Consider the following 52,594-nt stretch of genomic DNA (forward strand, 5'->3'; position numbering starts at 1 on the left):
ATGTGGGGGTGTCCCGGACGGTGGATGCCGCCAGGTCGGCGATATGGAGTCGATCAACGCCAGGCGGGGGTGGCGGGTTGGTTGATCGGCGCCAGGTGGGGGCGTGAAGCGCGGCGGGCGCTGGGTTGGCGCGTTTTCGGGGCCTCGGCGGGTTGATCCACTCCAGGTCGCCGATGTGGGGGTGTCCCGGACGGTGGATGCCGCCAGGTCGGCGATATGGAGTCGATCAACGCCAGGCGGGGGTGGCGGGTAGGCCGATCAGCGCCGGGTGGGGCGGTGGGCACGTTGATCAACTCGGGTTCGTGGAAGGTGAGGTGTCGGGGCGTCCGGGATGCCCCGATTTCCGGGGCAGCCAAGTGGATCTTCGGTTGGGCTCGGGTGGCGCGCCGGGGGCGGATTCGCGGTGGGGGCCGGCGACCTGTTAGCCTTGCTGCCGGCCCGCCCGGTGTAAGCCGGGTGGGACCGAAGCCGGTTCGCCGGTGGGGGGCTGTGGCGCAGACTGGTAGCGCACCTCGTTCGCATCGAGGGGGTCAGGGGTTCAAATCCCCTCAGCTCCACCCCAGATCAAAGGCCGTTTCCGTACGTCGGAGGCGGCCTTTTCGGTCTTGCTGTCGGTGCCGACGTGCTGCGGGACAGCTAGGAGAACCGTTCGGTCGTCACCGGTATCAAGCCGTGCTGTCGCATGACGCTCGTCAGGTCAAGCAGGGTCGAGCCCACCGCGTCGGCGGTGGCAGTGCTCAGCAGGGCGGTCACGTCGAGACACCAAGCGAGTGTGTGGCCAACCCGTCGCAGATCCCAGGCGAACTGGTCGCCGTCCTTCTCGAGGTGACCGTTCGCGGCTGATGTGCTCGCGCCGCCAACCGGCGTGCGCCAGAGCGCCCGGAGACTCGTCACCTGCTCGGCGCGGAGATCCTTGGCGAAGAGGGCGCGGTACACGCGCCGTTCGTGGAAGCCGGCCGGGGGCTGCGCGGGGCCGAGCCGCAGCGGCGGGACGTTCGCGATCGGTTGGTGGTCGAGAAAGTACGTACGCAGCACCGAGTCGTCGGGCAGTTGCCCACCCCCGAGCGTGCGGTAGACGCTCTCGGCCTCGGGGCGAGAGGTGGGGACCACCCTTGCCACCGTCTCCGGATCGGTGCGGATGGCACGGCTCAGCGAGGCGGAACTCCACCAGCCGGAATCCGGCGTCCAACCCGCGCTGTCCAGGCCCGTCGTGGAGTAGTCGTGGTGGCGGCTGAATTCCTCGACGACGATGCCCTCCACCGCAGTGGTCTGGTCGCGGTCGTCGCGCCGGGGCAGGACCAGGTAGTAGTCCAGTGAAGACGGTGGCTCGATCGCCTCGACGACCGACGCACGAGGCACAACGCGCAGGGGGTTGGCAGCCATCGGCGACATCCTCAGTCGTGCCTCCATCGCGGACCCGGCCACCGTAACGGTTCGCGGCCGGGCGGCCGAACGTGTGTCCGGCCGCCCGGCTTCAACGCGTCAGGACCTGGTCAGCGTCACGATCGAGGTGTTGCTGACGGTGACGTACTCGTCGTACTCGACGTCGTGGCCGGTGGCCCGAGTGATGGCCTCGGCCTTGCCCTTGCCGAACGGGGTCGTGCCGGTCGGGACGGCGGTGGCCGTCCACTGCGTCGCGCTGCCCGGCGTGCAGCTCACCTGGGTTGAGAAGTTGCCGCGGACCAGCACCTTCCTGACGATCTGGGTGACTGCACCCTCCAGCGACACCGAGGTGGGCTGGTTGCAGGTCACCGTGCCGTGCAGGACCGCGTTGCCGTTGATCCGGTTGGCGATACCGTCGGTCGCCACGGCGAGTTCGAGGTCCAGCGGATCCGGCGGCGCCGGGTTGGAGATGTGCACCTCGCCGCGCGCGGCGGCTTCCCAACCTTCACAGTGCTGCTCAAAGGTGGCGTCGAAGGTCTGCACGTAGCCGTTGGGACCGAACACCGCGTTGATGACGGTGAAGGTGCCGGTCAGCGTGTTGCAGCCCCGCCCGTTGCCGGACAGGTCAAGACCGGGACCAGCGCCATTGAACGGGTGTCGGGTCGCACCCTTGTAGGTGCCCGGAGCCAACGCCGCACTGCCCGGAGCGTCGAAGTCCACCGTCCACCAGTCGCCGTTGTAACCGCTGATGCTGACCGACACGTAGCTGTTGTCGGCCGAGCCGTTCGTCGTGAGTTGATCGCCGTTCTCGGTGGAGTAGGAGTATGAATCTCCACCGGTGATGTAGTCGCCGGGGTCGCCGCCGAAGGAGACCGAACCGGACTCCACGGTCTGCGCCTGCGCGGGTGCCGCGATGGCCAGCCCACCCAGAACTCCCGTGATCGACAGGGCGGCTGCGAGAGCCGCCTTACGCCAGGTTCCTTGCATCCCGTTCCTCTCTCAAGAGACGAGACAGCCGCGGGCGATTGCCCGATCGTTGCTGTCGGTCAATTACCGCATGGATCGGTGGCCACGACAGTCCACAGCGACACAACGTACAAAGTGGATAGAGCGCCGGCGATGGCTGCGCACGCCGTCGCAGGCGGGCGAGACGCGGGCGGCGCGTCGGGCGGTTAGCATCCGGATCCCGACCTGAGGAGCCCAGATGACAACGACGGCACAGACCCGGTTCGGCATCGTCGGCAGTGGTTGGCGGGGGGAGTTCTTCCTACGCCTGGCCCGGCTTCTGCCGGAGCGGTTCGGGGTGACCGGGGTGGTGACGCGTACCGAATCGCGGGGTGGCGTGGTGGCGGCCGAATGGGGCGTGCGGACCTTCCGCACGACGGCCGAACTACTCGCCCACGAGCGACCGGACTTCGTCATCGTGTCGGTGCCCTGGCCCGTGACACCCGATGCGACCCGCGAGCTGGTCGCGGCCGGAATGCCGGTGCTCGCCGAAACGCCACCCGCCCCCGACCTGGAGGGGCTGCGCTCGCTCTGGGCCGACGTCGGGGGCAGCGGTCTGGTGCAGGTCGCCGAGCAGTACCTGCTGATGCCGGGGCACGCGGCCCGTCTGGCGCTGGTCCGCGCCGGGGTGCTCGGCGAGCCGACCTCGGTCCAGATCTCCTCGACACACCTCTACCACGCGGTCTCGCTGATCCGTGGCCTGCTCGGCGTCGGGTTCGACGCCGCGGAGGTCAGCGCGCGGGCCTTCGTCGCGCCGCTGGCCAACCCGCTGTCACCCGCCGGCTGGAGTGGCGACGGCACCCCGCAGCAGCTCACCACCACCCTCGCGACCATCGACTTCGACGGGCGGATGGGGTTGTACGACTTCACCGACAACCAGTGGTGGAACCCGCTGCGCGCCCGCCGGCTGGTGGTGCGGGGCTCGCTCGGTGAGCTGGTCGACGACTCCGTCGTCCGCCTGGTCGACCCGACCACACCGGTGGAGTCGTCCCTGGCGCGACGGCAGACCGGTCACGACCTGAACCTGGAGGGGCTCGACCTGAAGCACATCAGCTTCGACGGCAACGTCGTCTATCGCAATCCGTTCGTCGGCAGTGGAATGTCCGACGACGACATCGCGGTGGCCGACATCCTCGCCCGCACCGGCGCGTGGGCACGGGAGGAGGGCCCGGCGCCGTACCCCCTCGCCGAGGCCTGTCAGGACCATCTGATCAGCCTCGCCATCGAAGAATCGGTACGCACCGGCCGACCGGTCGTCGCCGCCAAGCAGGCGTGGGCACGGTAGCCCTGCGGAACCGGTTTCTGTCGTCTCCCCGACACATCGCAACCCCGGAGCCTGTTCAACAGTGACACCGGTATCAATCGAAGACCGGGAGTACCCGGGCATACACGGGGAGAGAAGATGACGCACACCGCTCGACGCAGGATGCTCGCGGGCACCGCCGCCGCCGGACTGCTGGCCACCTCTCTCGGCGTCGCCGTCGCCGCACCGGCGACCGCCGCGACCGGCAGGCCGGCCCTCGGCACCTGCACGATCAGCACGCTGCCGTACCCGGCCGACACCTACCGTGCCGATGCGTACGCCATCGACCCGACTGGCCGCTTCGCCGCCGGCACCGCGCTGCGGATCGAGGAGACCGGCAACCAGTACCTGCTGCTCTTCTGGGACGGGGATCGGCTCACCGAGGTCGAGGCCCCGAGCATGGCGGAACCCTCCGACATCAACGAGGACGGCGTCGTGATCGGCAACGGCTGGGCCGAGAGCGGCCTTGGTCAGCCGTGGCGGTACCGCGACGGCCGGATCGAGCAGCTGCCGGTGTTGCCATCCTTCACCGGTGTTGGCGTCACCGCCATCAACAAGGCCGGCGACATCGTCGGCCAAGGCACGGACGTGGAAACCAATGAGTTCTTCGTGCTGCGCTGGCCGGCCGCCCGGCCGGGCACGGTCGAGGTGCTCGACGTCCCGGCCAACGCCACGCCGAGCGGGATCACGGATAACGGGACCATCGTCGGTATGGCCGGGGACTTCGGATACTGGACCGGCTGGGTCCGTCGGCCGGACGGCCGGATCAAGCCACTCACGGTCCCGGGTGCTCAGGCGACCTTGGTCAACGCGGCGGCGGGGCACTGGGCGATCGGCAACGTCTCACTGGGCGGTAGCAACCCGGTCAAGGTGCGGTGGGATCTCCGGGACGGCTCGTACACGTCGATCGACCGGCGGTTGAGTGTGCTGGACGATGTCAACGCCAAGGGCGTCGTCGTGGGCGGCGACCGGGTCGCGCGCGGTGCCAGCTCCCGGGAGTTGCCCGGCGGCGGCGTCGGGGTGGGCATCGGTGCCCGGGTCATCTCCGACACGGGCACCATCGTCGGATTCCGCAACGCTGAGCGTGTCACCCCGGTGCGCTGGACGGGCTGCTGACCTCGGACCCGTGCAGGTAAGGGCGAGCACCGCGTAACGGTGCTCGCCCTTACTCCCGCTGTGGGGCCGGCCCGGCGGAGTCGGCCCTACAACGCTGTCTCACGGCTTCCAGGGGCCGGTGGTCTCGATCGCGTTGGAAATGGTGCCGCCGGCGTGGTGGGCGCCAATGACGAGCGCCACGATGCCGCCCGCGCTGCAGAGCAGGGTGAGCACGGCCGCGGTGACCGCGACAATCACGACTGTCCTCTTGGAGGCATTCGTCTGCGCCGCCGGTGGTGCGATGAGCGGATAGCCCGACACACGAGTCACCGCGTATCCGCCGCCAGCATCCGGGTGCGCACCGCTGGCAGCCGGGTACGCGGCGCCCGAGAACGGCGGCTGCGGTGTCGCCGTGAACGGGTGGTTCGGCGGCTCCGGGCTCGACTGCTGGCGAACTTGCGGCCTGACGGCGGGCTGGGGTTGGGTCACCGTACTCCTTGACGCCTCGGTACGTGCGGTTCGGGAACTTCGTCGACGCTACCGTGAGTGGCCGACCGGCCAGTCGCCGCTCCGGATCGCGTCCCACCATCGGCGACGTGCGCTGGTCCGGCCAGCCTGGACGCCGTCCAGTGCCAGACGTGTCTCCATAATGGACCGTGGCCTACCCGTCGCCCTGAGTGACTGGGGTTGGTCAGCGCAGGGGAAGCACGGCGGCGGTGCGGACCAGCCCGCCGGCGACCACGAAGCGACCGCTCATCGATGCCGGCGGGTCGTCGACCTCCGCTGCGTCCACCCGGGACGGCTCGATCAGAGCAGTGAACGTGCCCGAGTCCGGGTCAAGATCGAGCCGAGCGTGGTGGAAGTCCAACCGGCTCCCGACGATCGGATACCAAACCTTGTAGACGGTCTCTTTGGCGCTGAACACCACGATCGGCCAGCAGGTGCCGCTGGGCAACCGCGCGCAGCTGGCCTCCTCCTCGGGCAGCAGCACGGCTCTGCGTACTCCTGGACTGACCTCGCGGTGCTGCTCGGCGTCCATGCCGACGGACCGGATGTCGGTGTTGCGCGCCGCTGCGGCGGCACAATAGCCGGTGGTGTGGGTAATGGCACCGACCACTCCCGCCGGCCAGACTGGCGCGCGGTCGGCGGCCGCCGGCACGGCGGTCGGTGGCAGGCCGAGATCGGTCATGGCGCGGCGGGCGCAGACCCTCCCGGCGGTGAAGTCTCGCCGACGGGTCAGCGCGGCCTGTTCGCCGAGGCACGCCTGCTCGGAGGGGAGTAATTCGCCTGCCCAGTCGGCCGGCCCGGCGACCGCCACCGCGACTGTCGACGGCAGCAGATCACGCATCGTTTCGGCCTACCGATTGGTAGGAATGGAGCATCGGGCCAATCGTCAACTTTCCGACTCTCACAACCGGAGAAGGTACCGCAAAGATGTAACACCAGAGGGCCGCGTATCGCTCTCCCTGATGGCTCCGGGGGGACCACCATCGAATACTGGCCGGGCACGAATGCCGGCCAATCCCGTGGACATCTGGAAGGACGTGCGATGACCGATGGTCCGGAACGGCCGGAGGTGCTGGCTGATGATCACGCCCCGAAAACTCCCTGCTGGAGCTGCGGCTCCTGCGGTGACGAGTGGCCGTGCGCGACGAAACGCAGCCGGCTGCTCGCCGAGTACGGGGGCGACCGGGCGATGCTCAGCGTCTACCTGGGCTCCTGCCTCGCCGCCGCCACGGAGGATCTGCGCGCCGCCCCGGTGATGTCGCTCCAGGACCGGTTCATCGGCTGGTTGCCGCGCGGCCCCCGGCGCAGCTGAAGCGCTGGTGGCCCCGCCGTGCGGGGCCACCAGCGGGGCCGGACGGGTTCAGCGGCGCCGGGGCCGCCGGGTCACAGCGAAGCCGGTCACGCCGGCCACAGCGGCGAGCACGCCGCCGATGCTGGTCCAGACCCAGCGCGAGCCGAGATCCGGCAACCAGTCCGCGAGCGGGTCGCTCTCGTCGTCGGTCTCCGGGTCCACCGGGGGTACGGCCTTGAGCACCGTGCCCGCCTTGGTGTTGGGCACCAGCGGTGCGGCCAACTCGCCGTCGTCAGCCGAGGCGCCCCGGTCGGTGATGGTGCCGACCAGCAGGTCCACGTCGATCGGCGCACCCAGATCCGGCTCCGGCAGGTCGACAACGGAGAGCCGGATGACGTACGTGCCGGGCAGCGGATCAGCCGACCAGGGCTCCGCCCACGGCCGTACCTCGCGCAGCGTGCAGCCCAGAGCCACGCTCGTCGCCTTCGCGTCCACGGTGGGCGTCTGCGCGCCCGCAGTGCACGCCTGGCGCCGGCGCAACCCGTCGAAGACGTCGACCGTCCAGGTGGAGGCGCCGCTGCGCCCCTTCGGGAAGGTGACGGTCGCATTGATCTCATGCACCTGACCGGCCGTCGCCGGGAACGACCAGTAGAGGTGGTCGCCGATCGAGGCATCCACCCGCACCGGTTGCCCGGCGGAGATCGGGGTGGCGGTGAGGAACGACGTGCCGGCCCGGTTCACGGGCGTGGCTCCGGGGGAGGGGCTTGGGGCGGCGACGGCCGCGGCAGGGAGCAGTGCGGCCCCGATGGCGGCGAGCAACGCCGCCAGCGACCGGAACAGTGCGGTACGCATCAGTTCTCCCTCCAGGTGGCGACCCACCAGCGGGTGAGCAGGCCGGCGAGTAGACCGGTGATCAGCCCGGCAACGGTGAGCAGGGCGAGCAGCACCCAGCCCCGGCCGAGGTCCGGTCCGTCCGGTGCGGGCGCGGCGGCAACCACGTCGATGGTCAGCTCCACCGGCATGCCCGGGGTCGCCGCGGTGCCGGGGCGGGGAGCGAACGAGTTGCTCACCACCAGGCAGACGGTGGTGGGCTCGACGACCGCTGCGGAGGTTTCCTCGACTTCTGCGGCATCCTCATCGTCGGCGGTGGCCGACCAGCGCAGCCCGGCGGAGAGCACGTCGGCCCGTCCGCTACCGGCGTCCGCGCCTCGGACCAGTTCTCGACCGTCCGCTGCGGTGGCTCGCAGCAGCACTCCGTAGTCCAGGTTCACTGCTCGGTCCAGCGCCATGCTCACCGACGCCCGAAGTTCCTGCCCGGGGCGTACCGGCACCCGGTAGTAGCGGTGCTCGGAGAACGACTCCCGGTCGGCGTACACGCCGGAGGCGAGCAGTGGCGCCGAAGCACAGGCGTTCGCACCGCCGACCACGGTCGGGGCCCGGGTGTGCGTGTCGCCGGCCCGCTCGACGAGCTGCTTGATCCGGTCGGTCAGCTCCTCGGCGCTCTGCGCGGCAGTGTAGGTGCCGCCGGTCGCGCTGGCGATGCAGAGCAGCTGCCGGCGGACCTTCTCGTCGGGGGCCAGGCCGAGGGTGTCGACGACCAGGCTCGTGCCCTGCGCGGCCAACTCCCGGGCCACCTCGCACGGGTCCGGTGGGGCGCAGGTGTCCTCGCCGTCGGTGATCAGCACGATTCGTCGGGTGGTGGCCCCGGTGCCCAGGTCCTGTGCGGCGGAGCGCAGTGCGAGGCCGACCGGTGTGAACCCGGTCGGCCGCAGCGTCGCCACGGCGGCCTTGGCCGCGGGCCGGTCCACCGGACCGACCGGCACGATCTGCTGCGTGTCCTGGCAGCCGACCTTCTTGTCCTTGCCGCGGTAGGTCGCGCCGAGCACCCGGATGCCGAGCTGGGTCTCCTCCGGTAGGGCGTCCACCACCTCGTTGAAGGCCTGCTGGGCAACTGAGATCCGGCTGCGTCCGTCGATGTCGGCGGCGCCCATCGAGCCGCTGACGTCAAGCACCAGCTCAACCCGGGGAGGCTCGGGCATCGGCTCCTCGTCGGCCTGCGCGGGGACCGGCCCGGCCAGCGCGGTGGTCGCCAGCAGTCCGAAAAGGACAGCCGCCGATCGTCTGAAGTTGATCACGGCCCGCAGTGTAGTGAGATCCACTTTGGATGATCAATTGGGTAGGTCCGGATGTCAGCCCTGGCGCCTCAGGCCGGGCCGGGGACCGCCTCTGACCGGCCATTTTCGCGCTCTGGGTCCACGCCGGGTCACCCTCGGTCAACTGCTTGACGGCAAACATTGGCCCGGCCGTCATCGGTCGGAAATCTGACTTAAGTCGACCCGTTGTGCCGGTGGTGTGCGGTGGTTAAGCTCTTCATGCGCGCCCCAATCGCCCGCTTCCCCCGTGGCAGGCGATCGGGGCGCGCGTCTTTGTCAAAAGGGCCCGCACGCTTCACGCGTGCGGGCCCTTTTCCGTCGCGCTATGCGGCGCGTCGCCTGTCGGTGCTTATATCCACCGACCGTCGAGCCACATCCGGGACAGCCAATCCGAGTAGGGGATCACCTTGCCGACGAAGATCGGATAGAAGTACGCGAAGCAAATTCCCACCAACAGCACGTACGCCCCAGCCGCGATGCTGCCCACCAGTCGGCGTTCGTAACTCGGGTCACCCGGCAGCAACGGCGCCACCTCGCCCACGTCACCCCCGGCGGGCGCGATCATCGCCCCCAGCACGTACACGACGGCCAGCACCAGGAAGGGCACCGCCGGGGCGGCATAGAACGAGAACATCGTCCGGCTCTGGAGGGCGAACCAGAACCACGGCAGCAGCCCGGCGGCCACGCTGAGCAGGATCGCGCCGGCCCGCCAGTCCCGACGGGCCAAGCCCAGCCAGGCCAGCGCTGCCAGGGCGGGCAGGAACGACCACCAGAGCAGTGGGGTGCCCAGCAGCAGGATCTCGGAGGCGCAGGTCGGCGCGCCGCAGCCGCCGTCGCCGGACCAGTGGAACGCCACCGGCCGGCCAAGCAGCAACCACTGCCACGGCCACGACTGGTATTTGTGTGCGTCGTCGAGCTGCGCGTGGAAGCCGTACGCCGCCCGGTGGTACTCGAAGAGGTTGATCAGCGGGCCGATCACCGGGCGATCACTGAGGTGGGCGCTCGCATAGTGGGGAGACGACGCGAGCCGGTAGTAGCCGTCGTCGGTGATCAGCCAGCCCGACCAGGTGGCGAGATAGGTGCCCACCATCAGCACGCCGGCGAGCACCAGCCAGGGCAACTCGTCGAGCAGCGTGTCCCGCCAGGGCCGGCGGACCCCCGCCGAGCGGCGGACGCCGACCTCCCAGAGGAGCACCAGCAGTGCGAAGGCCGGCACGAAATAGAGTGCGCTCCACTTGACCGCGCAGGCGCAGCCGATCAGCACCCCGGCCGCCAATCGCCACCACGGCCAGGTGCGCCAACCGGTCGGCGGCCGGCCAGCACGCCCCGGCTGGCTCGGGTCGAGCCCGTCGTCCAGCGCCCGCGCCCAGCGGCGGCGGCGGGAGTCCCGATCGAGCACCAACGCGCCGAACGCGGCCAGCACGAAGAACAGCAGGAAGATGTCGAGCAGCGCCGCGCGGGACAGCACCAGGTGGAAGCCGTCCAAGGCGAGCAGCAGGCCGGCGGCGCAGCCGAGCACCGTCGAGCGGAACATCCGCCGACCGATGCGGACCAGCAGCAACACCGACAGGGTGCCGACCACGGCCGCCGAGAACCGCCAGCCGAACTCCGGCGCCGTGGTGATCAGGTGACCGGGGACGGAGACCTTCGAGTCGGCGTCCTGATAGCCGAAGGCCCACTCGCCGAGGCCGATCAACCACTTGCCCAGCGGCGGGTGCACCACGTACGACGGGACGTTGTCCTTGTAGTTCCACTCGACGCCCCGGCTGATCAGCCCGTAGGCGTCCTTGGCGTAGTACGTCTCGTCGAAGATCTTGCCCTTCGGGCTGGACAGCCCGACGAAGCGCAGAATCGCCGCGATGGCCACCACCACTGCCGTGGCCAGCCAGGAGAAGCGGTCCAGTTGGGTGTCGACGGTGGCGAACCGTCGCCGGACCAGGGCGGGCGCACCGCCGCCACCGGCGGGCGGTGCGATCGGCTCCTGGTCGGGGCTGGGCGCGCCCGTCACCTCGACCGTCTTGGCAGGATCGGCGCTTGGGCTCTGCGCTGTCGACGCACTCGTCACCCGGCGATCGTAGGCTGCCAAGGTGCCCGGTGGCGCCCGTCGTCCCTGATACCGGTATGCACTGTCGATGAAGGAGACGAATTCGTGGGTGAAATGTCCGAAGTTGGGCGCCTGGTCCTGCTCGGTGCCCCGCTCGGCAACCCGGCCGACGCCTCGGCCCGTTTCCGGGAGGTGCTGACCAGCGCCGACGTGGTCGCGGCCGAGGACACCCGCCGGCTCACCCGGCTGGCCCGCGATCTCGACATCACCGTCGGCGGCCGGATCGTCTCCTACTTCGAGGGCAACGAGGAGCGGCGCACCCCCGAACTGGTCGAGGTCATCCTCGGCGGGTACGTGGTGGCGCTGGTCACCGACGGCGGGATGCCGAGCGTCTCCGACCCCGGCTACCGGCTGGTCCGGGCCGCGTTGGATGTCGGGGCGCCGGTCACCGTCGCCCCCGGGCCGAGTGCGGTCACCACCGCGCTGGCTGTCTCCGGGCTGCCCTGCGACCGGTTCTGCTTCGAAGGCTTCCTGCCCCGCACCCCCGGTGCCCGCCGATCCCGGCTGCGCGCGCTCGCCGCCGAGGAACGCACCCTGGTCTTCTTCGAGGCCCCGCACCGGATCGGTGCGGCGCTCACCGACCTGGCCGACACGTTCGGCGCGGACCGGCCGGCCGCCCTCTGTCGCGAGCTCACCAAGACCTACGAAGAGGTGCTCCGCCGCCCCCTCGGCGAGTTGGCCCGGTGGGCCGCCGAGGCGAACCCACGCGGAGAGATCACCCTCGTCGTGGCCGGCGCGCCGGTGACCGCCCCGGAACGCCCCGACGACGAGACCCTTCGCGCGGCGGTCGCCGAGCGGGAGGCCGCCGGCCGGTCCCGCCGGGACGCCATCAGCGACGTCGCCACCGAGTACGCGCTGCGCCGCCGGGACGTCTACACGATCGTGCACAGCTGACCGGCGCTCCCAGCCGAGTAGTTCCGCACCCTGGCCGGAGCGGTGGGCGCGGCCCGCGGCCGGCGGTCACCCCGAGTGGGGGCGGATGCGGTAGCGAGCGATATACCTCAGAGTCATATTCATACCTCTGAGGTATATCGCTCAACAGCACATCGGCATGTCGGGCAGCCAAAATAGGGCCTGTGCCCGTCGGCCGGCGGGTTCACCAGGCGGCGGCCAGGAAGCCGACGGTGATCAGCACCGGGCCGGCGATGGCGGCGGCCACGGCCCAGCGACGGTGCCGGCGACCGGGCAGCCGGGCCGACCCGGTCCACCGGACGATGCCGGCGGTGCAGCCCAGCACCACCAGCAGACCGGGCAGCCAGCGCAGGTGTCGGCCCAGCCCGGCGTCCGCGTACGCGGTGCCGCTGTCCGGGCCGGTCATCCGGGCCGTCAGCCGTGCACCGGCCACGTCCCCTCCGGCGGGCACACCGCTGACCTTCACCCCGTGCGCGATGAACCGCCCGTCCTCCGCCGTGAAGATCCCCCGGCACCGCTGGGTGAGCCCACCGCCGGTGCAGTCGTCGATCACCACCGTGCCCACCCGGGCATGCCCGACCGCGAGCCAGAACGGGCCGGCGCTGACCCAGGCGAAGAAGGCCGCGACCAGGCTCAGCACTACCAGCGCGGCGAGCCCGGGCAGCGGATCCGGCGGTGGGGCCGTACGGCTCGGTGACCGGCGCCCCGGCCACCGGAAGCTGCGGTCCCGCTCCGGCGAGGGGTCCTCCCGGACCGGGGTGCCGTCCCAGTGCACCTGTTCGATCGGTGCCCAGAAGGCGCTGTCGTCGTCCGGCGTGTCACCGGCGGGCCGACTCTCGGAGTGTCGGCGGCTCTGCTGTCGGACAGGCACCCGACTCGGCACCGCGTCCACCGGGGCCCCGGTGGTCGGCTCCACCTCGACGGCCTCCCCGCTGGGCCGCCCGACGGCGGGGGCCCAGCCGGCTGCCCGTCCCGATGCCGCGGCCGGCTCTTCCTCCGGCCGAGCGGCGTCCGGCCCGGGGTGGTTGCTCGGTCGTGGGTCGGGGCTCGGTCGTGGGTCGGGGCTCGGCCGTGGGGTGGGACTCGGCCGCTGTGCTGGACCCGGGTCGATGCCGGGCACCAGCCGGGGCTGGGGGGCCACCCCGGCACTGCGGGGCGCAGCGGGCTCGGGGCCGGGGTCGTCGCCGACCGCCGGCCCGCTGGGACGGTCCTCGTGGTCCCGTGCCGCTCGTCTGCCAGTCACGAGGTTCATTGCACACCGGACGAGGAGGCGGAATGGGCAGCTGAGCCGCGTGTCGGCGACAAATCGGACCAACGGGCGGGGCGGTCGGACCGGTCCGCCTGCCCCGCACCCCCCATTGGTTCGCGGACGCCCCGGGCGGGTCACTAGGCTTGCTGCTCATGAGTCACGTTCTCGCGGCAGTGGCCTGGCCGTACGCCAACGGCCCCCGCCACATCGGCCACGTCTCCGGTTTCGGCGTTCCCTCCGACGTCTTCGCCCGGTACATGCGGATGGCCGGCCACGACGTGCTCATGGTGTCCGGCACCGACGAGCACGGCACCCCGATCCAGGTGCAGGCCGACGCTGACGGGGTGACCCCGCGCGAGCTGGCCGACCGGTACAACAGGGTGATCGTCGAGGACCTGCACGGTCTCGGCCTCTCCTACGACCTGTTCACCCGCACCACCACCCGCAACCACTACGCGGTGGTGCAGGAACTGTTCGAGGGGATGTACCGCAACGGTTACATCGTGCCGAAGACCACCATGGGCGCCATCTCCCCGTCCACCGGGCGCACCCTGCCCGACCGCTACATCGAGGGCACCTGCCCGATCTGCGGGTACGACAGTGCCCGCGGCGACCAGTGCGACAACTGCGGCAACCAGCTCGACCCGATCGACCTGATCGACCCGAAGTCGCGGATCAACGGGGAAACCCCGAAGTTCATCGAGACGGAGCACTTCTTCCTGGACCTGCCCGCCCTGGCCGAGGTGCTGCGGCAATGGCTGGACACCCGGGACGGGTGGCGACCCAACGTGCTGCGGTTCTCCCGCAACCTGCTCGACGACCTCCAGCCCCGGGCGATCACCCGCGACCTGGAGTGGGGCGTGCCGATCCCGTTGGAGGGCTGGCGCGACCGACCGGACAAGCGGATCTACGTCTGGTTCGACGCGGTGATCGGCTACCTGTCCGCCTCGATCGAGTGGGCCCGCCGCTCGGGCGATCCGGAGGCGTGGCGGAAGTGGTGGTCCACCGACGGGGCGGGTAAGGACAGCCAGTCCTACTACTTCATGGGCAAGGACAACATCGTCTTCCACTCGGTGATCTGGCCGGCGTTGCTCTCCGGATATTCCGGGGAGGGCTCCCGCGACGGTGAGCCGGGCGAGCTGGGTCGGCTGAACCTGCCCACCGAGGTGGTCTCCAGCGAATACCTGACCATGGAGGGGCGCAAGTTCTCCTCGTCCCGCAAGGTGGTCATCTACGTCCGCGACTTCCTGGAGCGCTACGACGCCGACGCGCTGCGCTACTTCATCGCCGCCGCTGGCCCGGAGAGCAACGACACCGACTTCACCTGGGCCGAGTTCCTTCGCCGCAACAACGACGAGCTGGTCGCCGGCTGGGGCAACCTGGTCAACCGGTCCGTCTCGATGGCGGCGAAGAACTTCGGGGCGATCCCACCGGTCGACCCGGCCGGGCTCACCGACGCCGACGAGGCGCTGCTCGCCACCGCCCGGGCCGGCTTCGCAGTAGTCGGTGACCTGATCGGCCGGCACCGGCAGAAGCAGGCCATCGGCGAGGCCATGAAGGTGGTCGCCGAGGCCAACAAGTACCTCTCCGAGCAGGCACCGTGGAAGCTCAAGGACGAGGCGGACAAGCCTCGGATGGGCACCATCCTGCACGTCGCCCTCCAGGTGATCAGCGACGCCAACACGCTGCTCACCCCGTTCCTGCCGCACTCCGCCCAGCAGGTGCACGAGCTGCTCGGCGGCACCGGCGTGCACGCGCCGATGCCGGTCATCGAGCAGGTCGACGACCTGGACGGCGGTCCGACGTACCCGATCCTCACCGGGGACTACACCGTCGGCGCGCGCTGGGAGTCGGTGTCGCTGGAGGCGGGCCGGCCGCTGGGAGTGCCGAAGCCGGTGTTCCGCAAGCTCGACCCGTCGATCGTCGACGAGGAGCTGGCCCGACTGGCCGACTGAACGCACGACGCGCGCGGCGGTAGGCAAGCCCTACCGCCGCGCGACGTCACATCGCGTACCGGGTGTCCATCACCTGGTCGTCGGTCACCTCGGCACTCGGTGCCCAGGCCTCGTAGACGCCACGTTCGTGGCACTGCGCACCGGTCGTGACGACCGAGTCCGGGTTCGGATAGCGCAGGCGCATCCGCAGCCAACCGGCCTCTTCCCGCAGCACCAGGCAGGGCACGCCCCGCCACTGGGCGAACCGGACCCGGCGGGCCACAGCGTCCACCGGGTAACGGGCCGCCCGGGTCATCGCCAGCACCCGGAACCCGCCGGGCAGGTCGGCCACCGCTTCGTACTCGTTCTCGCCGTACATGCCGACCAGTTGAGTGGAGCGCGGCGCGTCCGAGTTCGGCACGTACTCCTGGTCCGGGGAGATGCCTGGCACTGCGGTCAGCAGGTGCCGCCACTGCGGGCCAACCATCCGCAGCCACCCGCGCTGCTCGGCCTGGTAGGTGTAGAGCACCACCTCCACCCCCTCCGCCGGGTAGGCGATCAGGGAGGCGTTCGCGGGCATCGGCAAATCGGCGAAGTCCCGGGTGATGAACTCCGGGACGAGCTGACCGTTGCTCGGCACGAAGCCCGTGCCCAGCACCGGCGCACCGAGCCGGTCCCGGGATGCGAGCGCGGTCAGGCCCCGGTGTGCCTCGCCCACCGGCACGTCGTAGTCGCCCGGGTCGGACGCCCGCCAGCGCAACGCGTAGGCCACATCCGAGCCGTCCCGGCCGACCTCACCGTCGGTGCGCAGCACCGTCGTCGTCGCCGGCGTACGCAGATGCGCCACATCATGCTCGCGGTAGCAGAAGCCGTGCGGCAGCCAGCCCCGCACGTATCCGGCGAGCTGCTGGGCGGAGAGCATCTTCACCATCCGGGTGCCCCGCCGGACCACCGCCGACGCGCGTGCCACCGCCAGCGTCGGGTCACCCGCTGCGGCCGGCTGCTGGCTGAGCTGGTGCAGGTACGCCCAACCCCGCTCGCGGTGCGCGGGCATCATCAGCGGCGTCTCCGGCTCGTCGGCCGGTTCCGTCGCCCCGTGCACCGCGGTCACCTCGGTGACGTGCACGAACCGGCGCCACGGCAGGGCGCTGCCCGGTCGGGGCGCCCACTCGAAGCCGGCCACCTCGTCGGCGCTGAACAGCTCGTACGCGGCGCCTCGGGCGATCTCCTCGGCTGGGTAGACGCCGCCGCCGAACGCCACGTGCAGCCCGGTCCGTTCGCCAGCGGTGCCGCCGACCTGGGGGGTGACGCTCATGCCGTCACCTCCCTCTGCTCGGTGGGATGGGGGCCGGCACGCTGCTGTGCCTGCCGGTTCGTTCGCTGCGCTCGCTCGAGGGCGACGGTAGAGTCGCGCGGCGTAGCCGGGGTGAACGTCGGGTGGCGGGCAGATGGACAGGCCCGATGTGTGATGCTGTGGCTGATGAGCGAGCCGACTGAATCCCGCCGAGAGCGTGCCGCCCGGCGGGCCGGAGAGTTTCCGCCCGCCCCCGAGCCGCTGCCCCGGCCGGTGCTGGACAGCCATACCCACCTGGACATCACGGTCAGCGAGGCCGGTGTGCCCGGCGGCGGGTCGGCCGACGACCCGGTTGCCGTGGCGATCGCGTTGGCCAGCAAGGTCGGCGTGGACCGGCTGGTCCAGGTGGGGGTGGACGTCGCCTCCTCGCAGTGGAGTGCGGACACTGCCGACAAGTACCCGGCAGTGCTGGCCACCGTGGCGCTGCACCCCAACGAGGCGCCCCGGCTGAGCGATCTCGACGAGGCGCTGCGGGAGATCGAGTCACTCGCCGCCCGCGACCGGGTCCGGGGGATCGGCGAGACCGGAATGGACTTCTTCCGGACCGGGGACGAGGGGCGTGCCGCGCAGGAGGAGAGTTTCCGGGCGCACATCGCCATCGCGAAGCGGTACGGCAAGGCGCTGGTCATCCACGACCGGGACGCGCACGCGGACGTGCTGCGGATCCTCGACGACGAGGGCGCTCCCGACCGGGTGGTGCTGCACTGCTTCTCCGGTGACGCGGACTTCGCCCGCGAGTGCGTCCGCCGCGGCTTCCTGCTCAGCTTCGCCGGCACCGTCACCTTCGGCAACGCCACCGCGTTGCGTGAGGCCGCCGCACTCACTCCGGTGGATCAGATCCTGGTGGAGACCGACGCCCCGTACCTCACCCCGACGCCGCACCGTGGCCAGCCGAACGCCTCGTACCTGATCCCGATCACCGTACGTGCGCTTGCCGCGACCACCGGCAGCGACCTGGACGAGTTGTGCGCGGCCATTTCCGCCACCGGCGACCGGGCCTTCGGCCCGTGGTGAGCCCGGCCCGACGGTCGACCCCGACGCCGCCGCTACGCTGCCAGGCATGACCGGTCTCCTCGGCCCGGCGGAGATCCGGGAACTCGCCGCCCGGCTGGGCGTCGCGCCCACCAAGAAGCTGGGCCAGAACTTCGTGCACGACCCGAACACCGTGCGTCGGATCGTCAACGCCGCTGGCCTGACCCCCGACGATGTGGCCCTGGAGGTCGGGCCCGGGCTCGGCTCGCTGACCCTGGGGCTGCTGCCGGTCGCCGGGCACGTTCACGCCGTGGAGATCGACCCGGTGCTCGCCGGGGCGCTGCCGGAGACCGCCGCGCGGCATGCCGGCGCCGATGCTGGCCGGCTCACCGTGCACCGCGCCGACGCGCTGCGCATCGACGCCGCCGAGCTGGCGGACCCGCCGCCGACCGCGCTGGTGGCGAACCTGCCCTACAACGTGGCCGTGCCCGTGGTGCTGCACCTGCTCGCGGTGCTGCCCACTCTGCGCCACGGTCTGGTGATGGTGCAGAAGGAGGTCGCCGACCGGCTCGTCGCCGGTCCCGGCTCCAAGGTGTACGGCATTCCGTCGGTCAAGCTCGCCTGGTACGCCCAGGCCCGCGGTGCCGGTCGGGTGCCCCCGAACGTGTTCTGGCCGGTGCCCAACGTCGACTCCGGCCTCGTCGCGTTCACCTGCCGCGAACCACCCCGAGCCGACGTACCCCGGGAGCAGGTCTTCGCCGTGGTCGACGCGGCGTTCGCGCAGCGACGCAAGACGCTGCGCGCCGCGCTGGCCGGCTGGGCCGGCGGCCCGGACCGGGCCGCCGCCGCGCTCACCGCGGCCGGCGTCGACCCCGGCGCCCGGGGGGAGTCACTGACCGTCGAGCAGTTCGCCGCCATCGCCGCGTCGGCTCCGGTCGGTACGCGGGCCGCGAAGTAGGCTGACGCCGTGCCCGCCGAGGAGGTGTACGAGTGACAGCGCAGCCGATCGAGCCCGCAGCCCAGGGGATGTGGACCCCGGATCCCGTCCGGCAGCGACTGGCCAACCACACCATCGAGGACGTGCTGGCCCTGCCCGACGACGCCCCCCGCGTCGAGCTACGTGACGGAGTCCTCGTCGTGGTCCCTTCCCCGACCTTCGGCCATCAGAACATCGGCAACTTGTTGTGGATGTGGTTGCGGCAGCATGCGCCGGTCGAGCTGACGCCGGCCACCGCAGTCGGAGTGGCGATCAACTACCGGAACTCCCTCGAACCCGACGTCGTCCTGCTGAAACGTCCGGTGGTGGCCGACCACCATTACTTCGAGGCTGAGCAGGTCGTGCTCGCCGTCGAGGTCGTCTCGCCTGGCACCCGTCGTCGGGACCGCCTGGAGAAGCCGGCCGACTACGCCGACGCCGGCATCCGGCATTACTGGCGGATCGAGCAGAATCCGGTGCACGTGTACGCGTACGACCTGGTCGACGGCCGGTACGAGCTGACCGTCGACTCCGCTGAGGAGCTGATCTTGACCGAGCCGTTCGACATTCGTCTGCGCGTACGGGACATCACCCCGTGACCGAGGCTTGGGGACCGGACGACGAGGACGAGCGGCGCGGGGCGATCGGGCCGGTGAAGGTCCGGGTGCCCGCGAAGGTCAATCTGCACCTCGGGGTGGGTCCGCTGCGCCGGGACGGCTACCACGAGCTGAACACGATCTACCACGCCATCTCGATCTACGACGAGTTGACGGCCCGCCGGGGCGACACTCTCGCCCTGACCATGGAGGGCGAGGGCACCGGCGAGCTGGCGTTGGACGACACCAACCTGGTGATCCGCGCGGCGCACGCCCTCGCCGGGTACGCGGGCGTGCCGCCGCACGCCCGACTGCACCTGCGAAAGCAGATCCCCCTCGCCGGTGGGCTGGCCGGCGGCAGCGCCGACGCGGCCGCCGCGCTGGTTGCCTGCGACGCGCTCTGGGGCACCGGGCTGTCCCGCGACGAGTTGGCCGGGATCGCCGCCGACCTCGGCTCCGACGTGCCGTTCCTGATCTACGGCGGCACCGCGCTGGGCACCGGCCGGGGCGAGGCGATCAGCCCCGTGCTGGCCCGCCCCACCTCCTGGCACTGGGTGGTGGCGATCGCCGACGGTGGCCTCAGCACCCCGGCCGCGTACCGCGAGTTGGATCGGCTCCGCGACGCCGGCACCGCCGGTGCCCCGCTGGGCAGCACTGACGCGCTGTTGGGTGCGTTGCGCCAGCGTGACCCCCGGGTGCTTGCCCGTACGCTCGGCAACGACCTCCAGGACGCCGCGCTGGCCATGCGCCCGGCGCTGGCCGACACCCTCAAGGCGGGCGAGGCGGCCGGTGCGCTCACCGGCATCGTCTCCGGCTCCGGGCCGACCTGCGTGTTTCTCGCCGCCGACGCGGCAGACGCGGAGCGGATCGCCGCCGAGTTGACCGCTGCGGACGTGTGCCGGGAGGCCCGGGTCGCGCACGGTCCGGTCGCCGGCGCCCGCGTCGGCTGACGACGCGTCCCACCAGGCATGCGGGCGCGCAGCGCGGGCATCCATGGCGTCCGCGTACCCTTGGGTCAGGCGTCCAGGTGCCCGCCGGCATCGGGACGCCTTGATCATGAAGGGTGGAACGTGGCGAACATCGTCAATCTGGACCGGGTGTCCAAGGGGTACGGCGCGGCAGGGCGGCTGCTCACGGACGTATCGCTCGGCCTGGACGACGCCGACCGGATCGGCGTGGTCGGCCTCAACGGCGCCGGCAAGTCCACCCTGCTGCGGCTGCTCACCAAGCAGGAGGACCCCGACGACGGCCGGGTGACCCACCGCCGCGACCTGCGCGTGCTCTGGCTGCCGCAGCAACTCACGCTCGCCCCCGACGCCACCGTCCGGGACGTGGTGCTCGGGACCGCCTGGCTCGCCGAGGGCATGGGTGCCGAGCACGAGTGGGCCGGCGACGCCGGGGTGCGTGCCATCCTCGACGGTCTCGGCATGCCGCACCTCGGCCTCGACCAGCCGGTCGGCCCGATGTCCGGTGGCGAACGGCGGCGCGTGGCGCTCGCCGCGCTACTCGTCCGCGACTCCGACCTGCTCATCCTCGACGAGCCCACCAACCACCTCGACGTCGGCGGTGTCGACTGGCTGGCCCGGCACCTGGTGGGCCGCAAGGGCGCCCTGGTCGTGGTCACCCACGACCGGTGGTTCCTGGACGCGGTCTGCACCAACACCTGGGAGGTCGCCGACCAGACCGTCCGCGCCTACGAGGGCGGTTTCGCCGCCTGGACCCTCGCCCGCGCCGAGCGCGAACGCGTCGCCGCCGCCACCGAGGCCCGCCGGCAGAACCTGCTCCGCAAGGAGATCGCCTGGCTGCGCCGTGGCCCGCCCGCCCGGACCTCGAAGCCCCAGTTCCGCATCGACGCCGCGAACGCGTTGATCGCCGACGTGCCGCCGGCACGCGACACCATGTCCCTGCAGCGCATGGCCACCTCCCGTCTCGGCAAGCAGGTGTACGACCTGGAGAACGTCGAGCTGCACGCCGGCCCGAAGGAGATCCTGCGCGACGTCACCTGGCTGGTCGGCCCTGGCGACCGGATCGCCATCCTCGGCGCCAACGGCGCCGGCAAGACCACGCTGCTGCGGATGCTCGCCGGCATCACCCGCCCCGACGGTGGCCGCCTCGGCACCGGCTCCACCGTGCGGCCCGCATTCCTCTCTCAGGAGCTCAGCGAGTTGCCCGGGCACCTGCGGGTGCTCGAAGCCGTCGAGGAAGTCGCCCGCAGGGTGCAGCTCGGCGACCGGGAGGTCTCCGCCGCGCAGCTCGCCGAGGTGTTCGGCTTCGACGACCGACGCCTCTGGACCCCGGTCAGTGACCTCTCCGGTGGGGAACGCCGCCGTTTGCAGATGCTGCGGCTGCTCGCAGGCGAGCCCAACGTGCTGCTCTTCGACGAGCCCACCAACGACCTGGACACCGACACCCTCGCGGCGCTGGAGGACCTGCTCGACTCGTGGCCCGGCACGATCATCGTGGCGAGCCACGACCGCTACCTGATCGAGCGGGTCACCGACACGGCGTATGGGATGTTTGGCGACGGCCGGCTGGTGCACCTGCCGGGCGGTGTCGATGAGTACCTCGCCCGGACCGCGGAGCGGGCCGGCAGCGTTCGGGCCGGGGTCAACCCTCTCGCTGCGCCGACCGGCCCGACCGCGAGCGGCATGTCCGCCGCGGAGGTCCGCCAGGCACGCAAGGAGCTGACCCGGTTGGAACGGCAGCTCAGCAAGCTCGACCAGCGCGAGACCACGCTGCTCGATCAGCTCGCGACGGACGCCACCGACTATGCCCGGGTCGCCGAGTTGGACACTCAGCTCAAGGATCTGCGCGCCGAGCGGGAGCGGATCGAGGAGACCTGGATGACGCTCGCCGAGGAGCTTCCCGAGAGCTGACCGGGCCGAACGCGCCGGCCCGGGGGCCGTGTGCGGCGTCACACCGCCACATGCGGGACAATCGTCGGCGACACCTCACCCCACGTCGTTGGAGACACAGACATGGCCCACACCCCCGTCAACCACCCCGCGCGGCCGATCTACCGGGCGATCGGCGGGCTGACCGGTCTGTACCTGGTGGCCTTCGGTGCGCTCGGCATCATCACGAGCGCCGGCAACGATATCCTCGCCCAAGACGACACGCAGGTCCTCGGTCAGGGCACCAACCTCGGCTTCTCGCTGCTCACCGTGCTGCTCGGGATCGTCGTGCTGGTCGGCACCGCACTCGGCCGTAACATCGACGTGGCGATCAACCAGTGGCTGGCGTACGTCCTGATGGTGGTCGGCCTGGTCGGTCTCGCGTTCATCCGGACCGACGCCAACTTCTTCAACTTCAGCATCACCACGGTCATGGGCGTGCTGGCGGCTGCCCTGGTGCTGCTCATGGCCGGCATGTACGGCAAGGTCGGGTCGGAGGAGGAGGCGGAGGCTTTCCAGAAGGCTCGGCTTGTTCTCTGAGTTTGTTTCTTGGTTGCGGCCGTGGGTTTTCGCCGGAGCCCGAGCTGCTCCGGGCGGTCAGGCTTGATCCCTGCGCAGCTCGGGCTCCGGCGAAAACCTGACCTGGTCCAGCCATTCGGCGGACCCTTCGGGCTTTGTGGTTCTTCGGACAGTTGGCTCTGCCTTGGGTGACAATCCTCCCTGAAACGGTCAATTCAGGGGGTTGGGTATGCCGCACTTTCCGGTGAACCATCCGGCACGACCGCTCTACCGGGTCCTCGCCGGCCTGATCGGCGTCTACATCCTCGTCTTCGGCATCTGGGGCGTCGCCGAGACGATCGGCAACCCGCTCTTTGACCAAAGCAGCACCTGGGCCCTGGGGCTACGCACCAACCTGGCCTTCTCGATCGCCTCGGTGATCTTCGGAGTCGTCCTGATCATCGGGGCTTCACGACGCACCAACCTCGGCCACTACATGAATCTCACCGCCGGTGTGGTGTTCCTGGTTACCAGCATCCTGATGATGTCCGTGCTGCAGACCGGGGCGAACTTCCTCAACTTTTCGATGTCGACAGTGGTCGTGTCGATGCTGTTCGGCCTGATCCTGCTCGGCACCGGCCTCTACGACAAGGTCGGCCCATCGGAACACCGCGAGGCGGAACTCGAACGCCGCAAACACCCGGTGGCCGACGTGCACCGCCGCTGACCGATTGTCAGTTGCGCCGGGAGGTGATCAACGTCGGCTTCGCCTCCAGGTGCGACAACCCGTTCCAGGCCAGGTTGACGAGGTGCGCCGCCACCGTCTCCTTGCGCGGCTTGCGCACCTCCAGCCACCAGCGGCCGGTCAGTGCCACCATGCCGACCAGCGCCTGCGAGTACAGCTCTGCGAGCTTCGGGTCGTACCCGCGGCTCTTGAACTCGGCGCCCAGGATGTGCTCCACCTGGTGCGCCACGTCGTTCATCACGCTGCTGAAGTTGGCCGTGCCGGACATCAACGGCGACTCGCGGACCAGCACCCGGAAACCGCTGGTCTCCTCCTCGATGTAGCCCAGCAGGGCCAACGCCGCCTGCTCCAGCAGCTCCCGCGGATGCCCGGCGGTCAACGCCGTGGTGATCCGGTCCAGAAGGGCCCGGACCTCCCGGTCCACCACCACAGCGTAGAGACCTTCCTTGCCGCCGAAGTGCTCGTACACGACCGGCTTGGAGACCTTGGCGCGGGCCGCAACCTCCTCAATGGAGGTGGCGTCGAAACCGCGCTCGGCGAAGAGCTGCCGGCCGGTCGCAATCAACTGTTCGCGCCGCTGAGCCGCCGGCATGCGGACCCGGGAGGTGGGTTTGGGTTTGGGTGCCGCGGCCGACGGCGTCGACCGTCGACCGCCGACACCGTCACTGACTTCAGGCATGTCGCCGCCTCGCTGGCGCTCGGTGACGCCCTGCCGTGGAATGGTGCCTCCGCTGTGCCCGTTCACGTCGTCGCCTCACTGGCGGGCGGTCCGACCACCCTGCCACGCCGTCCGACCGTACCCGGATCGGGTCCGGCACCCCGCCTGCCGAGCCGGCTAGTCCCCCCGCGCGGCTTGGTCATCCGGCCATCCTGCCAGGCGGCATCCCGGTGTACCGCCCGGTTTTACTGGGGTGCGACCGGCTTCACCAGCTTGGCGGCGAGACGTTCCGGCTTCGGCCAGCGCACCTGCGTGGCGGCGCCGACCTTCTCGAACAACCAGATCACCCGGGCGGAGATGTCCACCTGGCCACGCAGCACGCCGTGCCGGGCACTGGTGGGGTCGGCGTGGTGCAGGTTGTGCCAGCTCTCGCCGAACGACAGGATCGCCAGCGGCCAGAAGTTCGAGGCGCGGTCGCCCTGGCGCATCGCGAACGGACGCTCGCCGTAGACGTGGCAGACCGAGTTGATCGCCCAGGTGACATGGTGCAGCAGGCCGATTCGGACCAGCCCGGCCCAGAAGAACGCGGTCAGCGCGCCCTGCCAGGACCAGGTCACCAGGCCGCCAATCAGCGCCGGGCCGAGCAGCGAGATGGCCACCATCGCAGGGAAGAGCCGGTCGACCCGGCTGATGTCACGGTCGGCGATGAGGTCCGGCGCGAAACGCTCCCGGTTGGACAACTCCCGGCGGAACAGCCAGCCCACGTGGGCGTGGAACAAGCCCCGGGTCAACGCCCAGAAGCTGGTGCCGAAGCGCCACGGCGAGTGCGGGTCACCCTCCAGGTCGGAGAACGCGTGGTGCCGCCGGTGGTCGGCGACCCACTGGATGATCTCGCCCTGCACCGCCAACGAACCCGCCACCGCCAGCGTCACCCGCAGCCACCGCTTGGCCTTGAACGAGCCGTGCGTGAAGTAGCGGTGGAAGCCGACTGTGATGCCGAGCCCGGAGACGACGTACCAGACCAGGCCAATGATCACGTCGGTCCAGCCCAGCCAACCTCCCCATGCCACCGGCACGGCGACAAGCAGGGCGACGAAGGGGATCACCACGAAGGCCCAGAGGGCGGCCAGGATGCCGGGGGACTGGCTGCCGTCGGTGAGTGGTTTGGGGCCGGTGTCGGCGGTGTTGGGATCGAGCAGGGCAGTGGACATGGGACCTCGCAGGGGGACGAAAACGATCACGAAGCTACGCCTACGTCACCGTAACTTACGGCACCGTAGATCGCACGGAGAAGTTTCGAATGGCCCTCGCGTACCTGCCCAAAGTTGCAGGTCAGGACAGTATTTTCGGTGGAAGGGTGGGGGCGGCTCAGGGCGGGCGGAGGCGCGGCGTGGGGCGGCGCGCAGGAGTACGCGGGTTGCGGCTCGATCGGGGCGGGGCGGGATGAGCGATGGCGTCCGGCGGCCGGGGCGCTAAGGTGTAGCGCGGGATGCCCATCCCCCTGATGCGACGTGCTCGCATCGTTGATCGGCCGTGGTGTAATTGGCAACACCCGGGTCTTTGGTACCCGTATTTCAGGTTCGAACCCTGGCGGCCGAGCTGCCCACCTACGTCCCTTTTAGGGTCCGGTGGGGGTAAGAGGGGATCGTGCCGGACGCCGCGGCTAGCATGGCCGCGAGAGTGTCCGCCGTCCCGACGGGAGCCACGTCGTGCCCCAGCCCCACCTCCGTACCGTCGTCGTACTCGCCGCCGGTGAGGGCAAGCGGATGAAGTCGTCACTGCCCAAGGTGCTGCACCCCCTGCTCGGTCGGACGCTGCTCGGTCACGTGCTGAGTGCCGCCGCACCGTTGGCCGCGGACCGTACCGTCGTCGTGGTGGGGCACGGCGCCGACCAGGTCCGGGAGCACCTGACCGAGGTCGCCCCGGACGCCACCCCTGTGCTCCAGGCCGAGCAGCTCGGCACCGGGCACGCCGTGCGGATCGCGCTGGAGGCCGTCCCGGACGGCGCCGGCACGGTCGTGGTGATCAACGGGGACGTGCCACTGCTGCGACCCGAGACGGTGGGCGCGCTGGTGACCGCGCACGAGGAGGCCGCGGCGGCGGCCACCGTGCTGGCCGCCGAGGTGCCCGACCCGACCGGGCTCGGGCGGATCGTCCGGGACGCCGACGGCCGGTTGGAGCAGATCGTCGAAGAGCGCGACGCCGACGCGACGCAGCGCGCGATCCGTGAGATCAACGCCGGCATCTACGCGTTTGACGCGGTGCGGTTGCGCGAGGCGCTGGGCAAGCTCTCCACCGACAACGATCAGGGCGAGGAATACCTGACCGACGTCTTCGGGCTGCTCCGCTCCGCTGGTGAGCCGGTGGCGGTGCACGTTGCCGTCGACCATTCCGAGACGTTGGGTTGCAACGACCGGGTGGAGCTGGCGACTCTGCGCCGGCTGCTGCGCGACCGGGTCAACGAGGCGTGGATGCGCACCGGAGTGAGCCTGCTGGACCCGGTGACCACCTGGATCGACGTGACGGTGGCACTGGACCGCGACGCGGTGGTCGACCAGAACACCCAGCTGCGCGGCGGCACGGTGGTCGGTGCGGGCGCGCTGATCGGGCCGGACGTCACCCTGATCGACACGATCGTCGGCCCCGGCGCGTCGGTGATTCGCAGCCACGCCGTCGGTGCCGAGGTCGGCGCGGGAGCCAGCGTCGGGCCGTACGCGTACCTGCGGCCGGCCGCGCGGCTGGCCGACAAGTCGAAGGTCGGCACGTTCGTCGAGGTGAAGAACTCCGAGGTCGGCCCCGGTGCGAAGGTGCCGCACCTCACGTACGTGGGTGACGCAACGATCGGCGCGAAGGCAAACATCGGCGCGGCGACGATCTTCGTGAACTACGACGGGGTGAACAAGCACCGGACGGTCGTGGGCGAGGCCGCTTTCGTCGGCTGCGACACGAGCCTGATCGCGCCGGTCGAGGTGGGCGCCGGGGCGTACGTGGCGGCGGGCAGCGCGATCGCTCAGGACGTGCCGCCGGGGGCGCTCGGGGTGACCCGCGCGCCGCAGCGCAACATCGAGGGCTGGGTGGCGCGCAAGCGGGCCGGGACGGTTTCCGCGGCGGCGGCCGAGCGTGCGTTGCGCGGTGCCGAGGGTGCGTCGGAGGTGTCCGGCGCCGCAAGCGACAGTGAGGCAATGCACGGGGTGGCCGAGACGGTGGGCGGCGCATCCGGCACGGGAGATACTGCAACCGAATAGTCCCTGACCCACCACCACCGGGTCGGGTACCGCCGACAAAACGGGAGCAGACGGGCCCATGGGCAGCATCGTCGCGGAAAACCGCAAAAGCCTGATGCTCTTTTCCGGACGTGGCTTTCCGGAGTTGGCCAAGGAGATCGGCGAGGTGCTCGGCGTAGCGCCGACCCCGGCCGACGCGTACGAGTTCGCCAACGGCGAGATCTTCGTACGTTTCAAGGACTCGGTGCGTGGTTCGGACGCCTTCGTGGTGCAGTCCGTCACGCACGGGGTGAACACCTGGGTCATGGAGACCCTGATCATGGTGGACGCGCTGAAGCGGGGGTCGGCAAAGCGGATCACCGTGGTGCTGCCGTTCTACCCGTACGCGCGGCAGGACAAGAAGCACCGGGGTCGGGAGCCGATCTCGGCCCGCCTGGTGGCGGACCTGCTGAAGACGGCCGGCGCGAACCGCATCCTCACCGTCGACCTGCACACCGCGCAGATCCAGGGCTTCTTCGACGGCCCGGTGGATCACCTGTTCGCGATGGACATCCTGGCCGAGTACGTGGAGCACAAGTACGCGGGCCGGCCGATGACCGTGGTGGCACCGGATTCGGGCCGGGTGCGGGTTGCCGAGCGGTGGACCGACCGGCTGGGCGGTTGCCCGCTCGCGTTCATCCACAAGACCCGTGACCCGATGAAGCCGAACCAGGTCGTGGCTAACCGCGTCGTCGGTGAGGTGGAGGGCCGGGTCTGTCTGATCGTCGACGACATGATCGACACCGGCGGCACGATTGCCAAGGCCGCGGACATCCTCAAGGAGTCGGGGGCGGCCGAGATCGTGGTCGCGTCCACCCACGCCCTGCTGTCCGACCCGGCGACCGAGCGGTTGAAGAACAGCTCGATCAGCGAGATCGTGGTGACGAACACGTTGCCGCTGCCGCCGGAGAAGCAGTTGGACAAGCTGACCGTTCTGTCGATCGCGCCGCTGCTGGCGCGGGCGATCCGAGAGGTCTTCGACGACGGCTCGGTGACCACCCTCTTCGGTGGCCTGAGCTGATCCTCGCGCTGCGGTGAGCCCCGTTTTCGCCACTTGGCGCGCCGGTGGGAGCGGGGCTGTCAAACTGGAGAAAACAGGGTCGGCACGCTGGTGGGAGTACCACCAGCGTGCCGAGCTGGAGCTGTGACCGGGGACTGCCGGAAATCCTGGAAACAGCTCGGGTAGACTAGTGCGGTTGCCACGGCGAGGGTGCCCGGCGGGCCGCTGAATAGCGCCGCACGGAGGCACCGTCATCGACGCGGTGCTCCGGGCAGTCGTTCATGACGCATGAGCCCCAGCGAGCCCCTCGCCCCAGCACCGCCAGACGACAAGCCGCCGCAGCGAAAAGCATCAGGAGTTTCCCCGTGTCCGAGGTAAAGATCAGCGCCGAGCCCCGCACCGAGTTCGGCAAGGGTGGTGCCCGCCGTACCCGCCGGGCCGGCAAGGTGCCCGCCGTGCTTTACGGCCACGGCGAGAAGCCCAAGCACATCGCGCTGCCGTCGCGGGAGTTCGCCGCCGCGATCCGCAAGGGCGGTGCCAACCAGCTCTTCGCGATCGACATCACCGACGGCACCCAGGTGCTGGCGCTGCCGAAGGCGATTCAGCGTGACCCGATCCGCGACACCTTCGAGCACGTCGACCTGATCCTGGTTCGTCGGGGCGAGAAGGTCACCGTCGAGGTCCCGGTTCAGCTGACCGGCGAGGCCGCGAAGGACACGCTGATCGTGCACGACCACGACACCCTCTCGGTGACGGCCGACGCCACCAAGGTTCCGGACCACCTCGAGGCGTCGATCGAGGGCCTGGAGGCGGGCACGCTGGTGACCGCCGGCGACGTCGAGCTGCCGTCCGGCGTCGAGCTGGCCGCCGACTCGGAGCTGACCGTCGCTTCGGTGACCGCCGCTCCCACCGCCGAGCAGCTCGAGGCGACGCTGCCCGAGATCGAGGTGGCCACCGAGGAGGCCGACGCCGAGGTTGGCGAGACCACCGAGGGCTCCGAGGGTGCGGACACCGCCGAGGGCGAAGAGACCACCGAGGCGCGCACCGAGGCCTGATCGGTTCGTACTGTGCGGCAGGCGTCCCCGAGTCTTCGGGGGCGCCTGCCGGCGTATCAGGGGTCGGTGGGATGGACGTCGGGAGGGACGGGTCGTGACGGACGAGGCGGGGCCGTGGCTGGTGGTCGGCCTGGGAAACCCGGGTCGGGAGTACGCCGGGAACCGGCACAACGTCGGGTTCATGGTGGCCGACTTGCTGGCCGGGCGGGTGAGTGCTCGGTTCGGGCGCCACAAGCGGGCGGTGGCCGAGGTGGGCGAGGCTCGGCTGGGGTTCGGTGGGCCGAAGCTGGTGCTGGTCAAGCCACTGACGTTCATGAACCTTTCCGGCGGGCCGGTGGCGGCGCTGGCACAGTTCTACAAGGTGCCGGCGACGCAGGTGATCGCGGTGCATGACGAGCTGGACATCGGGTTCGGCCAGGTGCGGGTCAAGTTCGGCGGCGGCGAGGGCGGGCACAACGGCCTGCGGTCGATGTCGAAGTCGTTGGGCACGAAGGACTACGCGCGCGTGCGGTTCGGGGTCGGTCGACCGCCGGGGCGGCAGGACCCGGCGGATTATGTGCTGTCGGATTTTGGCGCGGCAGAGCGCAAGGAGTTGGATTTCCTGGTGGACCGGGCGGCCGATGTGGTGGAGTCGGTCATCGTCAAGGGTGTGGAGCCGACGCAGAACCTCTACCACGGGGGCTGACGGACCCTCGTGGCTTCGCGAACGGTCTCTGGCCGGCGGGCGAGGCGTACCGGATCGGCATCGATGGGCCGGTAGTCTGCGCCTTTCGGCGTGGGGCGACCGGCGACGCGGGTCGCGGCGAATCGGTCCGTGCGGTCACGGGTCGCGGCGAGGCGACGGGAGCGGGCAGATGACCAGTCCTCCGATGATCGATGGCGCGTTCGCCCGATGGTTGGCGGCCCGGGCCGGGCAGGCGCTGCTCGACCTGCGCACGGAGATGGGTTTCGCGGACACCGGCGCGCTGAAGTCGGCCGGGGACAAGGTGTCACACGACCTGATCCGCACCGAGTTGGCGAAGTGGCGGCCGGGCGACACGGTGCTCTCCGAGGAGGACGAGGGGTCGCGGTTGGCCTGGGCGGCTGAGGTGAACACCGGAGCGGTGTCGCGGTTGACCTCGGACCGGGTGTGGATCATCGACCCGTTGGACGGCACCCGGGAGTTCTCCGAGGAGGGCCGCTCGGACTGGGCGGTGCACGTGGCGCTCTGGGCGCGTAACGCGCCGAGCCCGCACGGGCTGGTCGCCGGGGCGGTGGGGCTGCCGGCGCAGCACCGGGTGCTGGGCACGGACTACCCGCCGGCGTACCCGCCGATGACTGTGGAGGCGGCGACGGCCGGCGAGCGGAAGATCCGCTTGGCGGCGAGCCGGAGTCGGCCGCCCGTCTTCCTGACCGACCTGGCCGAGGACGTCAGGGCGCACCTGGTGCCGATGGGATCGGCCGGAGCGAAGATCGCCGCCGTGGTTACCGGCGAGGTGGACGCGTACATCCATGCCGGTGGGCAGTACGAGTGGGACTCGGCGGCCCCGGTGGCTGTGGCGACGGCCACCGGGTTGCATGCTTCCCGGATCGACGGTTCTGCGCTGAAATACAACGAGGCGGATCCGCGCCTGCCTGACCTGCTGGTCTGCCGCAAGGATCTCGCCACCCGGTTGCTTGCAGCGCTGCAGAGACATTCCGGGTAGCCTGAGCGCACTTTCTTGACATGCCCGACCGGAAAGGTCTGGAAATCGGATGAGCGAGCAAATCGAGCCGGTGTCATGACCACCCCCGCGGCATACCGGGTCTCCCACCTGGACGCCCTGGAAGCGGAGAGCATCTTCGTGATGCGCGAGGTGGTCGCCGAGATGGAACGCCCGGTGCTGCTCTTCTCCGGCGGTAAGGATTCGATCGTCATGCTGCGACTGGCGCAGAAGGCGTTCGCCCCGGCCAACATCCCCTTCCCCGTGATGCACGTCGACACCGGGCACAACTTCCCCGAGGTCCTGGAATACCGCGACCAGCGGGTCGCCGAGCTGGGGTTGCAGCTCGTGGTGGCGAGCGTGCCGGAGGCCCTGGCGAGCGGCATGGTCCGGGAGTCCGGCGACGGCATGCGCAACCGGATCCAGACGCCGGTGCTGCTGGACGCGGTGGAGAAGCACCGCTTCGACGCGCTGTTCGGCGGCGCCCGCCGCGACGAGGAGAAGGCTCGGGCGAAGGAGCGGATGTTCAGCTTCCGCGACGAGTTCGGTCAGTGGGACCCAAAGAACCAGCGGCCGGAGCTGTGGTCGCTCTACAACGGCCGGCACCACCCGGGCGAGTCGATCCGGGTCTTCCCGCTGTCCAACTGGACCGAGCTGGACGTCTGGCACTACATCGCACGGGAACGCATCCCGCTGCCCTCGATCTACTACGCGCACGAACGCGAGGTGATCGAGCGGGACGGCATGTTCTACGCGGTAAACGAGTTCTTCCGCCCCCGCGCGGGTGAGGAGCGGTTCAAGGCGCAGGTGCGCTATCGCACCGTGGGCGACGCCTCCTGCACCGCGGCGGTCCGCTCCGACGCGGACACCGTGGAGAAGGTCATCGAGGAGGTGGCGGCCACCCGGATCACCGAGCGCGGCGCGACCCGTGGTGACGACCGGGTCAGCGAGGCCGCCATGGAGGACCGCAAGCGGGAGGGCTACTTCTGATGAGCACCGAGATCGTGGTGTCCGCGAATGCGGAGGCCCGGGCTATCACCGGGGCCGGGCCGGAGGCCCGGGCTATGGACCTACTGCGCTTCGCCACCGCCGGCAGCGTGGACGACGGAAAGTCGACCCTGATCGGCCGGCTGCTCTACGACACGAAGTCGCTCTTCACCGATCAGTTGGCGGCGGTGGAGGCGGTCAGCGCGGCCCGCGGTGACGAATACACAAACCTGGCGTTGCTCACCGACGGTCTGCGGGCCGAGCGGGAGCAGGGCATCACCATCGATGTGGCGTACCGGTACTTCGCCACCCCGCGGCGCAAGTTCATCATCGCCGACACACCGGGGCACATCCAGTACACCCGCAACATGGTCACCGGAGCGTCCACCGCCGACCTGGCGTTGATCCTCGTGGACGCGCGCAAGGGCCTGGTCGAGCAGTCCCGCCGGCACGCGTTCCTGTGCTCCCTGCTGCGGGTGCCGCACCTGGTCCTCTGTGTCAACAAGATGGACCTGGTCGACTGGTCGCAGGAGGTCTACGAACGGATCGCCGACGAGTTCACCGCGTTCGCCGCGAAGCTCGACGTACCAGACCTGACCGTGGTGCCGATCTCCGCGTTGCGTGGCGACAACATCGTCTCCCGATCGGAGAACATGCCCTGGTACGAAGGCCCGTCGTTGCTGCACCACCTGGAGCGGGTGCACATCGCCAGCGACCGCAACCTGGTCGATGTCCGGTTCCCGGTGCAGTACGTGATCCGTCCGCAGTCCACCACGGTTACCGACTACCGCGGCTACGCAGGCCAGGTCGCCTCCGGCGTGCTCAAGCCGGGTGACGAGGTGATGGTGCTGCCGTCCGGCTTCACCAGCCGGATCTCCGCCGTGGAGACCGCCGACGGGCCGGTCGCGGAGGCGTTCCCGCCGATGTCGGTGACGGTACGACTGGCCGACGAGATCGACATTTCGCGTGGTGACCTGATCTGCCGGCCGAACAACGCACCGGCGGTGGCCCAGGACATCGAGGCGATGGTCTGCTGGATGGACGAGACGGCCCCTCTGCGGGTCGGCGGTCGGTACGCGATCAAACACACCACCCGGTCGGCGCGCGCGATCGTGCGTGGTCTGCACTACCGGTTGGACATCAACTCGCTGCACCGCGACGAGTCGGCCGACGAGTTGCGGCTCAACGAGATCGGCCGGGTTCGGCTGCGTACCACCGTGCCGCTGCTCGCCGACGAATACCGCCGTAACCGCACCACCGGAGGCTTCGTCATCATCGACGAGGCCACCAACCGCACGGTCGGCGCCGCCATGATCGTCGAAGCCAACTAACCCCCACCCCCCACCCTGTCGGGTTGATCAAGAGGTTTGCGTCAATCCAAGCCCGGATTCTGACGCAAACCTCTTGATCAACCCCGGCGGTGGGGTGGGGTGGGGGTTAGTTCAGGCGGGTTGCTCCGGGGGCTGGGAGGACTGTCACGGTGCCGGGGGTGGTGAAACCGCGTTCGGCGTACGCCGCGGTGACGGCGGCGGCGACCGCGTCGGCGCGGTCGGCCTCGACCAGGGCGAGGACACAGCCGCCGAAGCCTCCACCGGTCATCCGGGCACCGAGCGCGCCGGCCGCCAGCGCCGCCTCGACCGCGGTGTCGATCTCCGGCACGGTGATCTCGAAGTCGTCGCGCATCGAGACGTGCGACGCGGTGAGCAGCGGGCCGATGTCGCGGACCCGGGCGGCGCGGAGCAGCGCCACCGTGTCCAGTACGCGCTGGTCCTCGGTGACCACGTGCCGGACCCGTCGCCGGGTCTCCTCGTCATCGAGCTGGGCCAGCGCGGCATCGAGTTGGTCGACGCCCACGTCCCGCAGCGCGGCAACACCGAGCGCCTTGGCCCCGGCCTCGCAGGAGCGGCGGCGGGCAGCGTACTCACCGTCGGCGTGCCGGTGTGGCGCCCGGCTGTCGATCACCAGCACAGCCAGCCCGGCGGCGTCCAGGTCGAACGGGATCTGCTCGACCGACTCGTCGCGGCAGTCCAGGAAGAGGGCGTGCCCAGCGCGGCAGCGGATCACCGCGGACTGGTCCATGATGCCGGTCGGCGCGCCCACGTAGACGTTCTCCGCCCGCTGCGCCAGGCGGGGCTGCAGCTCCGGGGACAGCTCAAGCCCACCGAGGTCGAGCAGGGCGGCAAGCACGGCTGACTCCAGCGCGGCTGAGGAGGAGAGCCCGGAGCCCAGCGGCACGTCGGAGGCGATCGCCATCCGGGCGCCCGAAACCGGATGACCGGCCTCGCGTAGCGCCCAGACCACCCCGGCGACGTACGCGCCCCAGCCGGTCACTCGACCGGCCTCGGTGACGTCGTCCGCCCCGAAGGTGATCTGCTCGTCGGACAGCTCGGACCAGACCGTCCACTGCTCGGCGTCCTGCCGGTCGGCGGCGACGATGGTACGCATCGGCAGGGCGAAGGGCAGCACGAACCCTTCGTTGTAGTCGGTGTGCTCGCCGATCAGGTTGACCCGGCCGGGAGCCGCCCAGCGGCCCGCGGCCTGGCTGCCGTACTGCGCGGTGAAGCCGGCGGCGGCCCGCTCGGCGACGTCACCGGTGGGGTGGGTCATGACTTCTTCTCCAGGATGTGCGTGCGGTAGAAGGCCCACGCGTCGCCGACCATGTCGTGCAGCGTCGGCTTCTGTGGCACCCAGCCCAGCTCGTCGCGAGCCAACGCGGAGGAGGCGACCAGCTCGGCCGGGTCGCCCTCACGGCGCGGCGCCACCTCGACGGGCAGTTGGTGACCTGTGACCTCGCGGACCACGTCGACGACCTGGCGGTTGGTGAAGCCGTTGCCGTTGCCCAGGTTGTAGATCCGGTGTTGGCCGCTGGTGGCCGCGTCCAGCGCCAGCAGGTGCGCCCGGGCCAGGTCGGCGACGTGGATGTAGTCGCGGACGCAGGTGCCGTCCACGGTGGGGTAGTCGTCGCCGAAGAGCTGGAGCTTGTCCCGCCGGCCGGAGGCGACCTCCAGTGCGATTGGAATCAGGTGCGTCTCCGGGTCGTGCCGTTCGCCGAGGGCGATGTCGCCGTCGAGGTGGGCGCCCGCAACGTTGAAGTAGCGCAGCGACACGGCGGCCAGCCCGTGCGCGATCGTCTCGGAGGTGAGCGCCATGTCGACGGCGAGTTTGGTGGCGCCGTACGTGTTGGTGGGCGCCTTGACCGCGGTCTCCGGGATGGGCAGCTCGGTGGGGTTGCCGTAGACGGCGGCGGTGGAGGAGAAGACCATCCGCGGCACCCCGGCGGCGCGGACCGCGTCGATCAGGGCGAGCGTGCCGACGGTGTTGGTCTGCCAGTACAGCTCCGGCTTGACCATCGACTCGCCGGCGGCGATCAGGGCGGCGAAGTGCAGCACCCCGTCGAAGCCGGCGTCCGGGGTGATGATGCGGGCGGCGTCGTGGATGGACGCCTCGACGTGGGTCGCGTCCGGGGCGATCGCCTCGCGGTGGCCGGTGCGCAGGTCGTCCAGGACGACCACCTGGTGGCCAGCGTCGAGCAGCATCCGGGTCACCACGCTGCCGATGAAGCCGGCGCCCCCGGTGACGAGCAGTTTCACGTCGTTGCCTCCTGCCTGGCCCGCCCGGGACGTGGCCCTTCAATGATCACCTTATGGCGGTGGCCGGCACCCTCGCCGTCGCCACCGCCATCCTCATTCCATCATAATCTTTCACGATTAAACAGAGCCGAACATGCACCGGGGCCGCTCCGCGTGATCCCCGGTGTGGTGGGCCAAGGGTGTCTACCATCTCTGTCATGCGGGAAACGGCCCGTACCGGGCTCCGGCGACGCGTGCGGGTGCGACCCCGCCGCGATCCTGGCCCGCTCGCCCGGGCCGTGGCCCGAGTGCTGGTTCGCACCGCAGACGGTGCCACCCGAATCGTCACCGATCTGCTCGGGACCGGCCCGGCAGCCGGCCGGGAGCGCATCTCCGAGGCCGATCTGCGGGACCTGGTCGCCGCGAACACGGTGCTCGACCAGGACGAGCGGCGCATCATCGACGAGGTCCTGGTGGCCGGTGCCAGTCTGATCCGCGAGGTGATGATGCCGCGCACCGAGGTGGTCTTCCTCCCGACGCGACTGACCATCGCCGAGGCCGCCCGGCTGGTCCGCGCCGAGCCGCATACCCGCTACCCGGTCACCGACGGCACCCACGATGACGTCGTCGGCTTCGTGCACCTACGTGACGTGCTGCTGCGCCCGGACGCCGATCCATGCGTCACAGTTGGCGAGCTGACCCGGGAGGTGAAACGGCTTCCCGGCAGCAAACGGGTGCTGCCCGCGCTGACCGAGATGCGCCGGGAGGGCCAGCACCTGGCGGTGGTGGTCGACGAGTACGGCGGAACCGCCGGGATCGTCACCCTGGAGGACCTCATCGAAGAGTTGATCGGCGAGATCCACGACGAGTACGACGCGACTCCGGACCCGGTGCACGCCGGCCTGCCCGCCGTGGTGGACGGCCGCCTCAATCTCGCTGACTTCGCCGAACGGACCGGGGTGGCTCTCCCCGCCGGGCCGTACGAGACGGTCGGTGGGTTCGTGATGGCCGCGCTGGGCCGGCTCCCGGTGACCGGTGACGAGGTGCCGGTGCCCGGTGAGCCCGCCGACGTCGGCGCGCCCGATACGGCCGACCTCCCGGCGGGCTGGCTGCTGCGGGTGCTCGCGTTGGACGGCCGCCGGGTAGCCCGGCTCGCGGTCTCCGCCGTCCGAGTGCCCGAGCAGCACCGTCGGGTCGCGACCGGGCCGACGCGCGGGGTCGGCGTGGCCGAACCGCCCGAGGTCAGCACCCCCTCACCGGCGGGCCGTGGCCGACCCGCCGGCCCGTCATGACGGACCGGGTTGCTTGCTGACAGAATTATCGCCATGTCCGACGTTCCCGCCCGCCCCCGCGTCTTCTCCGGCATCCAGCCGACGGCCGACTCGTTCCATCTCGGCAACTACCTGGGCGCGGTGCGGCACTGGGTGGCACTGCAGGACAGCCACGACGCGTTCTACTGCGTGGTGGACCTGCACGCCATCACCGCAGGGCACGACCCGGCCCTGTTGCGCCAGCGGACGCGGGTGGCCGCCGCCCAGCTCTTCGCGGTCGGGCTCGACCCGGACCGCAGCACCCTGTTCGTGCAGTCGCAGGTGCCCGAGCACCCGCAGCTGGCCTGGATGCTCGGCTGCATCACCGGCTTCGGCGAGGCCAGCCGGATGACCCAGTTCAAGGACAAGTCGCAGAAGCAGGGCAACGAGCGGGCCAGCGTCGGGCTGTTCACCTACCCGATCCTGCAGGCCGCCGACATCCTGCTCTACCAGGCCAACGCGGTGCCGGTCGGTGAGGACCAGCGCCAGCACCTGGAGCTCTCCCGGGATCTGGCGCAGCGGTTCAACTCGCTCTTCGGCCCGACGTTCACGGTGCCCGCACCACACATCGTCAAGGACACCGCGAAGATCACCGACCTGCAGGACCCGACGGCGAAGATGTCCAAGTCGTCGTCCTCGCCGGCCGGCATCATCGACCTGCTGGAAGATCCGGCCCGGTCCGCGAAGAAGATCCGGTCCGCGGTGACCGACACCGGCCGGGAGATCATCTTCGATGCCGAGACCAAGCCGGGCGTGTCCAACCTGCTGACCATCCATTCGGCGCTCAGCGGTCGCAGCATCGACGAGTTGGTGGCCGCGTACGCGGGCCGCGGCTACGGCGACCTGAAGAAGGAGTTGGCCGAGGTGGTTGCGGACTTCGTCCGCCCGATCCAGGAGCGCACCCGCGCCTACCTCGACGATCCGGCGCAGTTGGACAAGCTGCTCGCAGCCGGGGCGGAGAAGGCCCGTGCGGTCGCTGCGGCGACCTTGCGGTCCGCGTACGAGCGGGTCGGGTTCTTCCCGCCCGTGCGCGGCGAGTAGCTCCGCGGGACAGGTGGACAGGTCGGTGGCCGAAGGGGCGGCGCGAAGCGTGGATCGCAGTGGCGGGGTGCAGCCGACCGGCGACACCATCCAGATCGGCATCGCGGTGGACATTCCCGAGCCGTGGGGTGCCCAGCTCACCAGGCGGCGGGTCGAGGCCGGCGACCCGCTCGCGGTGCCCGCGCACGTGACGTTGCTCGGGCCCACCGAGATCCGGACGGCCAACCTGCCCGCCGTCGAGCGGCACCTCGCCGCTGTTGCCGCCGCGCACCTGCCGTTCGCACTGCACCTGCGGGGCACTGGCACGTTCCGCCCGGTCACCCAGGTGGTGTTCGTCGCGGTGGCCGCCGGGATCAGCGAGTGTGAGTTGCTGGCCGCCGCCATCGCCTCAGCGCCAGGCCTGCACCGCGAGCTCCGCTTCCCGTACCATCCGCACGTCACCGTGGCGCAGGACGTGGCACCGGAGGCCCTGGACAACGTGTACGAGGATCTGGCCGACTTCTCCGCGATGTTCGAGGTCGAGGCGTTCACGCTCTTCTCGCACAGCGGGCAGGCCCGGTGGCAGCCGCGTCGGGACTTCCGCCTCGGCGACTGAACCGTCGGCGACGCGCCGGCCGGTGATTATCGGCAGCCGGTTGCCACTACGGCGGTGGGAGATCGGCGAGGATGATCGCGTGAACGTGATCGGCCGGATCGAAGCGGGCATCGACCGCTGGGTGAGCGCCGCGCGCCGCCGGTCGGGGCTCTTCGATCACGTGTGGCGGGCCGGCGCGTTGTACGCCGAGGTGCTGGCCGGACGGCTGGCCGCCGCGATCGCCTACTACGGCTTCTTCGCGGTGTTCGCCCTCGCCCTGGTGGCGTTCTCCGTCTTCGGGGCCATTCTCGAGGACAACGACGAGGTCAGTGCGGCGGCGGCCGACTTCCTGAAGGAGAACCTGCCGTTCCTGGACGCCGAGCAGATCGCGAACTCCAGCGGCACGGTGGGTGTGGTCGGCCTGGTCATCCTGGTCTTCACCGGAATCGGGTGGGTGGAGGCGATCCGGTCCTCGCAGCGGTTGATGTACCAGCTCAACCAGCAGCCGGGAAACCTGGTGGTGCGGCGGCTGGTCGACCTGGGCGTGATGATCGGCGTTTTCTTGCTGCTCGGCGTCTCGGTCGCGGCGGTGGACGCGTTGGAGTCGCTGCTGCGTTTCCTGCTGCGCAGCACCGGGTCGGTCGGTCTGACCACGATCAGCGCGGTGCTCAGCGTGCTGATCAACGCGGTGCTCGCCACCGCGTTGCTGCTCGCGGTGCCCCGGCTGCGGATGAGCCGGTCTCGGCTGCGCCCGGTGGTGCTGCTGGTGGCGATCGGCATCACGCTTCTGAACACGGTAGGGCGGTACTACGTGGTGCGTACCGAGCGCAACCCGGCGTACACCGTGGTGGCCGGCGCGGTCGGCCTGCTGCTCTACCTCTACCTGCTCAACCAACTGGTGCTGTTCGGTGCCGCGCTGCTCGCGACCAGTACGAACGGGCGGGTGGTGGACCTGGCGGAGGCCGCCGCCCCGCCGCGCGAGATCGACGAGGACACCGATCCTGGTACGCCGGGCGGTGCGAGCTGATGACGGAAGGTGTGCAGGTGCTGATCTCGGTCGACCCGGACTCGGCGGTGCCCCCCTACGAGCAGGTGCGCGGACAACTCGCCGAGTTGATCGGCGACGGCCGTCTGCCGGTGGGCACCCGGTTGCCCACCGTCCGACAGCTCGCCGCCGACCTGCGATTGGCGGCGAACACGGTGGCCCGGGCGTACCGGGAGTTGGAGACTGCCGGGCTGCTGGAGACCCGGGGACGCAACGGCACCTTCGTCGCTCCCGGCCGGGACGACGCCGTCGACCGGCTGCAGCGCGCGGCGGCCGGCTACGCGGCCGAGGCGGCTCGGCTCGGGGTGTCGCCGGCCACCGCACTCGCCCTGGTCCGCGCCGCACTGGATGCCGTTCGCCCCGGCTGACCGGCCGCCGATCGAGCGCCGGACGGGCGGAAACTGAGCCGAAAGGCGTCGGCGCTCGCGTTCGCGGACCATGATGAGCCGGTGGGCGCACTCATGACACTGGACCTGCCGGCCGACTCGCCGCTCCTGGGCCTGCCGTGGATCATCACTTTCGGTCCGCTCGGCGATCTCGACGAGTGGGAGCCGGTGGTCTGCGGGCCGTACGAGCGGCCGCACGCGTTGGCGCTGGCCGAGGCGGTGGTGGCCGACGAGCAACTGATGGCGGTGGTGGAGCCGCTGCTGCCGTCACTGTCGGCCGACGAGATCCGCAGTGAGATCGCGGCCGCGCAGGTCGCCGCCGAGGACGAGGCGAGGCAGGTCGAGGGCGCTGACCTGTACGGCGACTTCGAGGACGTGATCGACGAGGAGTTGGACGCCGCCGCCGACGAGGCGGGGCACGGTGAGCCCGCCGAACCGCCGGACGAGGCCGAGGTACGCGAAGGCTTCACCCGGATCGCGGCGCTGCTCACCGCGAAGTGACGGCCTGGGCTGGCACAGACGAACACCGGCGCCGCGCGGAGCGGACTCCGCGTGGCGCCGGTGCCACCTCACCCCCCACCACAAGGGGCCGGTAGCCCAGTCGCCCGCCGGCGCGGGGCACGGCGAACGACCAGGTCGAGTACGAGTTACCCGTTCAGCGCCGTTCCAACCAGGCGGCCGCGTCAACGGGCAGCAGATGGCCGGAGCCCTGCCCGGTGAGCGTGTCGCTGGCGACGAGCGGCTGACCGTACCCGTCGATCAGGACCGGCGCACCGCTGAGGTTGACTACGCAGGTCAGCGCGGTTTCGCCGGCGGTGCGGGAGAAGGCCAGCACGCCGGGCCCGCTTTCCAGCCAGGTGACGCCGTCGGCGTCGAGGGCCAGCGCCGGGTGCGCGTGGCGGATCCGCAGGGCGGCCCGGTACAGCTCCAGCGTCGAGTCGGGCACGCCGGTCTGCGCGCTGACGGACAGGGCCTGCCAGGTAGCCGGGGCGGGCAGCCAGCTCAACTCGCTACCCGCCGGCCCGAAGCCGTACGGCGCAAGCTCGCCGCTCCACGGGAGGGGCACCCGGCAGCCGTCACGGCTTTCGCCGGTGCGTAGGAACGCCGGGTCCTGGCGTAGCTCGTCGGGCAGGTCGAGAACCTCGGGCAGGCCCAGCTCCTCGCCCTGGTAAAGGTAGGCGCAGCCGGGCAGGGCGAGCATCAGCAGGCTGGCGGCGCGGGCCCGGCGCAACCCTTCGGGGCCGTCGCCGTAGCGGGTGACGTGCCGCTGTTTGTCGTGGTTGGACAGCACCCAGGTGGTGGGCGCGCCGACGACGGTCGCCTCGGCCAGTGCCGTGTCGATCACCTTGCGGAACGAGTCGGCCGACCAGGTGGCGTCGAGGAAGTCGAAGCTGAACGCCTGGTGCAACTCGTCCGGGCCGATGTAGCGGGCCAGACGCTGCGGCGTCTCGGCCCAGGCCTCGGCGACCGCCATCCGACCGCCCGGGTAGCTGTCCATGATGGGCCGCCAGGCGCGGTAGATCTCGTGCACCTCGTCCTGGTCGAAGTAGGGCAGCCGGCCCTTGCCGAGCAGTTCGACCTGACGTTGGCCGGTGGTGATCGTGCTGAAGCCGACGTCCGGCAGCCCATCCGCCTTGATCATGCCGTGCGCCACGTCGACGCGGAATCCGTCCACGCCCCGGTCCAGCCAGAACCGCAGCACGTCCTCGAATTCGGCACGGACCTCCGGGTGGCGCCAGTTCAGGTCCGGCTGGGACGGGTCGAACAGGTGCAGGTACCACTGACCGTCCGCGATCCGGGTCCAGGCGGGGCCGCCGAAGATGCTCTCCCAGTCGTTCGGGGGCTGTTCGCCGTGTGCGCCCTGACCTTCGGCGAAGAGGTAGCGGGCCCGTTCGGGAGAGCCGGGGCCGGCGGCGAGGGCCGCGGTGAACCAGCGGTGCGCGCTGGAGGTGTGGTTGGGCACCAGGTCGATGATGATCCGCAGGCCGAGGGCGTGTGCATCGGTGATCATCGCGTCGAAGTCGGCGAGGGTGCCGAACATCGGGTCGACATCCCGGTAGTCGGCGACGTCGTACCCGCCGTCGATCATCGGAGAGGTGTAGAAGGGGGTCAGCCAGAGCGCGTCCACCCCGAGGTCACGCAGGTACGGCAGGCGTTGCCGGATGCCCTGGAGGTCACCGATGCCGTCGCCGTCGCTGTCGGCGAAGCTGCGGACGTACACCTGGTAGACGACCGCGGAGCGCCACCAGTCGTCGTCGGTGGCGTGCGGCGGGGTGCCGGTGCTGATCATCCGAGCAATATGCCGCCCAGGAGTTGCAAGAGTCAAGCAGATCTTGCGTAAGGCAATCGTGCGGTTGTCGGCACGACAGCGGTGGAGCCACGCACCACCAGCTCCGGGCGGAACAGGTACTCCGAGTGCGGAGCGCCGTACCCGTTGATCTCGTCCACCAGGGCCCGGACGGCGGCCACCGCCATCGCGATGACCGGCTGCCGCATGGTCGTCAGCGGCGGGTCGGTGAAGGCCATCAGCGGTGAGTCGTCGTAGCCGACCACGGAGAGGTCGCCGGGCACGCTGAGGCCGCGTTGGCGGGCGGCCCGGATCGCGCCGAGCGCCATCAGGTCGGAGCCGCAGACCACACCGGTCACGCCGCGGTCCAGCAGCCGGCCGGCTGCGGCCTCGCCACCCTCCACACCGAACAGCGACAGCTCGGCCAGCGGCCCCAGGTCGGATTCGGCGACGCCGGCCAGTCGGGTCATCGCGGAGCGCCAGCCAGCCACCTTGCGCTGCACCGGGACGAACCGGTCCGGGCCGGTGATCAGGCCGATCCGCCGGTGCCCGAGCGCGACCAGGTGGGCAACGGCCAGCTCGGCAGCCTCGCGGTCGTCACAGGAGACGAAGGGGGCGCCGATGTCGGGCACGTACCCGTTGATCATCACGATCGGCAACGGTCGGGCGAGCAGCGCCCGGTAGCGGTCGTGGTTTGCGGCGGTGTCGGCGTGCAGACCGGAGACGAAGACGATCCCGGAGACCTGCCGGTCCAGCAGCATCTCGACGTACTCGTCCTCGGTCACGCCGCCCGCGGTCTGGGTGCAGAGCACGGGGGTGAACCCGCTCTGCGCCAGCGTCGACTCGATGACCTGAGCGAAGGCGGGGAAGATCGGGTTGTCCAGCTCCGGCACCACCAGGCCGACCAGACCGGCGCTGCGCTTGCGCAGTCGGGCGGGGCGCTCGTAGCCGAGCACGTCGAGGGCGGTGAGGACGGCCTGCCGGGTCTCCGGGGCGACGCCGGGGCGGTCGTTGAGCACCCGCGACACCGTGGCCTCGCTGACTTCGGCCTGCTGGGCGATGTCGGACAGTCGAGCGCGCATGGCGGCACTTTAGCCCACCGGCAAGTTCTTGCGGGACGCCCTGCAAGCTCTTCCATAATCTGCAACGTATTGCTGGCGTCCCCGCAACATGCGAGAGCAGCAGGGCAACGAGCGCAACAACAACTTCGGCATCTTCGCGGCCGGCACCCTGCTCACCGCCATCCCCACCGTGTTGGTCTTCCAGCTCCTCCAGCGTTGCATCGTCTCCGGGCTGACCGCCGGATCGGTGAAGGGGTAGCCAGTCGGGTCCGGCCACGCCGCGGCGGCATCGCGACACCCTGCTCTGCGCCTTTGCTCTGCTTCAACCCAGGCAACAGGGACGCCCGGTCACTGTTGCCTGGGTGGAAGCAGAGCAAAGGCTGCACGAGAGGCAGGCTGGCCAGGCGCGGGCCACCCTGACGAAGTACGTCCAGAGGAAGAACTGCCGTGCATCAGCTTCGACCGGGTCGACCCGCTGCTCGGCGGGGACGCCGCGCTGGCCCGGCTCTCGGGTGCGGTACGCGCTCGGGGTTGGCTGCTGATCGGCGACATCACCAGCAACCACACCGGCGACGCGCACGACTGGTTCACCGCCGCGTCCTCCGACGTGCACGCGCCCGAGCGAGGGCTGTACTACTGGTGACGCTGCCCGGCGACGGCCCCACCTTCCAGGTCTGGCGGCTGAGCTGAGTTCGGGCTCGCGCCCCTGCTGGTCGGTGCGAAGGTTCGTCGCCGGGGTTCAGGACGATCGCGGGGTCGCGCCGAGCAGGGCCGCCACTCCGGTCAGGTAGGTCGCGCGGTCCGGGACGCCGGTCAGCAGGCGCTGGATGAACCAGCCCGGGACCAGGCCGAACAACGCCGCCCCGGTGGCCTCCGGGTCGGCGTAGGCGGGGAGTTCGCCGGACTGCTGGGCCCGCCGGACCAGGGCCGTGAAGTGCTCACGGAAGCCCGTGTACGTCTCGGCGACGAAGGCGGCCAGTGCCGGGTCGCGCTGCGACTCGCCCCAGACCTGGATCGCGATGCGCAGCGCACCATCCTCGTCGAGCTGGGTCTCGACGTACGCCAGCACCCGGTCGAGCACCGCCAGCAGCGGCAGCGGCGGGTCCTGCCGGGTCAGCTCGGTGAGCACCTGACCCGCACCGCCGATTGCCTGCTCGGCGATCGCGTTGATCAGGTCGGTCTTGCTCGGGAAGTAGCGGTAGACCGCGCCCACCGAGAGATCGGCCTCGGCGATCACGTCCTGCATCGAGGTGCGGTGGAAGCCCTCCCGCAGGAAGCACCGGCGGGCGGCCTCGACGATCTGCAGGCGGCGGGCGGTGCGGTGTTCTTCGGAGACCCGTGGCACGTCGCACAGTGTAAAGCGAACATTCGTTCTTGACGCATCGACGGCTTACAGCGCATTCTTCTATCAGAGAACGAGCGTTCGTTTTAGGAGATTGCCATGCCCCCGTCACCCACGCGCAGCCGCTCGCCGTTGCAGCTCGCCCTCCTGGTCGCCGTCCTGGCGGTGGCGGTGCAGGCGCTGCTCGTGCCACTCTTCGCCGCTCCGGCGGCCAACCTCGCCCCCCGCGACCTGCCGATCGCCGTTGCCGGGCCGGCACCCGTGGCCGGGGACCTGGCCGGCCGGCTCGCCGCGGCCCAGCCCGGCGCGTTCGCGGTGACCACCCTGCCGGACGCCGAAGCGGCCGACCGGGCGCTGCGCGACCGCGAGGTCTACGCGGCCTTCGTCGCTGGCCCGGACGGTGTGGCTCTGCACACCGCGCCGGCCGCCAGCCCGACGGTCGCCGCACTGCTCGTTGAGGCGGCCGGGCAGGTCTCCGCCGGCCGGCCGGTCCCGGTGGTGTCGGTGGTCCCCGCCGATCCGGACGACCCCCGGGGCGCCGGATTCGCCGCCGGCTTCCTGCCGTTCGCGATGACCAGCCTGCTGGCCGGTGCGCTGCTGACCCTGCTCGTGCGCGGGCGGACCGCCCGGCTGGCCGGGTTGGCGGCCTACGCCGTGCTCGCCGGGGTGGCGGGCGTTGTCGTGCTGCACGACTGGCTTGGCGTGATCGACGGGAGCCGGCTCGCCGAGGGGGGCGTGATCGGCCTCTTCACGCTCGCCGCCGCGGCCACCGTCGCCGGGCTGGGTGCGGTGCTCGGCCGGCCGGGGATCGGGCTCGGCGCGCTGCTGGTGTTCCTGGTCGGCAACCCGCTCTCGGCTGTCTCCGCCGCTCCCGAGCTGCTGCCGCAGCCCTGGGGCGAGCTCGGGCAGTGGCTGCCGGTCGGCGCGGGCAGCACCGCGCTGCGCTCCGCCGCCTTCTTCGACGGCGCCGGCGCCGGGCAGGCGGTGGCGATCCTCGCCGGGTACGCCGTGGCGGGGCTGCTCCTGGTGCTGCTCGCCCCGCGGGCCGGATCGGCACCGGTGGTTGGCGGTCCGGCGGCGGCCGAGCGCTCCGCGGTGGCTGCGGCCTGATCGGTCCGGCCGCAGGCCGGGTGCCTGCTCGTCGGGCGGGGTGCGCCGCGTCAGCCGCCCCCCTACTACAAAGTGTCGTTCATGGGGGAGGATGTGTCCCGTGGAAGCACTGAGGCTGATCCTTCTCTACGTCCATCTCATCGGGTTCGCGTTGCTGCTGGGCGGTTCGATCGCCCAGTACGTCAGCGGCCGGCTGCGGATCAACCCGGCGATGCTCTGGGGGTCGGTGATCCAGTTGCTGACCGGGCTCGGCCTCGCCGCCCCGCTGCGCGACGGTGACGAGCCGGCACCAGCGAAACTTGTGACGAAGTTGGTGATCGGTCTGCTGATCTTTGTCATGGTCTTCTTCTCCCGGAAGCGGGACGTGGTAAACCGTGGCCATTTCCTCGCGATTGTCGGCCTGACCCTGGTCAACGCGGCGGTCGCCGTCTTTTGGCGGTAACGTCCGAGGAGGGACCGGCCCCAGAAAACCGGACGATGAGGACGCCTCGGCACTCGGTTACCACCACGAAGAGTGACTTGCCCCACGCAAGGGTTACACCCGGGTAACAGGCGCTCAACAGTCGTGCACGATTGTCGGCCGGTGGGTGGGCGCGGGCGTACGCTCCCGTCCGTAACGTGGGACAGCCGGCGGCACACCGCAGGTCGGCTGATGGGCTGCCACCGCACTAGGCGCGGTGTGCAATGGGAAGGAGACGTCTTGCGCTCGGTGCGTGGGATGCGGATCGCCTCGATCTTCGCGGTGGGTGGGCTCGCGCTCACCGCCGCCGCTTGTGGCGAGGCCCCCAAGGATGACAACAACGCCGGCAGTGGCGCCAAGAAGTTCAGCGCCTGCATGGTGACCGACGTCGGCGGCATCGACGACAAGTCGTTCAACACGTCGGCCTGGAAGGGTCTGCAGGAGGCCAAGGCCGCCAACGACAACATCGACATCAAGTTCGTCGCGTCGAAGGCCGAGGCCGACTACGAGCCGAACCTGACGCAGTTCGTCAACCAGAAGTGCGACTTCATCCTGGCGGTCGGTGGCCTCATGGGCAACGCCACGAAGAAGATCGCGACGGCGAACCCGAAGCAGGAGTTCGGCATCGTCGACTCCAACTCCGAGTTGGACAACATCTACCCGATGCAGTTCGACACCGCCCAGGCCGCGTTCCAGGCCGGCTACCTGGCCGCCGGGATGAGCAAGACCGGCAAGGTGGGCACCTACGGTGGTCTGCCGATCCCGCCGGTGACCATCTTCATGGACGGCTTCGTCGACGGCGTGGCGTACTTCAACAAGACCAAGGGCAAGAACGTCCAGGCGCTCGGCTGGAACAAGGAGACCCAGAAGGGCTCCTTCACCAACGACTTCGCCAAGCAGGACGAGGGCAAGAAGGTCTCCGACGCGCTGGTCGCCCAGGGCGCGGACATCATCATGCCGGTCGCCGGCGGCTCCGGCCTCGGCACCACCGCCGCGGCCAAGGCGTCGGGTGGCAAGTACAGCACCATCTGGGTGGACGTCGACGGCTGCGAGAGCACCCCGGACTGCTCCGCGATCGTCACCACCGTGGTCAAGAACATCCCGGACGCCGTCAAGGAGGCGGTCCTCAAGGCCGCCGCCGGTGACAAGCTGCCGGCCAAGCCGGGCTTCGTCGGCACCCTGGCCAACAACGGTGTCTCGATCGCCCCGTACCACGACTTCGATGGCAAGGTCCCGGCCGAGCTGAAGGCCGAGATCGACAAGATCAAGGCGGACATCGCCGCGGGCACCATCACCGTCACCTCGAAGGCCCAGCCGACCAAGTGACAACCGAGCGGCCCTTCCGGTGAGATCATCGGGAGGGCCGGCGGGAGACAGACAGGTACGACCGATCGGCCGCTCTGGCCCTGCGGGTGACCCGCGGGGTCGGAGCGGCCGATCGCGCACCACGGCGGCCGGGCCGGTCCGGTCGGGCTTACAGCAGCTAGGCTGCACCATCGCTCGCACTCCAGGAGGTTGCGCTGAGACTCGAACTGCGCGGCATCACCAAGCGTTTCGGTGATCTGGTCGCCAACGACCACATCGACCTGACGGTGGAGCCTGGAGAGATTCACGCCCTGCTCGGCGAGAACGGCGCGGGCAAGTCGACCCTGATGAACGTGCTCTACGGGCTCTATCAGCCCGACGAGGGCGAGATCCTGGTCGACGGCAAGCCGCTGAAGCTGAAGGGCCCGTCCGACGCGATCGGAGCCGGGATCGGCATGGTGCACCAGCACTTCATGCTGGTGCCGGTCTTCACCGTCGCCGAAAACATCATGCTCGGCGCTGAGCAGGTCAAGGGCGGCATCGCCGGCTTCCTGGACCGCCGTCGCGCCCGGCGCGAGGTCACCGAGGTGTCCGAGCGCTACAACCTGCAGGTCGACCCCGACGCGGTGATCGAGGACCTGCCGGTCGGCATCCAGCAGCGCGTGGAGATCGTCAAGGCGCTCACCCGCGACGTCGACCTGCTCATCCTGGACGAGCCGACCGCTGTGCTCACCCCGCAGGAGACCGAAGAGCTGCTGACGGTCATGCGGTCACTCAAGGCGGCCGGCAAGTCGATCGTCTTCATCACCCACAAACTTGGCGAGGTCAAGGCCATCGCCGACCGGATCACGGTGATCCGACGCGGAAAGACCGTCGGCACCGCCTCTCCGGAGGCCAGCCGGGACGAGTTGGCCGCACTGATGGTCGGGCGCAACGTCCGGCTCACCGTGGACAAGTCCCCGGCCACGCCGGGCGACCCGGTGCTGGAGTTGGCCGGAGTCGTCGTCGACGACGACCGGCAGATCCGCGCGGTCGACGGGGTGGACCTGACCGTGCGCGCCGGTGAGGTGCTCGGTGTGGCAGGCGTGCAGGGCAACGGTCAGACCGAGCTGATCGAGGCGATCATGGGTCTGCGCCCGGTGCTCGCCGGCACGGTGAGCCTGGTCGGCGATCGGATCGACGGCTGGACGACCAAGAAGGTGCTCCGCGCGGGCGTCGGCTACGTGCCCGAGGACCGCAGCGTGGACGGCCTGGTCAAGGAGTTCAGCGTCGCGGAGAACCTGGTGCTGGACATCTACGACCGGCCGCCATTCGGCGCTGGGCTCGCGCTCAAGCCGGACGCGATCGCGTCCTCGGCCAAGGAGCGGATCGAGCAGTTCGACGTCCGCACCTCGTCGGCCGATGCGGCGGTGGGCACCCTCTCCGGCGGTAACCAGCAGAAGGTGATCGTGGCCCGGGAGTTGTCCCGGCCGCTGAAGCTCTTCATCGCCGCCCAGCCGACCCGGGGCGTCGACGTCGGGTCCATCGAGTTCATCCACAGCCAGATCATCCGCGAGCGGGACGTCGGCACCGCCGTCATGGTGGTCTCCAGCGAACTCGACGAGGTGATCGGCCTGGCCGACCGGATCGCGGTGATGTACCGCGGTCGGATCATCGGCATCGTCGGCCCGGACACCCCGCGTGAGGAGATCGGCCTGCTGATGGCCGGCATCAGCCCGGACGTGGCCCACGAGCGCACAACGGACGCTGTGCCCGCCGACGGCGCGGCCACTGATGGGAGCCCGGCGAGCGACGCAGGCTCCGCGACCGAGGACGAGGCATGAGCGAGCGTCAGCGAGCGAATCACCGTTTCAGGCCGTTGGTGCCTCATGGCGTCACGCAGCGAAGCGGAGTGACGGCATGAGCAACGACCCCACCCCGCAGTCCGGTTCTCCGGACAAGGAGCCGGCGAGCGAGGCGCAGGCCGCGCAGAACGCGCTCGGAAACACCGAACGGGCCGAGGTGGCAACCCAGCCGGGCGGTCCAGCGTCGAAGCCGGCGCCAAAGCCGGAGCCGCAGCCCAGCCTGGGCCGGTTGTTCATGGACAACCTCTGGGCGGCCAACACCTTCACGGTGACTCTGCTGTCGCTGGTGCTGGCGGTCGTGGTCGGCGCGGTGCTGATGATCATTTCTGATCCGGCGGTGCTCTCCACCTACTCGTACATCACCTCCCGCCCGTCCGACGCGATCAACTCCAGTTGGACGCTGGTCAGCGAGGCGTACGCGAACCTGTTCAAGGGCTCGATCTTCGACCCCGAGGCGTTCTCCGGCTGGCTGGACGGCGACAACAGCTGGGTCGCCGTGCTCGCGCCGATCTCCGAGACGCTCACCTACGCCGCGCCGCTGGTCTTCACCGGCCTGTCGGTGGCGCTGGCCTTCCGGGGCGGCCTGTTCAACATCGGCGCCCAGGGCCAGGCCACCATCGGCGTGATCATGGCGGCGCTGGCCGGTTTCCTGCTGCCCCTGCCACCCGGCCTGCACCTGCTGGTGGCGGTGCTGGCCGGCGCCCTGGGCGGGGCGGTCTGGGGATTCATCCCCGGCATCCTCAAGGCTCGCGCCGGCGCGCACGAGGTGATCAACACGATCATGCTCAACTACGTCGCCACGTACTTCCTCACCTGGTTGATCGTGCAGAGCGGCGTGCAGGACCCGACGCGTACCGACGCGATCAGCAAGGCGGTGGACACGTCCGCCCAGCTGCCCCGACTGCTCGGTGACAACCTGCGGGTGCACGCCGGCATCCTGCTCGCCGTGCTGGCGACCTGGGCGGTTGCCTGGCTGCTGAACCGCTCGACGCTCGGCTTCGAGCTGCGGGCGGTCGGTGCCAACCCGGACGCCGCCCGCACCGCCGGCATCAGCGTCACGCGGACGTACATCCTGATCATGGTCTTCGCCGGCATCCTGGCGGGCCTCGGCGGCTCGAACATGGTGCTCGGCTCCACCGCCAGCGCGCTGACCCCGTTGGTTGTCGCGCAGATCGGCTTCGACGGCATTTTGGTGGCGCTGCTGGGGCGGGTGAAGCCCTGGGGGGTGCTGCTGGCCGCGCTGCTGTTCGGGGCGCTGCAGGCCGGTGGCAACCGGATGCAGTCATACTCCGGGATCTCGCTGGAGCTCGTGACCGTGCTCCAGGCGCTGATCGTCATCTTCATCGCCGCACCGGCCCTGGTAAAGGCGATCTTCCAGCTCCGGGCCGCGCGTGCCGCCCGGTTGCAGACGAGCCTGGCGAAGGGCTGGTAGCTGATGTCCACCATGGCTGTCCCCGACATCGCGGTAGCCCCGGTCCGCCAGGGCTTCTGGACCCGGAGCCGCAAGGTTGGCCTCACGCTGCTGGGGCTCGGCCTGCTGGCCGCGGTGCTCTTCGGCGCGCTCGCCACCGAACAGCAGGCCCGGTTCACGCTCAGCGACGACGCGGCCGGCGCCGCACTGGAGATCAACGGCACGATCGGGGCGATCCTCTTCGGGATCATCGCGATCGCCGGCGGCGCGGCGCTGCTCGCCGGGGTGCCGAAGCGGTGGTTCCTTCCCGTGCTCGGCGTCGGGCTCGTCGGCTTCGTGCTCTCGTTCCTGTGCTGGCAGGTCTCCGCCGCGCCGGCTGGTCAGAACTTCATGCCGCTGGTCAACATCATCCGGGGCACGTTCATCCTGGCCCTGCCGCTGATCTTCGGCGCGCTCGCCGGGGTGCTCTGCGAACGATCCGGCGTGGTCAACGTGGCCATCGAGGGTCAGTTGCTGATGGGCGCTTTCAGCGGCGCGCTCTTCGGCAGCATCTCCGGCAACGTCTGGGTGGGTCTGGTCGCCGCAGCCATCGGCGGCGCGTTCATCTCGCTGCTGCTGGCGATCTTCGCCATCCGTTACCTGGTCGACCAGGTAGTCATCGGCATCGTGCTGAACCTGCTGGCGGTCGGCGTCACCGGCTTCCTCTACGAGCGGCTGATGCAGACCGACGCGGCGAAATACAACAGCTCGCCCCGCTTCAGCAACTGGGAGATCCCGCTGCTGAAGGACATTCCGGTGCTCGGGCCGGCGCTGTTCCGCGGCAACATCTTCCTCTACGTGGGGTTGCTGCTGGTGCTGGTGATCCACATCGGGTTGTTCCGCACCCGCTGGGGGCTGCGTACCCGCTCGGTCGGCGAGCACCCGATCGCCGCCGACACGCTCGGCGTCAAGGTGCTGCGGGTGCGCTATCGCAACGTGCTCCTGGCCGGCGTGGTCGCCGGTATCGGCGGCGCGTCCTACACGCTGGCGCTCTACTCGTTCACCAAGAACATGATCGGCGGAAAGGGCTTCATCGCACTGGCCGCGCTGATCTTCGGCCGATGGAACCCGACCGGTGCGCTGCTCGCCGCGCTCTTCTTCGGTTTCGCCGACCAGCTCGCCACCTACCTGGGCGCGATCAGCAGTTCCATCCCCAGCCAGTTCCTGGCGATGCTGCCCTACCTGGCGACCATCCTGGCGGTCGCCGGTCTGGTCGGCCGGGTTCGGGCACCGGCCGCCGACGGCAAGCCGTACATCAAGGGCTGATCTCCGAAAGCGTGCCCGGCGGGCAGGGTCGCTCCCACCTTGAGCACGGCACACAGCTACCCCTGCCCGCTTCTGACCTGGGCTGCTTCGGCAGAATGATGAGATGACCGACATCGACTGGGCGCGGTTACGCGCCGCCGCCACCGACGCGATGCGGCACGCGTACGCGCCGTACTCGTCGTTCCCGGTCGGCGCGGCCGCGCTGGTCGACGACGGCCGCGTGGTGGTCGGCTGCAACGTGGAGAACGCCGCGTACGGGGTGACGCTCTGCGCCGAGTGTGGCGTGGTCTCCAGCCTGCACGCCACCGGCGGGGGACGGATCGTCGCGCTCTCCTGCGTCGACGCCACCGGCGAGCCACTGATGCCGTGTGGCCGCTGTCGGCAGCTGCTCTGGGAGCACGGCGGGCCGGAGTGCCTGATCGAGTCGAAGGCACGCCCGCTGCGGATGGCCGAGTTGCTGCCGCACGCCTTTGGCGTCGAGGACCTGGAGGCCGTCACCGGGGAGACGCCGGTGCCGGTGGTTCCGGAGCGGCTGGCCGCCTGGCGCGGTCGCGGCACCGTCTTCGTACACCCGGACATGTCCGCTGGTCAGCAGGTCTGGACGGCGTACTGGGAGCGGTCGGCCGGGGACGACGCCGGCGCCGAGACCGGGGTGCTGGAGGAGGCGCCGAGCTGGGACGACCCGGCCGAGGCGATCACCTGGGGCCTGGCCCGGACGCCTCGGGTGGTGGTGGTCGACGCCACCGGCACCATCTTCTGGGCTGGGGAGGGTGAGCCGCCGGTGGAGATTCCGGTGCGTTGGTCTTGAGTGTGGTTGCTGTTTGGGGCCGGGGCCGACCGTGCCCGGCTCCGGGCGGTCAGGCTTGATCCCAACCCCCGGCCCCGGCCGCCCCCGCCCCCGCGGGGGGCCCGCCCGGCCCGGGACAGA

49 protein-coding genes, 2 tRNA genes and 1 pseudogene are annotated in these 52,594 nt (G+C 70.4%); 36 read left to right on the forward strand and 16 right to left on the reverse strand.

Going from position 1 to position 52,594, the window contains the following annotated elements:
- The first annotated feature begins 483 nt into the window (after positions 1 to 483).
- Positions 484 to 557 (forward strand) — tRNA-Ala (locus ACLQ28_RS08235).
- Positions 558 to 636: 79 nt separating this feature from the next.
- Here ACLQ28_RS08235 and ACLQ28_RS08240 read toward each other — a convergent pair.
- A complete protein-coding gene (locus tag ACLQ28_RS08240) occupies positions 637 to 1,383 on the reverse strand; it encodes a hypothetical protein (protein ID WP_425685589.1) in 747 nt (248 codons plus the stop codon).
- A gap of 99 nt (positions 1,384 to 1,482) precedes the next feature.
- Positions 1,483 to 2,370: a hypothetical protein gene (locus ACLQ28_RS08245; protein WP_425685590.1), complete on the reverse strand. Its 888-nt coding sequence runs from the start codon at positions 2,368 to 2,370 to the stop codon at positions 1,483 to 1,485.
- Between the two features lie 217 nt (positions 2,371 to 2,587).
- Between ACLQ28_RS08245 and ACLQ28_RS08250 the strand changes: the two genes are divergently transcribed.
- Together ACLQ28_RS08250 and ACLQ28_RS08255 are read left to right on the forward strand one after the other, a co-directional pair.
- Positions 2,588 to 3,673, forward strand: a complete 1,086-nt coding sequence (locus tag ACLQ28_RS08250; protein WP_425685591.1) for a Gfo/Idh/MocA family protein — start codon at positions 2,588 to 2,590, stop codon at positions 3,671 to 3,673.
- 117 nt (positions 3,674 to 3,790) lie between these two features.
- The gene (locus tag ACLQ28_RS08255) at positions 3,791 to 4,807 is read left to right on the forward strand and encodes a hypothetical protein (protein ID WP_425685592.1); all 1,017 of its coding nucleotides are present in this window, start codon (positions 3,791 to 3,793) and stop codon (positions 4,805 to 4,807) included.
- 99 nt (positions 4,808 to 4,906) lie between these two features.
- Here the strand turns inward: ACLQ28_RS08255 and ACLQ28_RS08260 are convergent, their stop codons facing one another.
- Positions 4,907 to 5,275: a hypothetical protein gene (locus ACLQ28_RS08260; protein WP_425685593.1), complete on the reverse strand. Its 369-nt coding sequence runs from the start codon at positions 5,273 to 5,275 to the stop codon at positions 4,907 to 4,909.
- A gap of 202 nt (positions 5,276 to 5,477) precedes the next feature.
- Positions 5,478 to 6,134, reverse strand: coding sequence for a 4'-phosphopantetheinyl transferase family protein (locus ACLQ28_RS08265; protein WP_425685594.1), 657 nt, complete (start codon positions 6,132 to 6,134; stop codon positions 5,478 to 5,480).
- 201 nt (positions 6,135 to 6,335) lie between these two features.
- Between ACLQ28_RS08265 and ACLQ28_RS08270 the strand changes: the two genes are divergently transcribed.
- Positions 6,336 to 6,605 carry a hypothetical protein gene (locus tag ACLQ28_RS08270; protein ID WP_425685595.1) on the forward strand — a complete coding sequence of 90 codons (270 nt, stop codon included), beginning with the start codon at positions 6,336 to 6,338 and terminating at the stop codon, positions 6,603 to 6,605.
- Positions 6,606 to 6,653: 48 nt separating this feature from the next.
- On the opposite strand, the gene ACLQ28_RS08275 is transcribed toward ACLQ28_RS08270, so the two are convergent.
- The 3 genes from ACLQ28_RS08275 to ACLQ28_RS08285 all read right to left on the reverse strand — a co-directional run bounded on the left by ACLQ28_RS08275 (position 6,654) and on the right by ACLQ28_RS08285 (position 10,802).
- Positions 6,654 to 7,436: a peptidase gene (locus ACLQ28_RS08275; protein ID WP_425685596.1), complete on the reverse strand. Its 783-nt coding sequence runs from the start codon at positions 7,434 to 7,436 to the stop codon at positions 6,654 to 6,656.
- A complete protein-coding gene (locus tag ACLQ28_RS08280) occupies positions 7,436 to 8,719 on the reverse strand; it encodes a VWA domain-containing protein (protein ID WP_425685597.1) in 1,284 nt (427 codons plus the stop codon). Before ACLQ28_RS08280 ends, ACLQ28_RS08275 begins: the two co-directional genes overlap by 1 nt.
- A 367-nt stretch (positions 8,720 to 9,086) precedes the next feature.
- Positions 9,087 to 10,802 (reverse strand): dolichyl-phosphate-mannose--protein mannosyltransferase, encoded by a 1,716-nt coding sequence (locus ACLQ28_RS08285; RefSeq protein WP_425685598.1) that lies wholly within the window; start codon positions 10,800 to 10,802, stop codon positions 9,087 to 9,089.
- A 93-nt stretch (positions 10,803 to 10,895) separates the two neighbouring features.
- Between ACLQ28_RS08285 and rsmI the strand changes: the two genes are divergently transcribed.
- Positions 10,896 to 11,735: a 16S rRNA (cytidine(1402)-2'-O)-methyltransferase gene (gene rsmI / locus ACLQ28_RS08290; protein WP_425685818.1), complete on the forward strand. Its 840-nt coding sequence runs from the start codon at positions 10,896 to 10,898 to the stop codon at positions 11,733 to 11,735.
- A gap of 202 nt (positions 11,736 to 11,937) precedes the next feature.
- Here the strand turns inward: rsmI and ACLQ28_RS08295 are convergent, their stop codons facing one another.
- Positions 11,938 to 13,005 (reverse strand): hypothetical protein, encoded by a 1,068-nt coding sequence (locus ACLQ28_RS08295; RefSeq protein WP_425685599.1) that lies wholly within the window; start codon positions 13,003 to 13,005, stop codon positions 11,938 to 11,940.
- Between the two features lie 149 nt (positions 13,006 to 13,154).
- On the opposite strand from ACLQ28_RS08295, the gene metG reads away from it, so the two are divergent.
- Positions 13,155 to 14,957 carry a methionine--tRNA ligase gene (gene metG, locus ACLQ28_RS08300; RefSeq protein WP_425685600.1) on the forward strand — a complete coding sequence of 601 codons (1,803 nt, stop codon included), beginning with the start codon at positions 13,155 to 13,157 and terminating at the stop codon, positions 14,955 to 14,957.
- Between the two features lie 46 nt (positions 14,958 to 15,003).
- Here the strand turns inward: metG and ACLQ28_RS08305 are convergent, their stop codons facing one another.
- Positions 15,004 to 16,251, reverse strand: coding sequence for a hypothetical protein (locus ACLQ28_RS08305; protein WP_425685601.1), 1,248 nt, complete (start codon positions 16,249 to 16,251; stop codon positions 15,004 to 15,006).
- Between the two features lie 153 nt (positions 16,252 to 16,404).
- Between ACLQ28_RS08305 and ACLQ28_RS08310 the strand changes: the two genes are divergently transcribed.
- The 7 genes from ACLQ28_RS08310 (at position 16,405) to ACLQ28_RS08340 (ending at position 22,953) form a co-directional block, all read left to right on the forward strand.
- Positions 16,405 to 17,304 carry a TatD family hydrolase gene (locus ACLQ28_RS08310; protein ID WP_425685819.1) on the forward strand — a complete coding sequence of 300 codons (900 nt, stop codon included), beginning with the start codon at positions 16,405 to 16,407 and terminating at the stop codon, positions 17,302 to 17,304.
- A gap of 46 nt (positions 17,305 to 17,350) precedes the next feature.
- Complete coding sequence (rsmA, locus tag ACLQ28_RS08315) at positions 17,351 to 18,220, forward strand: 16S rRNA (adenine(1518)-N(6)/adenine(1519)-N(6))-dimethyltransferase RsmA (RefSeq protein ID WP_425685602.1); 870 nt, start codon at positions 17,351 to 17,353, stop codon at positions 18,218 to 18,220.
- Between the two features lie 32 nt (positions 18,221 to 18,252).
- Positions 18,253 to 18,837, forward strand: coding sequence for a Uma2 family endonuclease (locus ACLQ28_RS08320; protein ID WP_425685603.1), 585 nt, complete (start codon positions 18,253 to 18,255; stop codon positions 18,835 to 18,837).
- Positions 18,834 to 19,784, forward strand: coding sequence for a 4-(cytidine 5'-diphospho)-2-C-methyl-D-erythritol kinase (locus tag ACLQ28_RS08325; RefSeq protein ID WP_425685604.1), 951 nt, complete (start codon positions 18,834 to 18,836; stop codon positions 19,782 to 19,784). Before ACLQ28_RS08320 ends, ACLQ28_RS08325 begins: the two co-directional genes overlap by 4 nt.
- Positions 19,785 to 19,904: 120 nt before the next feature.
- On the forward strand, positions 19,905 to 21,710 hold the full coding sequence (locus ACLQ28_RS08330; RefSeq protein ID WP_425685605.1) for an ABC-F family ATP-binding cassette domain-containing protein: 1,806 nt from the start codon (positions 19,905 to 19,907) through the stop codon (positions 21,708 to 21,710).
- A gap of 102 nt (positions 21,711 to 21,812) precedes the next feature.
- Positions 21,813 to 22,268 (forward strand): DUF4383 domain-containing protein, encoded by a 456-nt coding sequence (locus ACLQ28_RS08335; protein WP_425685606.1) that lies wholly within the window; start codon positions 21,813 to 21,815, stop codon positions 22,266 to 22,268.
- Between the two features lie 208 nt (positions 22,269 to 22,476).
- Positions 22,477 to 22,953 carry a DUF4383 domain-containing protein gene (locus ACLQ28_RS08340; protein WP_425685607.1) on the forward strand — a complete coding sequence of 159 codons (477 nt, stop codon included), beginning with the start codon at positions 22,477 to 22,479 and terminating at the stop codon, positions 22,951 to 22,953.
- Positions 22,954 to 22,960: 7 nt separating this feature from the next.
- Here ACLQ28_RS08340 and ACLQ28_RS08345 read toward each other — a convergent pair whose 3' ends face one another.
- Both ACLQ28_RS08345 and ACLQ28_RS08350 read right to left on the reverse strand, forming a co-directional pair.
- Entirely contained in the window at positions 22,961 to 23,650 is a 690-nt protein-coding gene (locus tag ACLQ28_RS08345; RefSeq protein WP_425685608.1) for a TetR family transcriptional regulator, read from the reverse strand.
- Positions 23,651 to 23,874: 224 nt separating this feature from the next.
- Entirely contained in the window at positions 23,875 to 24,840 is a 966-nt protein-coding gene (locus tag ACLQ28_RS08350) for an acyl-CoA desaturase (RefSeq protein WP_425685609.1), read from the reverse strand.
- Positions 24,841 to 25,156: 316 nt separating this feature from the next.
- Here ACLQ28_RS08350 and ACLQ28_RS08355 point away from each other — a divergent pair.
- The 8 genes from ACLQ28_RS08355 (at position 25,157) to ACLQ28_RS08390 (ending at position 32,947) form a co-directional block, all read left to right on the forward strand.
- Positions 25,157 to 25,228, forward strand: a tRNA-Gln gene (locus ACLQ28_RS08355).
- Between the two features lie 110 nt (positions 25,229 to 25,338).
- Positions 25,339 to 26,874: a bifunctional UDP-N-acetylglucosamine diphosphorylase/glucosamine-1-phosphate N-acetyltransferase GlmU gene (gene glmU, locus ACLQ28_RS08360; protein WP_425685610.1), complete on the forward strand. Its 1,536-nt coding sequence runs from the start codon at positions 25,339 to 25,341 to the stop codon at positions 26,872 to 26,874.
- A 58-nt stretch (positions 26,875 to 26,932) separates the two neighbouring features.
- Positions 26,933 to 27,913, forward strand: a complete 981-nt coding sequence (locus ACLQ28_RS08365) for a ribose-phosphate diphosphokinase (RefSeq protein WP_030329105.1) — start codon at positions 26,933 to 26,935, stop codon at positions 27,911 to 27,913.
- A 344-nt stretch (positions 27,914 to 28,257) separates the two neighbouring features.
- The gene (locus ACLQ28_RS08370; protein WP_425685611.1) at positions 28,258 to 28,947 is read left to right on the forward strand and encodes a 50S ribosomal protein L25/general stress protein Ctc; all 690 of its coding nucleotides are present in this window, start codon (positions 28,258 to 28,260) and stop codon (positions 28,945 to 28,947) included.
- A gap of 94 nt (positions 28,948 to 29,041) precedes the next feature.
- Positions 29,042 to 29,632: an aminoacyl-tRNA hydrolase gene (pth, locus tag ACLQ28_RS08375; protein WP_425685612.1), complete on the forward strand. Its 591-nt coding sequence runs from the start codon at positions 29,042 to 29,044 to the stop codon at positions 29,630 to 29,632.
- 169 nt (positions 29,633 to 29,801) lie between these two features.
- Positions 29,802 to 30,632 carry an inositol monophosphatase family protein gene (locus tag ACLQ28_RS08380; protein ID WP_425685613.1) on the forward strand — a complete coding sequence of 277 codons (831 nt, stop codon included), beginning with the start codon at positions 29,802 to 29,804 and terminating at the stop codon, positions 30,630 to 30,632.
- A gap of 75 nt (positions 30,633 to 30,707) precedes the next feature.
- On the forward strand, positions 30,708 to 31,619 hold the full coding sequence (cysD, locus tag ACLQ28_RS08385) for a sulfate adenylyltransferase subunit CysD (protein WP_425685614.1): 912 nt from the start codon (positions 30,708 to 30,710) through the stop codon (positions 31,617 to 31,619).
- Positions 31,619 to 32,947 carry a sulfate adenylyltransferase subunit 1 gene (locus tag ACLQ28_RS08390; RefSeq protein ID WP_425685615.1) on the forward strand — a complete coding sequence of 443 codons (1,329 nt, stop codon included), beginning with the start codon at positions 31,619 to 31,621 and terminating at the stop codon, positions 32,945 to 32,947. The genes cysD and ACLQ28_RS08390 overlap by 1 nt, the downstream gene beginning before the upstream one ends.
- 106 nt (positions 32,948 to 33,053) lie before the next feature.
- Here the strand turns inward: ACLQ28_RS08390 and galK are convergent, their stop codons facing one another.
- Positions 33,054 to 34,223, reverse strand: coding sequence for a galactokinase (gene galK, locus ACLQ28_RS08395; protein ID WP_425685616.1), 1,170 nt, complete (start codon positions 34,221 to 34,223; stop codon positions 33,054 to 33,056).
- Positions 34,220 to 35,206 (reverse strand): UDP-glucose 4-epimerase GalE, encoded by a 987-nt coding sequence (gene galE, locus ACLQ28_RS08400; RefSeq protein ID WP_425685617.1) that lies wholly within the window; start codon positions 35,204 to 35,206, stop codon positions 34,220 to 34,222. Before galE ends, galK begins: the two co-directional genes overlap by 4 nt.
- 197 nt (positions 35,207 to 35,403) lie before the next feature.
- On the opposite strand from galE, the gene ACLQ28_RS08405 reads away from it, so the two are divergent.
- From ACLQ28_RS08405 to ACLQ28_RS08430, 6 genes are all read left to right on the forward strand, one after another.
- Positions 35,404 to 36,477 carry a hemolysin family protein gene (locus tag ACLQ28_RS08405; protein WP_425685618.1) on the forward strand — a complete coding sequence of 358 codons (1,074 nt, stop codon included), beginning with the start codon at positions 35,404 to 35,406 and terminating at the stop codon, positions 36,475 to 36,477.
- 33 nt (positions 36,478 to 36,510) lie between these two features.
- Positions 36,511 to 37,536 (forward strand): tryptophan--tRNA ligase, encoded by a 1,026-nt coding sequence (gene trpS / locus ACLQ28_RS08410; protein ID WP_425685619.1) that lies wholly within the window; start codon positions 36,511 to 36,513, stop codon positions 37,534 to 37,536.
- Positions 37,537 to 37,561: 25 nt separating this feature from the next.
- Entirely contained in the window at positions 37,562 to 38,131 is a 570-nt protein-coding gene (locus ACLQ28_RS08415; protein ID WP_425685620.1) for a 2'-5' RNA ligase family protein, read from the forward strand.
- A gap of 79 nt (positions 38,132 to 38,210) precedes the next feature.
- Complete coding sequence (locus ACLQ28_RS08420) at positions 38,211 to 39,137, forward strand: YihY/virulence factor BrkB family protein (RefSeq protein WP_425685621.1); 927 nt, start codon at positions 38,211 to 38,213, stop codon at positions 39,135 to 39,137.
- Positions 39,137 to 39,523 carry a GntR family transcriptional regulator gene (locus tag ACLQ28_RS08425; protein ID WP_425685622.1) on the forward strand — a complete coding sequence of 129 codons (387 nt, stop codon included), beginning with the start codon at positions 39,137 to 39,139 and terminating at the stop codon, positions 39,521 to 39,523. The genes ACLQ28_RS08420 and ACLQ28_RS08425 overlap by 1 nt, the downstream gene beginning before the upstream one ends.
- 81 nt (positions 39,524 to 39,604) lie before the next feature.
- Positions 39,605 to 40,042: a hypothetical protein gene (locus ACLQ28_RS08430; protein ID WP_425685623.1), complete on the forward strand. Its 438-nt coding sequence runs from the start codon at positions 39,605 to 39,607 to the stop codon at positions 40,040 to 40,042.
- Positions 40,043 to 40,196: 154 nt separating this feature from the next.
- On the opposite strand, the gene ACLQ28_RS08435 is transcribed toward ACLQ28_RS08430, so the two are convergent.
- Together ACLQ28_RS08435 and ACLQ28_RS08440 are read right to left on the reverse strand one after the other, a co-directional pair.
- Positions 40,197 to 41,831: a glycoside hydrolase family 13 protein gene (locus ACLQ28_RS08435; RefSeq protein WP_425685624.1), complete on the reverse strand. Its 1,635-nt coding sequence runs from the start codon at positions 41,829 to 41,831 to the stop codon at positions 40,197 to 40,199.
- A 32-nt stretch (positions 41,832 to 41,863) separates the two neighbouring features.
- Positions 41,864 to 42,910, reverse strand: coding sequence for a LacI family DNA-binding transcriptional regulator (locus tag ACLQ28_RS08440; RefSeq protein ID WP_425685625.1), 1,047 nt, complete (start codon positions 42,908 to 42,910; stop codon positions 41,864 to 41,866).
- A 109-nt stretch (positions 42,911 to 43,019) separates the two neighbouring features.
- Here ACLQ28_RS08440 and ACLQ28_RS08445 point away from each other — a divergent pair.
- Positions 43,020 to 43,148: pseudogene (locus tag ACLQ28_RS08445) on the forward strand (sugar ABC transporter permease); the annotation flags it as partial.
- Between the two features lie 192 nt (positions 43,149 to 43,340).
- The gene (locus ACLQ28_RS08450) at positions 43,341 to 43,532 is read left to right on the forward strand and encodes an alpha-amylase family glycosyl hydrolase (RefSeq protein WP_425685820.1); all 192 of its coding nucleotides are present in this window, start codon (positions 43,341 to 43,343) and stop codon (positions 43,530 to 43,532) included.
- Positions 43,533 to 43,628: 96 nt separating this feature from the next.
- Here the strand turns inward: ACLQ28_RS08450 and ACLQ28_RS08455 are convergent, their stop codons facing one another.
- Positions 43,629 to 44,234 carry a TetR/AcrR family transcriptional regulator gene (locus ACLQ28_RS08455; protein ID WP_425685626.1) on the reverse strand — a complete coding sequence of 202 codons (606 nt, stop codon included), beginning with the start codon at positions 44,232 to 44,234 and terminating at the stop codon, positions 43,629 to 43,631.
- A gap of 96 nt (positions 44,235 to 44,330) precedes the next feature.
- Here ACLQ28_RS08455 and ACLQ28_RS08460 point away from each other — a divergent pair, with 96 nt between their 5' ends.
- From ACLQ28_RS08460 to ACLQ28_RS08490, 7 genes are all read left to right on the forward strand, one after another.
- On the forward strand, positions 44,331 to 45,341 hold the full coding sequence (locus ACLQ28_RS08460; RefSeq protein WP_425685627.1) for a hypothetical protein: 1,011 nt from the start codon (positions 44,331 to 44,333) through the stop codon (positions 45,339 to 45,341).
- Positions 45,342 to 45,441: 100 nt separating this feature from the next.
- Positions 45,442 to 45,783: a hypothetical protein gene (locus ACLQ28_RS08465; protein ID WP_425685628.1), complete on the forward strand. Its 342-nt coding sequence runs from the start codon at positions 45,442 to 45,444 to the stop codon at positions 45,781 to 45,783.
- 276 nt (positions 45,784 to 46,059) lie between these two features.
- On the forward strand, positions 46,060 to 47,127 hold the full coding sequence (locus ACLQ28_RS08470; protein WP_425685821.1) for a BMP family lipoprotein: 1,068 nt from the start codon (positions 46,060 to 46,062) through the stop codon (positions 47,125 to 47,127).
- A gap of 254 nt (positions 47,128 to 47,381) precedes the next feature.
- Positions 47,382 to 48,929, forward strand: a complete 1,548-nt coding sequence (locus ACLQ28_RS08475; protein ID WP_425685822.1) for an ABC transporter ATP-binding protein — start codon at positions 47,382 to 47,384, stop codon at positions 48,927 to 48,929.
- Positions 48,930 to 49,005: 76 nt separating this feature from the next.
- Positions 49,006 to 50,382 (forward strand): ABC transporter permease, encoded by a 1,377-nt coding sequence (locus ACLQ28_RS08480; protein ID WP_425685629.1) that lies wholly within the window; start codon positions 49,006 to 49,008, stop codon positions 50,380 to 50,382.
- Between the two features lie 3 nt (positions 50,383 to 50,385).
- Positions 50,386 to 51,666: an ABC transporter permease gene (locus ACLQ28_RS08485; protein WP_425685630.1), complete on the forward strand. Its 1,281-nt coding sequence runs from the start codon at positions 50,386 to 50,388 to the stop codon at positions 51,664 to 51,666.
- Between the two features lie 103 nt (positions 51,667 to 51,769).
- Positions 51,770 to 52,474, forward strand: a complete 705-nt coding sequence (locus ACLQ28_RS08490; RefSeq protein WP_425685631.1) for a cytidine deaminase — start codon at positions 51,770 to 51,772, stop codon at positions 52,472 to 52,474.
- Positions 52,475 to 52,594: the final 120 nt, after the last annotated feature.

Origin of the sequence: Micromonospora sp. DT201, from assembly GCF_049841575.1 — a bacterium.
In the GTDB taxonomy this organism is placed as follows: domain Bacteria; phylum Actinomycetota; class Actinomycetes; order Mycobacteriales; family Micromonosporaceae; genus Micromonospora.

Bases quoted from the DNA above. Each gene is read 5' to 3' on its own strand.
- ACLQ28_RS08380 (WP_425685613.1), top strand. From the start codon at position 29,802: ATGACCAGTCCTCCGATGATCGATGGCGCGTTCGCCCGATGGTTGGCG.
- ACLQ28_RS08435 (WP_425685624.1), bottom strand. From the start codon at position 41,831: ATGATCAGCACCGGCACCCCGCCGCACGCCACCGACGACGACTGGTGG.
- rsmA (WP_425685602.1), top strand. From the start codon at position 17,351: ATGACCGGTCTCCTCGGCCCGGCGGAGATCCGGGAACTCGCCGCCCGG.
- ACLQ28_RS08275 (WP_425685596.1), bottom strand. From the start codon at position 7,436: ATGCGTACCGCACTGTTCCGGTCGCTGGCGGCGTTGCTCGCCGCCATC.
- ACLQ28_RS08310 (WP_425685819.1), top strand. From the start codon at position 16,405: ATGCTGTGGCTGATGAGCGAGCCGACTGAATCCCGCCGAGAGCGTGCC.
- ACLQ28_RS08265 (WP_425685594.1), bottom strand. From the start codon at position 6,134: ATGCGTGATCTGCTGCCGTCGACAGTCGCGGTGGCGGTCGCCGGGCCG.
- ACLQ28_RS08485 (WP_425685630.1), top strand. From the start codon at position 50,386: ATGTCCACCATGGCTGTCCCCGACATCGCGGTAGCCCCGGTCCGCCAG.
- ACLQ28_RS08250 (WP_425685591.1), top strand. From the start codon at position 2,588: ATGACAACGACGGCACAGACCCGGTTCGGCATCGTCGGCAGTGGTTGG.
- ACLQ28_RS08390 (WP_425685615.1), top strand. From the start codon at position 31,619: ATGAGCACCGAGATCGTGGTGTCCGCGAATGCGGAGGCCCGGGCTATC.
- ACLQ28_RS08480 (WP_425685629.1), top strand. From the start codon at position 49,006: ATGAGCAACGACCCCACCCCGCAGTCCGGTTCTCCGGACAAGGAGCCG.
- ACLQ28_RS08270 (WP_425685595.1), top strand. From the start codon at position 6,336: ATGACCGATGGTCCGGAACGGCCGGAGGTGCTGGCTGATGATCACGCC.
- ACLQ28_RS08460 (WP_425685627.1), top strand. From the start codon at position 44,331: ATGCCCCCGTCACCCACGCGCAGCCGCTCGCCGTTGCAGCTCGCCCTC.
- ACLQ28_RS08340 (WP_425685607.1), top strand. From the start codon at position 22,477: ATGCCGCACTTTCCGGTGAACCATCCGGCACGACCGCTCTACCGGGTC.
- ACLQ28_RS08295 (WP_425685599.1), bottom strand. From the start codon at position 13,005: ATGAACCTCGTGACTGGCAGACGAGCGGCACGGGACCACGAGGACCGT.
- trpS (WP_425685619.1), top strand. From the start codon at position 36,511: ATGTCCGACGTTCCCGCCCGCCCCCGCGTCTTCTCCGGCATCCAGCCG.
- ACLQ28_RS08490 (WP_425685631.1), top strand. From the start codon at position 51,770: ATGACCGACATCGACTGGGCGCGGTTACGCGCCGCCGCCACCGACGCG.
- cysD (WP_425685614.1), top strand. From the start codon at position 30,708: ATGACCACCCCCGCGGCATACCGGGTCTCCCACCTGGACGCCCTGGAA.
- ACLQ28_RS08350 (WP_425685609.1), bottom strand. From the start codon at position 24,840: ATGTCCACTGCCCTGCTCGATCCCAACACCGCCGACACCGGCCCCAAA.
- galK (WP_425685616.1), bottom strand. From the start codon at position 34,223: ATGACCCACCCCACCGGTGACGTCGCCGAGCGGGCCGCCGCCGGCTTC.
- metG (WP_425685600.1), top strand. From the start codon at position 13,155: ATGAGTCACGTTCTCGCGGCAGTGGCCTGGCCGTACGCCAACGGCCCC.
- rsmI (WP_425685818.1), top strand. From the start codon at position 10,896: ATGTCCGAAGTTGGGCGCCTGGTCCTGCTCGGTGCCCCGCTCGGCAAC.
- ACLQ28_RS08255 (WP_425685592.1), top strand. From the start codon at position 3,791: ATGACGCACACCGCTCGACGCAGGATGCTCGCGGGCACCGCCGCCGCC.
- ACLQ28_RS08305 (WP_425685601.1), bottom strand. From the start codon at position 16,251: ATGAGCGTCACCCCCCAGGTCGGCGGCACCGCTGGCGAACGGACCGGG.
- ACLQ28_RS08365 (WP_030329105.1), top strand. From the start codon at position 26,933: ATGGGCAGCATCGTCGCGGAAAACCGCAAAAGCCTGATGCTCTTTTCC.
- ACLQ28_RS08240 (WP_425685589.1), bottom strand. From the start codon at position 1,383: ATGGCTGCCAACCCCCTGCGCGTTGTGCCTCGTGCGTCGGTCGTCGAG.
- ACLQ28_RS08470 (WP_425685821.1), top strand. From the start codon at position 46,060: ATGCGGATCGCCTCGATCTTCGCGGTGGGTGGGCTCGCGCTCACCGCC.
- ACLQ28_RS08440 (WP_425685625.1), bottom strand. From the start codon at position 42,910: ATGCGCGCTCGACTGTCCGACATCGCCCAGCAGGCCGAAGTCAGCGAG.
- ACLQ28_RS08425 (WP_425685622.1), top strand. From the start codon at position 39,137: ATGACGGAAGGTGTGCAGGTGCTGATCTCGGTCGACCCGGACTCGGCG.
- ACLQ28_RS08245 (WP_425685590.1), bottom strand. From the start codon at position 2,370: ATGCAAGGAACCTGGCGTAAGGCGGCTCTCGCAGCCGCCCTGTCGATC.
- ACLQ28_RS08405 (WP_425685618.1), top strand. From the start codon at position 35,404: ATGCGGGAAACGGCCCGTACCGGGCTCCGGCGACGCGTGCGGGTGCGA.
- ACLQ28_RS08335 (WP_425685606.1), top strand. From the start codon at position 21,813: ATGGCCCACACCCCCGTCAACCACCCCGCGCGGCCGATCTACCGGGCG.
- ACLQ28_RS08345 (WP_425685608.1), bottom strand. From the start codon at position 23,650: ATGCCTGAAGTCAGTGACGGTGTCGGCGGTCGACGGTCGACGCCGTCG.